This window comes from Embleya sp. NPDC005971, from assembly GCF_040629175.1.
In the GTDB taxonomy this organism is placed as follows: Bacteria; Actinomycetota; Actinomycetes; order Streptomycetales; family Streptomycetaceae; genus Embleya.
The window spans coordinates 112,085-169,755 of the sequence record NZ_JBEXUX010000004.1; the positions used below are offsets into that span (position 1 = coordinate 112,085).

A 57,671-nucleotide genomic window follows, 5' to 3' on the forward strand; every position below is an offset into this window, starting at 1 on the left:
TGCGCGGGCGAGTTGACCGCGTTGACGACGGCCTGCGCGGTGTGTCGGCCGCCGCCGGCGTGCACCCGGAAGCGGCCGTTCACCGGCTCGATCGCGTCGACGCCGGCGGCGACCGTGAGCTGACCGGACTCCAGGAGGCGCAGCACGACGGAGGCGTTCACCGGGACCATCGGCGAGGCGACGCTGGTGGCCGTGCGGAGCCGGCGACGCAGCCGGTCCCGGTCGGCTTCGGGCAACAGCCGCCAGGCGTAGGGGCCGACGGTGTGCGCCGTCTCCTGCAGCACGCGGCGGCCGATCCGGGGATCGTCGACCTCGGCGAGCTGCGCGCGCAGGTGCCGGACCGGGTCGTCCGCGCCCGGGCCGCGCAGTCGGGCCGCGAGATCGTCGAAGTCCTCGCCCGCGTCCGCCAGTTCGGTACGCAGCAGATCGACCAGATCGGCCAACGCGAGACGCCCCCGCGCGGCGTGCAGCGCGGCCACCCGCTCGACGGTCACGTGGGTCGGGCGCCGACCGTCCGGGCGCTGCCAGACGTACGGGAGCAGCCCGCTGCGGGACAACAGCGTGATCCGTCCCGGATATCGGCGCGCGGCCAGCGCCACGACGACGTCGACGGCGGTCAGGCCGCTGCCGACGACCGCGACATGGTCGGCGGCGGCGATCCGGTCGAGCGAGCCGGCGAGCGGATACGGGTCGGCCGTGAAGCCCGCCTCGCCGGCAAGTCCGTACGGATCCGGGGCCGTTCCCCCGCCCACGCACAGCGCCACCCGGTCGGCCCGGAACTTGCGCCCGTCGTCCGTGCGCAGCACCAGGCCGGTGCCGGTCCGCACGACCGCACCCACCCGCGCGGCCACCACGCGCACGGGCCAACCCTGTTCGCCCAGCGCCGCGACGGCCTTCTCCGCGGCGTGCACCAGATACTCGCCGTAGAGCGCGCGCGGGACCAGCGGTTGGCCCAGGAGCGGGTCGAGATGGTCGCCGCCGCGGGCCCCCAGCCAGTCCGCGAAGTGGCCGAAGGCGCCGCTGCGGACCGACATCAGGGCGGGTGGCGTGTTGACCAGCACCGCGTCCAGATCCGGACCGTACGGGCGCCCGCGCCACCGGTGCGGCGACGGTTCGAAGACCGTGACGGTGCCGGTCCCGCCCGCTTCGGCGGTGCCCTCGGTGGTGGCGAGCGCGTGCAGCAGGCCGACGGCCGCGGCGCCGCCCCCGACGATTGCGATGTCCATGGTGTCCCTCTCCGGTGATCGTGTGCCACCGACCCTGTCCGCCCGCGCCGGGGAGCCCCATCCCTCGCGGCCGGGGAATCGACAGGGAACAACCCCCTCGAACGAGGGGTTCCGTGCGATGGGGCGACAGACCAGGCTGGGCAACCGGAAGGCGCGGGCGCCCGGCGGCCGATCGATGGGGGACAGGCATGAGCGATCCACACCGGGGGGTGCTCGCGGCGGCCGAACAGGCCGCCGACGCCCTCGACTTGTTCGGCCGCGTCTCGGCCCGGCTGCGCCGGCAGGTGCCGTTCCAGTCGGCCGTGTGGACCGCCGCAGACCCGGAGACCGGCCTGATCACCGCACCGATGCTGGTGCAGAACATGGGCTCCGGCGAGGGCTGCGCCGCCTACTGGCAGAGCGAACTGCTGGAGGAGAACGTGCTGCCGTTCCGCGACCTGGCCCGGGCCGGTGTACCGGCGGCCGGGCTGCGCGCGGCCACCGGCGATCTGCCCGGCCGCAGCGCCCGGTTCCGCCGGCTGCTGCTGGACCAGGGCGTACACGACGAGTTGCGCGCGGTGCTCCGGATCGGCGACCGGCCGTGGGGCCTGGTGAGCCTGTTCCGCACCACCGACGCCTTCCGCCCGGAGGAGACCGCGCTGCTCGCCGAGCTGTCCCGTCCGCTGGCCGGGCGGCTGCGCAGGTTCGCCCGGTCGCCCGCGTCGACGCCCGGCACGGATTCCCCCGCGCCCGGCCTGATCCTCTTCGACGAAGCGGGCGAGGCCACCTCCGCCAACGAGGAGGCACGCGGGCACCTCGCGCGGCTGCCCGAGGGGCCGTCGTTTCCCACGGCGCTCGGGCTGAGGCTGCCGATCTGGGTGCTCGGTACGGCGCTCCAGGCCCGCGCCATCGCCGACGGCCGCGACCGAGGCAGCGCCCGGGTGCGGATCCGGACCACCGAAGGCCGTTGGCTGAGCTGCCACGCCTCGTGCCTGACCGGACCCGGCGGCCGGCCCGGCCCGGTGGCCCTGGTGATCGAGCCCGCGACGCCCGCCGACCTGGCGGTGCTGGTCGCCGAGGCGTACGGCCTGACCTCGCGCGAACTCCAGATCACCCAGCTCACCGCGCGCGGCCTCAGCACCGCCGAGATCGCCGCGGCGCTGTTCATCTCGCCGCACACGGTCCGCGACCACCTCAAGACGATCTTCGCCAAGACCGACGTCTCGACCCGAGGCGCCCTGGTGGCCCGCCTGTTCACCGCCCAGCACTGGCCCGCGTCCCCGACGCTCGACGGGTCCCCGGGCGTTCCGGCCTAACTACGGTGCATCCCGCCGGCGCGGCGCAGGTGGGCCGGATCGGCGCGGGTCAGGGCCGCCGGTGTGTCGAGCCGCCAACCCGTGTCGTATGCCTCGGCGAAGAGTTCGTCGCCTAGCGCGGCCCGCCCTCGGTCGGTCAGCGTGCGCACCGGCGGATCGGTACGGTCGTGGGCGCCGCGCAGGCGGGCCGCCGCGCCGAGCACGAGGGCCGCGTCCCGGTGCCGCCCGTACCGCGCGGCGAGGCCGGCCACGGTCACCGCCACCGTCGCCAGAATCGGCATGTCGTTGCTGTCGACCGCCGCCGCGTAGGCCCGCCCGAGCGCCGCCTCGGCGCCCGACCCGTCGCCGAGTTCGAGACACAGCGCGGCCCGGGCCACGCCGATCAGCGCCTGCCCGTGGTCGCCGTCGGACGGCAGCCGCGCGGACCGCAGCCCGGCCTCGGCCGACTCGACCAGCGCGCGCGCCCGATCCAGGTCACCGAGCCGCACCCGCAGGCCCGCCTCCCGCGCGTCGAGCAGAATCGCCATCTCGGGCGAGGCCGAGCGCAGCGCGCGCTCCCGGGTGGCGGCGATCATCTCGATCGCCCGCGCGTTCCGATCGAGCCGCATGTTCAGGTCGATCCAGCGCAGGTCGATGAAGATCTCGTCGCCGAGGCGGAGCGACCCGAATTCGCCCACCAGCCGCTTGGCGTCGTCCAAGTCGGCCAGTGCGCCTTCGAGATCGCCGTCGTGTTGGCGCAACAGCGCGCGCAGCGGCAGCGCCGCGGCCAGGCCCCACCGGTCGCCCGCCCGGGCGAAGCACTCCAGCGCGGCGGTCACGTCGTCGCGGACCCGGTCGAGCCGGCCCCGGTTCTCGGCGAACTGGGCGCGGAACAAATGGGCCAGCCCGGCCGACCACCCGTCCGGCCCGTCGGCCGACCGCCGGACGAGCGTCGGCGACGCCTCGGTCTCCGCCAGGGAGGCCAACCTGATCGCGACCAACGCGCCGCCGAAGCCCGGAAGTTCCGGATGGCTCGTCAACCGGTCGGTGAGCGCCCGCAGTTCCTCGCGGCGCTCCTTGATCGCGTCGTTGAGAAGCACGCTCCGGGTGGAGATGGTGTTGAGCAGCAACATCCCCTCGGCGATGTCGCGCTGCACGCTCGGCCGTTCGGCCGGCAGCGCGACCGCCTCGCCGAGCCAGTAGGCCGCGTCGCGCTGCCCACCGGACATCTGCCAATACCAGGTCAGGTTCAGCGCGAGCCCGATCGCACCGCCGGCATCGCCGAGGTCGCAGAGGTGGCGCAGGGCGGCGAGCACGTTGTCGTACTCGGCGCGCAACACGTGCAGTGCGTCGAGCTGCTTGGGGCCGCGCAGCAGCGGGTCCTGCCGGGCGACCAGGTCGGCGAAGCCACGAGCGGCCAGGCCCCGCACCCCGGTCAGCACACCCTGCTCGGCCAGGCGCGCCAGGCCGTACTCGCGGATCGTCTCCAACATCCGGTATCGGCCGGTGTCCGGCGCGAGCTGCACCAACGACCGGTCGACCAGGCCGGCGAGCAACTCCGGGACCTCGCCGGCCGGCACCGCGGTGCCGGCACACAGCGCGGTGGCCGACACCGGCGTGACGCCGCCGGGCAGGACCGAGATGCGCTCCGCGACCGTACGCGCGTCGCCGCCGAGCAGGTCCCAGCTCCACGCGATGACCGCCCGCAGCGTGCGGTGCCGGGGGAACGCGGACCGGTTGCCGGTGCCGAGCAGGCGGAACCGGTCGGACAGCCCGGCGGCCAGGTCGGCCGGCGAGAGCGTACGCAGGCGGGCCGCGGCCAGTTCGAGCGCGAGCGGCAGGCCGTCCAGGCTGCGGACGATGCGCAGCACCTCGCCGCGGTTGTGCTCGTCGACGTCGAAACCGGGCCGCACCGCCGCCGCCCGCTCGGTGAACAGGCGCACCGACGCGGTACGGCGGGCCTGCTCGACGTCCGCGTCCGCCGCGGGCAGGGCGAGCGGGCCCAGTGGGACCAGCGCCTCGCCGTCGATCGCCAGCGGCTCCCGGCTGGTGGCCAACACCCGCAGGTCGGCGCAGCGGCTCAACAGCGCCGAGAGCAGGCACGCGACGGCGTCGATCAGGTGTTCGCAGTTGTCCACGACGAGCAGGGTTTCCCGGCCGCCGAGCAGCTCGGCGAGCACGGCCGGCTCGCCGGCCGGGTCGTCGCGCAGCTCGGTCGAAGCCTCGAACAGCGCCGGGCCGCGCAGCCCGAGCGCGGCGAGCAGCGCCGCGCCGACCTCGGCCGGCTCGGTGACCGCGGCGAGGTCGATCAGCCAGGCACCCCCGCGGTACTCGTGGTGGTGGCGGCGGGCGGCCTCGACGGCGAGCCGGGTCTTGCCGGCGCCGCCCGGACCGAGCACGGTGACCAGACGCCCGCCGGCCAACAGTGCGTCGATCCGGGCGAGGTCGTCGGCCCGCCCGACGAAGCTGGTCAGCGGCGTGGGCAGGTTGCTCGACCGCGGCTTCCTCGTGAGGTCGGGCGCGGGTCGCTCGGCGCGCAGCAGGCGCAGATGGCGTTCGCGCAGGGCGGCGCCCGGGTCGGTGCCCAGGATGTCGGCCAGGGTCGCGCGGACCTGCTCGTAGACGGCCAGGGCATCGGCTTGGCGACCCTGGGCGGCGAGCGCGTCCATGAGCAGCGCGGCGGCCCGCTCGTGCCCGGGGTGCTCGGCGAGCAGGGCGGTCAGCCGGGCGGCGGCCGCGTCGGCACGGCCCAGGGACAGCTCGGCGGCGGCGAGGTCGGCGACGGCCTCCACCGAGGTGTGGGCCAGCCGGGTCGCGGCCGCGGGTGCCACCGCGGCGACGGCGGCGGGCTCGGCTCCGGGACGGTCGCCCCACAACTCCACGGCCTCGCCGAGCACGGCCGCCGCGGCATTCGCGTCACCGGCGCGCAGGCGGTCCCGGCCGGCCGCGGCGAGCTGCTCGAATCGCAGCGCGTCCACGTCGGCCGCGGCCAGGTCCAGCCGGTAGCCGCCCGCGACCCGAGCGACGTCGCCGGCCGAGCCGAGGATCCGACGCAGCCGCGAAACGAGTGCCTGGAGGGCGTGGGCGGGGCCGGCCGGCAGGTCCTCGGCCCAGATCGCGTCGACCAGGACACCCTCGTCGACCGCGCGCCCGCCGGCGAGTGCCAGCCGGACGAGCAGCGCCCGCAACCGCGCACCCGGAACGGGCAGCGCGGCACCACCACGCGATGCCCGAACGGCACCGAGCAGCGTGACGCGAAGCCGCGCACCCCCGTCCATCCGCCGATCCTTGCGCGCGCACCGTCGAGTCACCAAATCAGGGCGGCGAGCGAGCCTTTCGCCCATGTACAGGCGGCGCTTCGTGCGCGCGTGCCTTCGTATGCGGGCGGTTCCGCGCGGGCGTTCCGTGTACGGGTGCCTTCGCATGCGGGCGGTTCCGCGCGGGCGCTTCGTGCGCGGGTGCCTTGCGCATGGCGGTTGTCCGGGCGGTACCCCGGGTGTGCCGCCCATGTCAGCGCCGTGTGTGCCTCGTGTGAGCGGCCCGGGTCAGTGTGTGCATGCCTCCGAGAACAGGACGGGGAGGCAGGAAGGGAGTTCTCGTGCATGACGTAGTGATCGTGGGGGCCGGCCCGGTGGGTCTGCTCCTGGCCTGCGAGTCGAGCCTTGCGGGCTGCTCGGTGCTGGTGGTCGAGCGGGATCCGGAACCCCGCTCCCCGTGGAAGGCGGACCCGCTCGGCATGCGGGGCCTGTCGGCCGCGTCGGTCGAAATCTTCCACCGCCGAGGGATGTTGCGTGCGCTCCTGGCGGCGTCGGGCATCGACGAGGATCCCGACGCGAAACCCGACGCGGACGAGCCGTCACCCCCTCGTGGCGTGGGCCACTTCGCCGGGATGATGCTCGATCCGGCCGACGTCGACGTCGCCGCCCTGCCGTTCCGGCTTCCCGGCCCGGCCGCGGACGGCGTGATGACGACTCTCGAAGCGGTCGAGGCGGTGCTGTCCGAGCGGGCGGCCGAGCTCGGCGTGGAGGTCCGGCGCGGCGTCGCGGTCTCCGCGATCGCGCAGGACGACGAGAGCGCGGTCGCGCGAGCCGGCGAGCACGAGTACGCCGCGCGCTGGGTCATCGGCTGTGACGGCGGACGCAGCGCGGTGCGCGGGCTCGCGGGCTTCGACTTCGTGGGCAGCGAGCCGCAGTTCACCGGCTACGTCGTACTCGCCGACATCGCCGATCCGGAAAAGTTGCGCCCCGGGTTCCATCCGACGCCGACCGGCATGTACCTGCGGACGCCCGCGGCCGGGTACATCGGCATGCTGGAGTTCGACGGCGGCGCGTTCGATCGTTCGCGGCGGCCGACTCGCGAGCATCTGCAGGCGGTGCTGCGCCGGGTATCGGGCACCGACGTGACGCTGAACGACGTGCATCTCGTGTCGAGCTTCACCGATCGGGCCAAGCAGACGACGACCTATCGGCAGGGGCGCGTCCTGCTCGCGGGCGACGCCGCCCACATCCACTCGCCCCTCGGTGCACAGGGACTCAACCTCGGCCTCGGCGACGCGGTGAACCTGGGTTGGAAACTCGCGGCGACCGTGCACGGACACGCGCCGGACGGCCTGCTCGACACCTACACCCGCGAGCGCCATGCGATCGGTGCGGGAGTGCTCGACTGGACGCGCGCCCAGGCCGCGGTGATGAAGCCGGACCCGCACGCCCGGGCGATCCAGGGTGTGTTGCGCGACCTGCTCGGGACACGCGACGGCACGACCTACGTGTTCGAGAGGTTGTCGGGATCCTCGAACCGCCACGACCTCGGCGGCGAACACCCGCTGGTCGGCCGCAACGCCCCGGACTTTCGGCTCCGGGACGGCACTCGCCTCGGCGACCTGATGCGGGACGGACGAGGCGTCGCACTCGACTTCGGCACCGACCGGCCCCTGCACGGCGCGGAGATGGGCCGGGAGAGCCGGATCCGGTACGCGGCCGGTCCGGCGTGCAACGACCTCGGCCTGGGCGCGGTGCTGGTCCGTCCCGACGGCGTGGTCGCCTGGGTGGGTGATCGCGACCCGGATCGCGGTGCGTTCGAGCAGGCCGCCGACCGGTGGTTCGGTGGCCCGGAAGCCTGAAGGCGCGCGAACCCACCACCGACGCGAGATTTCCATTCCCCACGCATTTCAAGGAGCGCACATGACGATCACCCTCCGGCCGGGCAGCACCGTGATGTTCACCGGCGATTCGATCACCGACTGCCAACGGTCGGCCGGCGAGCAGGGTCTCGGGTTCGGCTACCCGCTGCGGGTCGCGGGCGAGTGGGGATTCCGGCGCCCGGACCGGGCCGTGACCTGGCTGAACTCCGCGCAGGCGGGCGACAAGGTGTCGGACCTCGAATCCCGTTGGCAGGCGGACGTGCTCGACGCGCGCCCGGACGTGCTGTCGATCCTCGTCGGCATGAACGACGTCGGTTGGCACACCTACGCCCCGGACGGCCACGTGATCTCCGCGCAGGACTTCGCCGCCGGCTACGACCGTCTGCTCGCGCCCCTGGCCGAGGCCGGCGTGGACCTGATCCTGATCGAGCCGTTCCTCCTGCCGATCAGCGGTCCCGTCGAGGTCGGCGACATGCGACTCGGCGCGGACGTGCGGCGGGAGTGGCGCGCCGACCTGGACCCGAAGATCCAGGTCGTGCGCGAACTCGCCCGCAGGTACGGCGCGCATCTGCTCGCCGCCGACGGCATGTTCGCCGAACTCGCCGCGACGACCGGGGCAAAGTACTGGGCCGCCGACGGTGTGCATCCGACGCCGGCCGGGCATGCCGCGCTCGCGGCGGCCTGGCTGCGCCTGGTCGGGTGAGCGGGCCGGGCCGGTCGGTCAGCGGGGCGTCGCCACGGTGAACTCGTTGCCGTCGGGGTCGAGCATCGTCACCCGGCCGGTCTCGTCCGGCGCGGGGTCGACCAGGGTCGCGCCGAGGGCGAGCAGCCGGTCGACCTCCGCCCGGTGATCCCCGTCGGCGGGTGTGACGAGGTCGAAGTGCAGGCGGTCCCGGCCGAGCCTGGGCATCAGCGGCGGGCCACCCCAGGTGATCTTGGAACCGCCGAGCGGCGAGCGGATCGCGGTCTCCTGGTCCTGATCCCAGACCAGCGGCCAATCCAACGCCTTGCTCCAGAAGTAGCCGACCTCCTGCGAGCCGTCGCAGGACACCGCGCCCAGGAAGCCGCAACCGGCGAGGAACTCGTTGCCCGGCCGGATGACGCAGAACTCGTTGCCCTCGGGGTCGGCGAGCACCACGTGACCCTCTTCCGGGCGTTGGCCGACATCGGTGTGCCGTGCGCCGAGTTCCAGCGCCCCGGCCACGGTTTGCCGCTGGTCCTCCGGGGAGGTACTCGTCAGGTCGAAGTGCAGCCGATTCTGGCCCGCCTTCGGCTCCGAGGTCGGCCGGAACCGGATGCGGAACCCGGTCCCGTCACCGGGCAGGAGCGCGACGCCCTCGTGCGGATCGTCGATCATCTCCCGATCCAGGACTCCGGACCAGAAGCGCGCGAGCCGCGCCGGTTGGTTCGCATCGAAGCAGACCGCAAAGAGTTGACAGGTCATTCCCTGGTATCCCCGTTCCACCGACCGACCGTGCCGACCGGGCGCCGAGCAGGCGCCCGCCGGGCGGCAGCCTAGAGGCGAGCCGGCGTCGCCGCATCCGAGTATTCGCGGCGCGGCGCCGGTGCCCCGGCCGGAGGTCTACCACGGGACGGTCTCGCCGTGGCGGTCCAGGAACCGGAGGCCGGGGGCGCCGGCCTGTGCCTCCAGGACGTCGACGACGGCCGGGATGCTCTCCTGCGGGGCGAGTGGCGCGTCGAATCCGCCGAGCCGGGTGCGGTTGTGGCCGGGGTCGATCAGCAGCTTGGTGTGTCCGTCGTCGGCGTGGCGGGTGGCGTAGCTGCGCATCAGTTGGTTGAGTGCGGCCTTGCTGGCCTTGTACAGCTCGTAACCGCCCTCGGTGTTGCGCGAGACGCTGCCCTGGTCGGAGGACATGACCGCGACGGTTCCGCCGGGCGCGACCAGTGTGCGCAGGGCTTCGAGCGTGTGCAGCGGGCTCAACGCGTTGGTGACCATCACCTCGGTGAACATGTCGGTCGAGACCCGGTCGATCGGCAGGTCGCCCCGATCGATCGCGGCGTTGACGAAGAGCAGATCCAGGGAACGGCCCGTCAACCGCTCGCGCAGAGCGGCCGGCTGTGCGGGGTCCGTCATCTCCAGAGGTTCGATTTCGAGCCGCCCGTTCCAGGCATCGGCACGTGCTTGCAGCTCGCCGCCGTCCCGGCGGGTCGTGGCGATCACCTGCCAACCGCGTCGGGCGAGTTCGTCGGCGAGGACGAGTCCCAGTCCTTGTGAGGCTCCGATGACGAGGGCGTGGCGATCGGACGTGGTGGACACATGCACTCCTTCGTGGTGGGGGTCTCAGTCTAGACGCGACGTCGCGTCTAGACAATCGCACGGGCCTCGCCGGCGGATATCGTGTCCCACATGCCAGTCGCGAACACTCAGCCCCGCAGGCCGCGCTCCGGCAACCGGCGCGACGAGACCGCCCGGTTGGCCGTGCTGCACGCCGCGGACGATCTGCTCGTCGAGCACGGTTTCCGCGCGCTGACCGTCGAGGCGATCGCGCGGCGGGCCGGCGTCGCCAAGCAGACGATCTACCGCTGGTGGCCCTCGAAGGTCGAGATCCTGCTCGACACGCTCATCGAGGACAGCGACAAACGTTTTCCCATCCCGACGGGGCAGGCCACGGCGGCGAACATCCGTGACTACCTGGGCGACTTCGCTCGATTCGTCACCGACGACCCCGCCGGCAAGGTGCTGCTCGCGCTCCTTGCCGAGGCACACCACGATCCCGACACCGCCGAGCGCCTGCGCGAGCGCTACCTCGGTCCACGCCGCGACCGGGAACTCGACCTGCTCGCCCGCGCCGTCGACGCCGGCGAGATCGCCCCCGAACTCGACCCGGACGCCGCGCTCGACGCCCTCGTCGGCCCGATCGTCTATTGCGCCCTGACGGGGTCGGGCATCCCCGTCACACTGGTGGACACCCTCGTCCGGGCCCTGCTCAGGCCGGCGCCGCGCCCGCATTGAGCACGCACGGAATCGGTGGCACCGGATCCGGCCGCGACTCGACGGCGATCGGGGGCCGCGATGTCGATGTCGAATGCGGGGGACGACGCGTCGCGCCCGGCCGACACGCTGTGGATGCGGCGCGTCGGCCGGGCGAGTGGGCGGGTCCGGGGGTGAGGCGGGGTCAGCCGCCGCAGTCCCAGGTGTAGTTGGCCGGGCCGCCGGTGGAGTCCCAGCGGAAGCGCTTGGTTTCGCCGGGGGCGAGGTATTGGCATTCCGGGTCGGGCCAGCCCGAGACCTGAACGCTCACGTTCACCCGGCGTCCGCAGTCGTTGCGGACGTCCGCCCAGCGCCAGGTGGGAAATCCGACGTGGGTGTCCTGGGCGACGATGGGGGCGCACTCCAAGGGCTCCGCGTCGGGCGCGGCGGCGGTGGCGGTGGGGGTGCAGAGTGCGAGGGCGGCGGTGGTTGCCAGGGCGAGGGCGGTGGCCGACGCCAGGGTTGCTCGCCGGTGGGAACGGGTGGGAGTACGCATGGTTGCCTCCGGGGCGGGATGTGGCTCTCCTGGTGGGAGCACACGTCCAGAATCCCCGGATCGGGTAACCGGGTCATCACGCACGGGAACGAACGAGCCGTACATCGATGTGCGTAGGGTCGCCACCCGGATGGCCTCATCCCGGTGGCGACCCCGCTACCGGGTCAGCCGCGTTGCCAGACCTGGTTCGCGCCGTAGTGGCAGGGGTGCAGGCGGATCGCCGCGCCGTCGTTGGATTTGAAATCCCAGATGTCGGCGCACATGCCGGCGTTCTTCGTGAAGATGTAGGTGCCGACCAGGACGAACTGTTGGGCGGGATTGCCGCTGCAATAGGCGAGTTGGACGACGGTGCCCTTCGCGGTGGAACCCCAGGCCGCGTCCATGCACAGGCCCTTGGTGCGGATCGTGCCGTCCGAGCGGATGTCCCACTTCTGATTCGCGTTGCCGTTGCACGACCACAGGACCAGCGGCGTACCGTCGGAACCCGCCGACCCACTCAGGCATTTGCCGGTGGACGGGTTGCGCAGCGGGTTGCCCGGGACGTTCGGCGGCGGAGCGGGCGGTGCCGCCGGGGGCGCGGCGGCCTTGGGCCGGGCCGTGGTGGGTTGGGCCGCGGGCACCTGCCGGGGCGCATCCGGTTTCGTCGCGGGCTGTTCGGCCGCGGGGGGCCGTGCGGCGGCCGGCGCGCCCGGGCCGGCCGCACCGGGCGTCTCGGGGCCGGCGGGCACCTCGGGAGCGCCACCCGAGGGCGGCGTCGCCCCGCCGCCCGTCGGTGACGCGGCGGTGGGTGAGCCGGACGATCCGGGCGAACCGGTCACCCCCGGCACGCCGACCACCCCCGGACCCCCCGTCGACGCGCCCCCCGGCGCCCCTGCGGCGGCGGCCACCGTCCGGCCGGCCGCCGCGTTGCCACCCGAGCCGTTCGGGGCCACGGCCACGGCCAGCGTGGTGACCGCGGCGATGCCCGCGGCCGAGCCGAGGGACACCCACACCCGACGCCCCGGCAGCAGACCGCGCCGGGGACGGGCCGGGCGGCGGGCGTACACCTGCGCCAACGAGGGCGCCGACGAACCGACGTGCGCGCCGGTGTCGTTGGGGTCGGACACGAGATCTCCTTCATGGGCACGGTGCTGACGAGGGGGGCGTGCGCGGTCAGTCGGAGCCGACCGGTTGCGGCAGGTCGACCTCGTCGAGGAGGACCAACTGCCGCGCGTCGGGTGTATCGATCTCGGCCATCCGCATGGCCTGACGTTCGGTCATCTGCTGGAACACCTGCCGCGCGGTGCGGCCGTTGCCGAACTGCGCGCCACGCGGCATCGCGGCGAACAATTCGCCCAGCGCCTTGCGTGCGGGGACGCCGAGTTCGTAGCGGTGCCGACTCGCGTGGTGCTCGACGATGCGCACCAGGTCGTCGGCCGAATAGTCGTCGAACAACAGGCTGCGGGTGAACCGCGAGGACAGACCCGGGTTCGACGCGATGAACCGCTCCATCTCGCCCGGATATCCGGCGACGATCACCACGACCTCGTCCCGGTGGTCCTCCATCAGTTTGACGAGCGTCGCCACGGCCTCGCCGCCGAAGTCGTTCGCGACACCGGCGGGCACGAGGGCGTACGCCTCGTCGATGAACAACACGCCGCCGCGCGCCCGGTTGAACGACTCGGTCGTCTTCGGCCCGGTGTGCCCCACGTATTCGCCGACCAGGGCGCTGCGGTCGACCTCGACCAGGTGGCCGCGCTCCAGCAACCCGAGCGCCTTGAGCAGCCTGCCGTACAGGCGCGCGATGGTCGTCTTCCCGGTGCCCGGGTTGCCCGCGAAGACCAGATGCCGGCTCAGCGGCGGTGCGGGCAGACCGGCCTCCTGCCGCATGCGGACCGTCTGCATGAGCTTGACCATGCCGCCGACATCGCGCTTCACGCCGCCCAGGCCCACGAGTTCGTCGAGTTCGGCGAGCAGGTCGTCCAGGGTCTCCGGCGGCGGCGGAGCCTCGCCCAGTTCGGCCAGATCGACCGACACCGGCGCCGGCGCGGCGGCCGACGCGCCGGCCGGGGCGAGGCCGCCTCCCGGGGCGGCCGGCTCGCGCGGCGACCGGGGGGATCCCGGCGACTGGTCGGGCAGCGACGAGGCGACCACTCGGACGGACACGCACTCCTCGAACACCGCACGGGCGCCCTCGGCGTAGCCGACGTCCCGCGCGCAGTCGAAGACCCGGCAACCGACGAACCTCGGCTCGGCGTCGCGGCCGATGTGCAGGGCCGGGTACGCGCAGGCCGACAGGTCGCTGTGTTCGATCACCCCGCGCGCGCCCGCACCGAACAGGATGCCGTTCTTCCCGGTCCCGTCCACCCGGATGCCGCGCACCGTCGGCTCGGCGCCCTGCCCCACCACCAGCCCGCTGCCGCCGACCGCGAAGACGCCGCCGCCGTCCATCCGCAGCCGGGCGCCGGAGTCGACGCTGACCCCCGCGCTGCCCGTCTCGGCAATCCGCGTCGCGTACAGCGCGGCGACCGCGTCGGTCCCGATCTCGACGCCGGTCCGGCGTTGTCCGCTCACCACACACTCGCGCAGTTCGCATTCCGCCGACGAGCGCAGCCGTACCCCCGTCTCGCCGCCCTCGACCCGGGAGGCGCGCATGGTCAGCCGGGCCTCGTCGGCCACGTGCACGCCGCACATGTCGGCCCCGCCGACGGTGCTGTCCAGCACCTCCGCCTCGGCGTGGGCCACCACCGCGAGGCCGTGTTCGTCGCTGCCGTCGAGCCGGCAACCGCCGATCCGGGCCCGGGCGTTCTCGCCGAGGTGGACCGCGGTGAATCCGGTACGGGCGACCAGCGTCGCGGTCATCGTCACCTCGGACACGCCGAGGGCGACCACGCCGTTGCCGGCCGGCGAGTCGATCCGGCAGCCGTGCGCGGTCAGTCGCGCCGCGCCGCCGCCGGCGATCGCGCTGCCCTTGGCGTCGGTGATCCGGCAGTCGACCAGGTGCACCCGGGCCTCGTGGTCGGCCTGCACGCCGCTGCGCCCGGCCTCGCGGATCCGGCAGTCGTCGAGGCGGAGTTCGCCGCGCTCCTCGACCAGGACACCGTTGCGCCCGGCGCGATCGAGCGTGCTGTCCCGGGCGGACAGCCGCGCGTCGCCGCGCACTCGCAACGCCGAGCCGGAGGTGTCGCACACCCGCAACCGATCGGCGATCAGCACCGCGTGGTCGGACAGCGCCACGCCGATGCCGTCGATGGTCTCCACATCCGTGTCCTCGACCCGGGCCCGGGCGTCGCCGGCCAGGACCAGGGCCCCGTGCCGGGCGCCGTGCAGCCGGCTTCGGCGCAGCAGCAGGACGCCACCGCCGGTCGGATCGCCGAGGTCGGCCGCCAGGGTGTCGGCGAAGCCGAGCGCGGCGTTGCGCGCGGCGCCGGCCGCCGTCGCCGAGCCGACCACGTCCACCCGGCCGCGGTCGAGTTCGCACCCGTCGAGCGTCAGGCCCGCAGCGTCCTCCACCCGGACCACCGGCTCGGCCGGGTCGGCGCCCCGCAGCACGAGGCCGCGGACCAGGCAGTCGGGGGCGGCGACGGTCAGCGCGACGCCGGCGGGCGCGCGCAGCACGACGGTGCCCTCGCCGTGCTCCGGGCGCAGGATCACGCGCCGCTCCAGCCGCAGGTTCTCGGTGTACTCGCCGGGCGCGATCAGGATCTCGGCGCCGGCGGGCGCGCCCGCGAGCGCGGCCGCGATGGTGCGTCGGCTCCGGCGGCTCGTGGGGTCGACGTGGATTGCCGCGGTGCTCATCCGGTACCCGTTCCCGATCCTGGCAGTAGGTTGTCGGACGACGTCCCGTCCGGCACGTGCCCGATCAGGCGCACGGTCGCGGGACCGAGTACCAGCAGGCCGACGAGCTTGTCGACCATCTTGCCCAGGGCGCCGATCAGGAAGATGTCCATCGGACCCTGTCGGTGCACCCACCGACTGCCGATCGAGTGCTGGACCAGGGCCCGGAGCGCGCCGACCGAGACGGTGCCCAGCACGCCGCCGACACTGGACGCCAGACCGGCCAACGCGGCGTCGCCGCCGGTGAGTCTGATGATCGCGCCGTCGGCGCCGCGGACCCCGAAGAGCGCGGCCTGCGACGCGCCGCTGACGAACCCGGCCAGGGTGCCGACGCCGAGGCCGACGGCGAACTCGTAGGTGCCGCCGCGCCAGCGGACCGGGCGCTCGTTCGCCCCCCACTCGGTGGGCCAACTGTCGTCGTTGGGCCGCCAACTCCCCGGCTGCCCGTAGTCGATGTTGGACCAGTGCACCTTCCAGCCGCCCCGGTTGGCCGACAGGTGCGCCGCCGAGACGGTGCCCCTGGTCATCGAGCTCAACGCGGCGCCGAACGCGGCGCGTCCGACGTCGATCATGCTCAGTCCGTTGCCGGAGAGCACCCGGACCATGGACAGCACGACGAGGTTCACGGTGAAGTCGAGCAGGAACTCGTGCCCCATGTCGATACCGATGGACTCGATCGCCCGCAGGATGAACGGCTCCGGGACCGCCTCGCCGTCGACGGACGGACCGTAGCCCCAGCGGTTCGGCTCGCGGTAGGTGCGGTTCAGGCCGCGGTATTCGTTGGCCAGGCCGGTGAAGTGGGTCTCGCGACCGATGACGACACCGCCGTTGGCGTCGTATTCGTGGATGTATCCGGGGATCGTGCGCTCGTTGATGACGGTGATGCCGTCGACGTCGTAGCGCCGCGCGTGCTTGTTGAAGTTGTTGATCTCCGCGAACGTGTCGTCCGAGAGCCGGATCTTCACCTGCGCGAGGATGCCCTGGTCGGACTCCTGCCACAGGTGCCGGTTGAATTGGGTGGCGGGGGTGGGTCGGAAGTCGCGCACCCGGAACGGGCTGTCGGTGAAGAAGTCCCGGAAGGCGTTGGTGCGTTTGCGCGCCGGGATCTCCTGGACGACCTCGTGGTCGAGGCCGGCGATCCGGTCGGACCACCGGGCGCCCTTCGTCCAGCCGGGGAGCCGGTTTCCGTTCGCGTCGAACCAGTGCCGGATCCGGTCGCCCACGCCGTTGCCGAAGTTCATCACGTTGTTGTCCGCGTCCAACTTGTTCCAGTGCCAGACCTCGTTGCCCCCGGCGTCGAGACCGCGCCATCCCTGCACGCTCAGGCCCTCGCCGAGTTGTCGGTGATCGCGGATCAGGTTGCCCGCCGCGTCGAAGTCCTGGAACGACTCGCGGTCGAAGTGCAACCGGGTGATCTGCGTCTTGAACGCGGTGATGCGTTTGCCGCCGACGCCGGGATCGGCCGCGTCGTGCCACCGGAACTCGCCCGGGTTGCGCCCCATGGTGCCGACGATGTCGAGGTGTCCCCTCCCGTCGGGCGTGGGGAAGGAGTCCGAGCGGGAGACGACCATGCCGTGGTGGTCGTACCGGGTCCAGTCGCCGGCGTGCGCGTCGATCAGGCCGCGGGTGTTCGGGCCAGGCTCGCCGGCACCTCCGGCGGGCCTGGGCCGGTAGTCGATGAAGGTGCCGTCGGAGAAGCCGGTGCGGACCACCCGCCACTCCTTGGTGCCGGGGGAGTACCAGTTGCCGTCGGCCAGGTCGTCGGTGATCCGGTCCTGCCAGGTGATCTGCCGAGTGCCCGTGCCCGGGGTCACCACGAAGTCGCCCTCGACGAACGTGCGGTGACCCTGCAGGCCGCCGACGCCCTCGGACCAGGGCAGGTAGCCGGGGCGGTGGGCCACCTGCGCCCCGGCTACGTCGGGCAGCCGGACGTCGCCGACGGTGAGGGTGGCGCCGTTGCGCAGGGTGCGGGTCTCGCGGACGATGTCGCCGCCCCGCCCGACGTCGATCACCGTCTTGTTGTTGGTGATGAACTGCACGCCGTACGTCTTGGGGCCGCCGGCTGCCGGCTCCTGGCTCCAGGTCCCCACCCGCAGCCGGTTGTCGTGGGCCAGCCACGGGTGCCGGGTGAGGTCGGTGGCGCGGAACTCGGCGCTGAACAGGTTGCGGAAGAACACCGGGGGTCGCTGCTCGGCGAAACGCTCGAACATGAGGAAGTCGCCGTTGTGCAGGGTCTTGCCGAGCCCGTTGACGTTGCCGTCGGCGTGGCGGGAGACCCAGTCGCGCTTGGGCACGCCGCCCGGGTCCAACTCGACCTGGTGGTAGCGGCGTACGTCGTGCAGACCGGGTTGGAAGCGGCCGAACTTCTTCTGGACGGTGACGATCTCGTTGGTGAGCGGGTGGTGCATGTTGTCGGTCCAGCCGCGGCCGGGACCCGAACTCCAGTGCCGGTCGCCGGACGCGATCGCCCGGAAGTCGGCGTCGAACCGCACCCACCTGGTGTCGGCGGCGAACCCCTGGGTCGCCGGCAGATGGCGCAGGTCCGCCAGCACGTGCCCGCCGTCCGCGCTGAGCTGGAAGTGCCGGACCCGCACGTCGAAGCCGAGCACGCTCTCGACGTCGAACCAGCTTCGGGTGCTCTCCCCCCAGTGCCGGGTGCCGTCGTGCACCAGGTTGCCGTTGATGTCGAACTCGGCCCACCGGCCGCGCTGATTGAACCGACTGAAGGTGCCCAGCGACGCGGACGAGTGGTGCGCGTCGAGGATGCCGCCGTCGGGCAGTGTGCGCCGTTCGAACACGGTGACCTGGAGGTGGCTGATCAGGTGTACCCGGCCGGCGCCCGCACCCTTCGGGTCGACCGGGCCGCCCTCGAACCACTTGCGCGGGCCCGGCGTGGGGACGTGCAGGCCGTGCGCGTCGGTGCGTATCAGCGACCACGCGCCGTCGCCGCCCGCCGGGTACGTGATCTCGAAGTGTCGGTTCGGGTCGATTCCGCCTCGGGCGCCGACGATGTCGATGCGTTGGAACTCCAGGCGCCCGCCCGCGTCGAACCGCTGGAACTCGCCGGTGCGCGCGCCGATGCCGTCGATCCGGTAGCCGCCGCCGGGTTCCGGAGTCGCCCGCAGGCCCGGGAGCGGGTCGAGATGGCCGTCGAGGACCCGCAGGTCGCCCGTCGCGATGTTCAGGAAGCGGGTGTGCTCGGGGCTGCCGATCCGGGCGTCGGACAGGGGGATCGTGTCGAACCGGTGGGCTCCGGTGCCGTCGTTCACCCGGAACACGGTGATGTTGCCGTCCCCGTGCGGGACTTGGTGCGGCGTCACGTGGAAGTCGAGCCCGCCGGTTCGGCCGAACAGACGGAACTCGCCGTCGGCGCCGCCGACATGGAACCCGCCGCCGGGGCGGGTGTGCACGGTGCGGTTCGCGATGTCGGTGAGGCCGTCGGCGACCAGGGTGTGTGCCCCGCCCGGGTGCACTCGGACCAGTTCCGGCAGTTCGGCACCGCCGGCCCCGGTCAGGCGCAATACCTGGAACTCGAACGCGCCGGTGCCGGAGAAGCCCCGCAACATCCCGGTGGCGGCGTCGGTGACCCGGAGCGTGCCGTCGGGACGACCGACCACCGTGAACCCGAGGTTGCCGCCGTCGGCGCCCTTGACCAGCGGCAGCGGACCGGGTGCCGCCGCTCCGGCGACCGGGACCGGGGCGAAGACGAACTCGTGGGTCGGGGCGCCGTCGGCCCCGCGCAGGCCGACCACGTCGAAGCGGTGCGCGCCGTGCATGTCGACGATGATGTGGTCGGTGCCGTCGCCGACCCGGAAGCCGGCACCGGGCGTGCCCGCCCGACGCACGAAGCCCTCGGTCGTGATCCCCGGCTGGGGTACGACGTGCGTGTTCGGGACGGCCGCGAGGTGTTCGTCGACGAGCGTGCCGTCCCGGCCGTCGAAACGCACGAACCGGCCCTCGAACGGGCCGCCGCGCAGGTGGGTCGCGTCGTGGCGGTGCACGCCGTCGAGACCGTGCGTGGCGAACGACCCGTCGGGGTCGGTGAGCCGCAGCTCGCCGCCGACCCGGGTGACGGTGAGGTTCGGGTCGGGTACCCCGCCCCGGTCGCTCGGATGCGGCACCGGCACGTCCGGGGTGCCCACCGGGGTGTGCACGAACCGCCCGGGCCCGTGACCGCCGGTCAGCCCGAGGACGTCGTGGGTATGCGCGCCCGCGTCGTTCACCACGATCGTGCCCTCGGGGTGATGCACGAGGTATCCGCCGCCGTGCTGCCCGACGACGTCGGTGTTCGGCACGATCCTGCCGTCGCCGTGCGCGAGTTGCGGCAGCCCGCCGGGGTGGTCGGGCAGCCGGATGAAGCCGCCCGGCGCGCCGCCGCCGGTGAGTGGCAGGGCGTCGTGCGAGTGGGCACCCCCGGGCGTGTGCACCTGCACCACGTGCGGCTGCCCGGCGGTGCCGGTGACGTGGAACGTGTTGTCGACGGTGCGCACGGCCGCGGTCGTGGTCGGCGCGCCGTCGCCCGCGCGCAGGTGCGGCAGTCGGTTCGGTCCGCCGACCGGGGTGAACACGTGCAGACCCGTCGTGGCGCCGTCGGGGGTGGTCAGGGTCACCACGTCGTGGGCGCGGGCGCCGCCGGCGTCCACGTGGAACCGGCCGCCGCCGTGCCGGATCCGGAACTCGTTGCCGATCTGGCGGATGACTTCGGTGTCGGGCACCGGCCTGCCGTCGGCGTGCGCCAGTTGGGGCGTGCCGACGTGCGGCGAGCGGATGTGGCCGCCGGCCACGGTCGATCGGTCGATCCCGGTCAGCGGCAGCGAGTTGTGCGAGAAGCGGCCGTCGGCGCCGAAGACCCGCACGCTCGGGCCGGTGCCGGTCGGGACGACATGGAGCATGCCGCCGGCGTGTTCCGGTACGGAGACGACGCCGAGGGTGCGGCCGGCGTCCGCGCCGACCAGGGCCCGGGCGCCGCCGCCGTCCGGGGTCAGCACGTGCAGCGCCAGCGGGCCGTCCCTGCCGATCAGGCGCAGGCCGGTGCCCGACGGCGTGCCGGTCGCCGGGTCGTAGAGCCGGAAGCCGCCGGGCGTGGGGACGACGATGCCCGCGTCGACGACCCGCACGGGCGGAGCGTCCGGGTCGGTGTGCAGGAGGTTGCCTTCGCCGTCGACGTGGGTGACGCCCAGGATTCGGTCGTTCGGGTCGACCCGGATCGCGACCAGGGTGTCGTCGTGCTCGCCGCCGGTGAGGGTGATGCGCCGTTCGATGCGGTCGAGCCGCCCGCCCTCGGCCGAGAGGTCGAAGTCCCAGCGGCGGACCTCGACGTTCGGCACGACGGACTGCTCGACGCGCGCGATGTGGTTCCCGGTCGGACCGATCAGGCGCGGGACGTTCGGGTGCGACGCGTCCGGACCGCCGGCGATCCGGATGCCCTCGATGCCGCCGCCGTCGCCGACGCGGTATTCGAGGTGTGCGCCGGACAGCCCCGGGATGTCGACGACACGCGGGCCCGGCCCGGCGACGGCGGGCACGGTCGACCCGGTGGTCGTGGTGTGCGCGAGTTGCGGGGTGGGCAGCGTGGTCAGCTCGATGGCCTGCCCGGGGACGGGGCCGGTGACCTGGGCGTCGATGATCTGGTCGTCGAGGAGCCGATGGTTGTTCGCGGCGCTGAGTTCGTAGTCCCAGCGGTGCGTGCCGCCGTCCCCGAGGGCTCGTTCGATCCGCAGCACCTCCTGGTCGCCGACGGTGATGTGGGTCGCGGAGAGGTCGGCGCGACCGCCGGGATCGATGTGGATGTCGACGGTACGGCCGGCCTGTGTGCTCGGCAGGACCCGTACCTCGACGCCGTTCAGGCCGGGGATGGTGCCGAACGTGTGCGCGAAGTCGTACTGCACGCCGTGCATCATGAACACGTTCAGGTTGTGCGCCGCCCCGTTCGCCGGGACGAGGTGCGCGCCGCCGGCGAGGCCGCCGGGCATCGCCGGGACGCCCGGCAGGCCGCCCGGCGTCGCGTGGACCGGCACCGCGCCCGACGACGGGCCGCCGAGGAGCACCCGGCTGCCGTTGACGTCGATGTGTGTGCCGGCGCCGCCGAGGCCCTGGACGCCCTTGACGTCGACCGCGTTCGCGCCGGGCCCGACGAGCGAGGTCTCGCCGTCGACGCGCAGTCCGCCGAGGTGGGGCGTGTTCACGTCGGCCGGGTGGATCGGGGTGCCGGTGTGGGCGGTGGCCACGTGCGCGACCGCGGGCAGGCCGCCGACGTTCGGCGTCGCGACGTGCCCGAGGGCGCCGACGGCGGTGACCGAAGGGGTGACGATCTGGCCGGTGTTCGGGATCGCGCCGACGTTCGGCGTTTGGATGTGCGTGGTGAGCGGGAGCGCGCCGACCCCCGAGACGTTGACGTGCGGCAGGGCCGGCGTGGACACGTCCGGCATCGCGACGTGGCCCGGTTGGGGGAGGGCGACGGTGCCGAGGCCGTCGAGTCCGGTGTGCGCGCTCGTGGCGGGCGTGGGCAGGTCGTGCACCAGTGCGCTCGATCCGGGCAGGCCCAGTTGCATCCTGTTGGCCACGCCGGCGCCGACGGTGTCCAGGTTCGGGATGCTGATGTGGCCGAGCGCGGGCGGCAGCGCGTTGACCCCGGTCGCGCCGAGGCCGGTGATCCCGTGCGGGACGGAGATGTTTCCGGCGAGGTGCGTCAGGCCCGACCCGGTGAACGAGAACGAGGGGATGTCGGCGATCCTGGCGCCGATTCCGGGCAGGTGCGTGAGCGCGTTCAGTCCGCCCATGTCGTCGAGGAAGGTGCCCAGGCCGGGGAAGTTGCCGGCGTGGAAGCCGGTGCCGAACGTGTTCGGCGACGGCAGATCGATCACGTCGAATCGGCCGAACCCGTTGGTGAACTTCGTGGACAACGACGGCATGTCGAACGCGCCGCCGAGCGGACCCATGTGCACCGAGTCGAAGCTGCCGAGGTGCACATTGGGCAGCTTGACCAGCTCGCCGCCGTGCCCGAACGCGTTGAACCCGGCGTTCGCGCCGGCGGAGATCTTGGAGCCCGCACCGATGAACTTGCCGTCGATGAAGGCCCCGTAGCGGTACATGCCGAACATGCCGCGGTCGATGAAGCCGATCCGGAAGGCGAGCCCGAGGCCCTTGCCCATCTCGTCGGCCGCCACCGGCAGGAACAGCCGCAGCCCCTTGAAGCCGCTCAGGCCGTTCGCGATCGAGGTACCGAGATTCTTGAACGCGTTGATCGTGCTCGCCACCGCGCGCAGGCCGAAGAACGTCTTGGCGCCGGCCAGGTTGATCACGGTCAGCTCGGCGCCGAGCGGGAAGAACTTGATGCCGTTCCCGAGGTTGCCGCCCAACTTCCCGATGCCGGGGATGTGGGTCAGATTGGGACCGATTCTGAGTCCCTGCGCGCCGCCCCTGATCCACGCACCCGCCGCGGCCACCGCGTCGTCGATGCCCAATCCGACCCGACCGAACAGACCGAACGAATTGGCGCCGCCGGTGAAGAAGTTCTTGGTGCCGATGATCCCCCGGCCGCCGGCGCCCTTGATGCCGGTCCACAGGGCGCCCAGGCTCAGGCCCTTGGTGGTGGGCGAGATCATGCCCAGGATGCCCAACACGAGCTGGGTGACGGACGCCTTGCCGTGCGCGAAGTCGATCGCGGTCTTGATCAGGAGCGCGACGTTGAGGGCGATGCTGAGCAGCGCCAGCGGGCCGCCGACGAAGATCGCCGGAATGGCCAGGATCATCGCGATCCAGCCGAGCGCCTTCCAGAACTCCTCGCACTCGTCCACGGGGGAGGCGATGGACTGGCCGGCGGCGATCATCTTGCGCGCGGCGGTGTCGGCCGCGGCGGCCAGGACGGACTTGGCGTCCGTGGCGGTGGCCTTGTGTGCGGCCCTGCCCTCCTCGTCGTCCGCGGCCAGCGCGGCGGCGGCGGACAGGGCGGTGTCCGCGCGGTGTTGCTCGTGGCGCATGACCCCGACGTAGAGGGTCAGGGCGCTGCGGACGTCCTCGTGGGCCTTGCGGAACGTGGCGATGTAGTCGCGCAGATTGCCGTCGATCACGCCCCGCAGGGCATCCGCCGTCTTGCCGACGAAGATCGTGCTCGACGTGTTCTTGACCTCGGTCAGACCGTTGTCGATGTCGCGCGAGAGTTCGACGAACGCGAGCTCCGCGGCGATCACCCGGTCGATCCGGTCGGCGTCGCCTGGAGTGGGATCACCGTCGAGGCCGAGCGCACTCCAGTCCCCGGGACGAGCCATCGAAGCGCCTCTCTCGCTCGATTCGTGCAACCACGGCGCTCTTTTGTACGCGCTTTCGGTTCGCCGGGTTCATTCTTCCTCGCGACAATCTCGATTGAACCCCCGATGGATGTGACGCGTACAGAAATGGGAGTGGTTCGCAGCGCGGGCGCACCACGCGAGTCGGGCGAGGGACAGGAGATCCGAATGGCGGATTTCGCCATCGACTACACCAACCTGCACGAGATCAACACGAAGCTGAGAAACCTTGCCAATCAGGCAGATTCCGGCTCCGGCGGGGCATTTCGTGAGCTGGGCGAGGCGGGTGCCGCCGAACGCCGGGCCGCGCTGGGCACCTCCGGCCTCTCGACCGCGTTCAACAGCTTCTATCACCATTCGAGATCCCGCACCGCCAAGGCCAAGGAGGGCTTGAACAAGCTCGCCGACAACTTCAAGGCGGTGTCCGACCTCTTCTTTGACGAGGACGCGAGGATCTCCGGTGGAGCGGGTCTGATCACCGCCGGCCTGGGACTCGACAAATGGCGCAACGCCAAGGCCGCGCACGACAAGTGGCTCGCCGACAAGGCCAAGTGGGACGCCTACCTCGCCTCGATCGGCGCCACCGAATACTTCCGCGCCCACCCGGACGAGACCATCCGGCACGTATGCCACGACCCGGAGGCGCCCGCGTGGTGTGCCGCCTGGATCGCCAAGGGCGAGGACGGCACGCCCGTCAATCCCGGCGAAGAGCCGCCCAAGCCCGATGACAAACCGCCGACTTCGTTTCACTACGAGGACAAGAACGGCAAGATCGACGTCAGCGTCGAATTGGACGAGAACAACAACATCATCAAGGAGACGTCGACGATCACCAATCCGCAGGGGCAGAACTACGAGACGACCACGACGTACAAGGGCCCCCCGGAAATGGTCGAGATTCCGGACGGCGACGACAAGGGCGACGAGCCGGACAAGATCGACGTCCGTGACTACACGATCACCACCAAGATGAGCGACGGCACCACGGCCACGTCCGATTTCACCATCGAGAAGGACGGCAGCGGGACCATGATCAGCCATTCCGGGAAGACGACCGAGCACTACATCCGTGACGGACCCAGGGGCGAGTGGCGGCGCGATCCCAAGTTCGCCGACGCGGACGCCTCCTCCGGCAAACACGAAAAGCCGGACCGCAACGTGGGCAAGCCGCCGCCCGGCGGCCGCGTCGACTGAGCCGGCGCTCCGCCGGCCGCCGACGTTCCTGTTCCCGTCTCCGCTTCCGTTCCCGCTTCCGTTCCCGCTTCCGCTTCCGCTTCCGCTTCCGTTCGAGGAGATTCGCCATGGGCGCCAACATCAAACTCAGCTACGCCGAGATCACCCGGGTGTCCAACCTCTTGGACAACAGCGTCGAGCACACGCTCGTGCCCCGGATGAAGGAGGCCAAGGCCGAGGTCGACAGTCTGCTGACCACCAACCTCGTGCTCGTCAAGGCCAGCCCGGCCCTCCAGGCCCAGTACGACAAGTTCAGCGTCGCGCTCACCGCCGCGACCGAGAGCATCAAGGGCTACGCGCAGCAGTTCCGGCAGATCATGCAGTCGGTTCAGGACATGGACAAGGACATCGCCGACAAGGTGCACTCCTCCCAGTAGCCGCCCGTCCACGCGTCGCCACCCGACAACCGACCCCTTCGGAGGACCCGATGGCCGACATCAAGATCGATTACGACGAAATCCGCAGCGCGGCCACACGGATGGGCACCAAACTGACCGACATCTCCAACGAGCTCGACAATCTGCAGACCCAGGTCGCCAATCTGCTCCACGACGGCCTGGTGTTCGAGAAGGCCAGCCCCGCCTTGCAGGAGGCGTACCGCACCTTCAACGAGCAGATGAAGAACTCGGCGAGCAACATCCACGCGTATGCCAAGAACTTCACCGACATCGCGGACTCGCTGAACACCTCCGACACCAAGCTGATGGGCGACATCAACACCGCCATCGCGAAGATGAAGGCAGACGCGGCGGCCCACAAGTAGCCGCCGGCCGCCGCGCCTTCCTCGTGTGGGTGCCGCGCACGCTCCCCTCAGCCGTCGAGGACCGTGAGCGGCACCTGCACCGCGATCGCCGACCCCGCGTCGCCTGCGGTCCAGCCCCGGCCCGGGCCGAGCGGCGTACGCACCTGCTCGGCCGACAACCTGACCCCGATCAGGTCCGCCTCGCCGAGCGTCTTGGGCCCGAGCAGCAGGCCGCGCCGCGAGCGTCGGGCCATGCCGACCCAGCCCAGCGAACTCATCGACTCCGCCAACCCGGCCAGCAACAGCCCCTGTCCGTGGTCCCGGCCGGAGGTGGCGATCCGACGCAGCACCGAGTCGGCGGCGCAGGCGAGCATCAGATCGGCGTCGTCCACCACGACCACCACCGGCTCGCCTCGTACCGCGGTCAACGCCTCCACCAGTACCTCCGGCTCCGGATCGGGGTCGGTGAGCACCTGCGCCAGGCCGTGCGCGGCCAGCTTGCGCAACTGCGAGTCACGCGGCGTGAGAACGATCAGTCGGGTGCCGCTCATCAGCAACGACACACACATCGCGGCCAGCGTCGTGGTGCGTCCGCTGCGCGGCGGTCCGGCGACCATGAACGACCCGCCGCCGTCCGCGAAGTCGTGCACCAGCGGCTCGACCGCGTCGCCGCCCACACCCAGCAGCGCGTGGAACGGCCTGCGCAGCGATTGCGGCACCCGGTCGTGCGCCTCCTGGAAACCGATCAGGGTCGGCATCTCGCTGATCCGGAACGGCCGTCGTACCGGAGGCACGTTGGCGTCCCGGGCACTCGCCCGCCGGCCCAACTCCCGCATCGACTCGGCCTGGTCGCTCTGATCGCTCGCCGAGGTGTCCTCCCCGTCGACGCCGCCCGTGGCGACGGCCGGCTCGGCGATCGAGGGCAACAACGCGATCTGCGCCTCGATCGCCCCCGGAGCCAGCCAACCCCGACCGGGGGCCACCGCCGCCGGAATGCTGTTGCGGGGCATGCCGATGAGCGTGTAATCGCCCGGGTCGGTCTGACGCAGCAACAGCCGATGGTCGTTGTGCGCGGCCAGGCGCCCGCCGAGCAACAGCCGCTCCGACGTGGCGATCACATGGATCCCGGCGCCCTGGCCCTCGCGCAGGAGCCGCACGAAGTCGGCGTACAACCGGCCGCCGTCGTAGTCGTCGAGCATGGTGCTCAGCGCGTCCCAGCCGTCCACCATGAGCACCAGGTGCGCGGGTCGGCGGTCCTTGTCCACCCTGCTCCGCAACTCGGTGACGTCCGCGCAGTCCTGCTGCGCGATCAGCCGCTGCCGCGCCGTGAGTTCGGCGGACAGCCGGTTGATCAGCCGCTCCATGCGCTCCGCGTCGTGGCGCGAGACGACCGCGCCGCAGTGCGGCAGCGCCTCCAGCACGCTCAGCCCGCCACCGGCCGCGTCGATCGCGTAGATGTGCAGGTCGGAGCAGGGGATGGTGAGCGCCGCCGCGCCCGCGACGGTGCGCAGCACCTGGGTGCGGCCGGAACGCGGTGCGCCGATGACGTACAGGTGCCCGAAGGACGCGAAGTCGATCGCGGCCAGCCGCCGGGCCTGCAGGTGCGGGATGTCGAGCAGGGCGTAGGGGACCATCGGCAGCGCGCCGGGCGCCGGCTCCGGGATGGCCGGCAGCTCGTCCAGCCGCATCCGGCCGTCCATCGGCGGCAGCCAGGGACTGGGCTGCGGCCGGAAGTCGGGCAGCCGGTCGGCCGCCTCGCGCAACGCGTCCACCAGGGCGCGCAGGTCCGTCGGCTGCTCCTCGAAGGGAGTGATCATCCGGCCCTCGTGCGAGTCGAAGTGCGACTCCGGTCCCGCGCTCACGTCGGTGTCGATGTCGGTGCCGGCTTCGGCGTCGGCGTCGGCTTCGGCGAGGTCGATCGGGCGGCCCAGGCGCTGCCAGCCGAGTCGGACCCCGCGGACCGGCCGGGACGCGGCGCCCTTGACGACCGAACTCGGAACCGCACCCGGGCGTTCCGCGCCGACGAACGCGGTCTGGAACGGGGTGGGCGCGCCCTCGCCGCGCCGGACCAGGGCCCGTCCCGGGTTGTTCGGCGAGATGCCGGCGGCCTCGACGCCGTCGATGATGTCCTGGCTCTCCGAGCGGTCGGTCACCCGCAGGGCCATCCGCAGGTTGGTGTTGGCCTTGATCTCGTTGCTGACCGAGCCGCCCGGCCGCTGGGTGGCCAGCAGCAGATGCAGGCCCAGTGACCGGCCGCGCTGTGCGAGGCTGATCAAACCGGGGACGAAGTCCGGCAGTTCGCGGACCAAGGTGGCGAACTCGTCGATCACCAGCAGGAGTCGGGGCAGCGGAGGCAGGCGCGGGTCCCGCGAGCGCTTGATCCGGTACTCGGTGTGGTCCTTGGCCTCGACCTCGTTCAGGACCGTCTCGCGGCGGCGCAGTTCGGCGTCCAAAGAGGCCAGCGCGCGCTTGACCAGGTGCCCGTCGAGGTCGGTGATCATGCCGAGGGTGTGCGGCAGTTCCGCACATTCGCGGAACGCGCTGCCGCCCTTGTAGTCGACCAGTACGAAGGTCAGCTCGTCCGGCCGGTTGACCGCGGCCAGCGAGGCGATCATGGTTTGCAGCAGCTCCGACTTGCCCGAGCCGGTGGTGCCGCCGATCAGGCCGTGCGGGCCGTCGCGGACCAGGTCCAGGCGCAGCACGCCCTCGTACCCGCTGCCCAGGACGAACGAGGTGGAGGCCGGGCGGCGTGCCCAGGCACGCAACAGCAGGTCGGCGTCCGGCGGTTCCTGACCGATCAGCGGCAACAGCGCGACCTCGGACGGCAGTCCGGAATCGCCGTCCACGGTGACGTCCAGCACCGGCGCGACGGCGCGCGCGACCTCCTCGCACCAGGCCGGGTCGACCAGGTCGGCCCGGATGCCCTTGACCTCCGGCACGTGCGACGCCTTCAGGTCGAGCCGGCCGCGGTTCGCCGTCACCACCGCCGTGCACTCCTCCGGCAACAGGTGTTCGCGTTCCTCCAGGCACAGACCGAACACCCGGACGGCCGGGCCGTTGGTCAACACGTCGATCATGCCCGGCACATCGCGCAGCCGGCGGGCGCCGTCCAGGATCACCAGGACGTCGGGCTCGCGATGCAGGGTGGGACCGAGGGCCGATTTCGCGGCGTCCAGGCGGGTCTGGACGTCGGAGATCAGCTCGTTGACCCGATGCGCGGTGCTCTCGGGGTCGGTGCCCAGGGCCACCACCGCGGCGCCCGCCCGGCCCGGCCGCAGGTGCGGCAACCACCGCACCCACTGCCACGCGTCGGCGTGCTCGTCCTCGGTCAGCACGACGATGCGCACGTCCCGCGGGCTGTGCAGGACGGCCGTCTGGATCACCGCCCAGCTCGCGATCCGGCGGGCCGTCTCCCCTGGGGCGCCGATGCCGACCACTCCGAAACCGGTCATCTCGACCCCGAACGGCACATCCGCGAGGCGCCAGTTGACGCTTCGGTAGTGCGTCTCGCGCGCCTGGTCGTCGATGCTCTTGAGGGACGCGCGGGTGAGGGTACCGAGTCGGATGGTCAGGTGGTCGGGGTCGCGCCGGCGGCGTTGCCACAGGCCCGGGCCCGGACCGGTCGCGATCAGCAACACCGCCGCCGGATCCGGGAACGTCGCGTTGCGCAGCCCGCGTTCGTCGACGGTCGCGCGGCGCATCTCGGTCTCCAACGCCGACCGGCGGATCCGATAGACCCGCTTGGCCTCCTGGTAGTCCCGGCGACCGCTGCGCTTGCCGGAAACCCAGTTGCCGATCGCCATCAGCGGTGTGAAGAACACGAAGACGACGAAGAACAGGCTCCGGAACAGGAACATCATCGCCAGGCCCATCAGGAGCGGGGCGATCATCATCAGGAAGGGGAACGGCCGCTTGCTGTTGTCCGTCGGCGGACCCATCATCCGGATCGACTCGCCGTCCAGGTGCGGCGCGATGCGTGGCGGCCGGTTGTACTCGACGCCGAGACCGTTCGCCGACGTGCGTACCGCCGCCTCGGGCTCGTCCGGCGGGCCCAGGCGCAGCAGATGCTCGCCGAGCGACAGGTCGGCGTAGGTCGGCCAGGACTGCGAGCCGTCGTCGGGCGGCGGCAGGTAGCCGATCGGCGGCAACGGCGGCCGGGCGGGCAGCCCGTCCGGACCCGGCGGCGGGGACTCGGTCGAGTGCCCGCCGGGGCCGCCCTCCTGCATGCCGGCGGGCTCCTCGGCGGAGAGCGGTGTGCCGGTGATCGGATCGACCGGCGGCGGCGGGGTGAGGCTGCGCAGCCCGCACCGCTCCGGGTCGGCATCGTCCGGCAGCGCGATCGTGACGGCCGCGTCCGTGCCGACGGTGATCCAGGTGCCCTGGGCGGGCGCCTCGCCGCCGTCCAGGCGCAACGCGCACGCACGGTCGGTGCCGACCTCGTGCCGCCCCGGGCCGAGCCGCCAGACCCGGCCCGCCCCGGGGCCCGACACATGCCGCACGGTGACCAGCACCGGGTCGGCTCCCGGTGGTTGCCAGGCCCGGGTCGCCGTCTCGGTCGGCGCGGGGCCGCCGAGGCCGAGCAACGCCCCGGCGCGGATGCCGCTCGCGCCCACGCGGATGTCGGGATTGAGCCGGCGATCGCCCAGGAACAGATCGGCGGTGCCCAGTACGGCACCGAGTTCGGCGACGGTCGCCGAATCGGGGACGTCCAGCAGGTGATCGGCGCGGCGACCCTGCGGATCGGTGGTGGTGACGGCGAGGTTCACGGGCATCCAACTCTCTCGCGGGGAGGGCGAGACGGCGAGGCTGCGGGGGTGGGGGAGGCGTGAGTGGGGCGGTTCGGAGCGACCGGGTCGGGGTGTCGCGCGGGGACGGTCCGGGGGAACGGTCGGCCGCGCGCGTGGGATCGGGGCTGCGGCCCGACGCCTCACCGCGGACCGGGCGAGGACGGCTCGGGGCCCACTCGCGGAGGGCTCCCGGTGTCGGCGGTGGGTGCGGGCTCCGGAGCCGGGTCGGGCTCGGTCGCGGGTGGGTCGGCGTGGGGAGTGGGATCCGGATCGGCGGCCGATCGTGCACCGGAAGGCGGTTGCCGCCGGGCCGATACGGCGGGTGACGCATGGGGATCCTGCTCCGACGACGGCGTCGTGGTCGACGTCCGTGCGGAGACTCCGGGCCTCGGTTCGCCGACGGTAGGCACCGGTTCGGGTTCCGCGGCGAGGCCGGGCGATCCGGCGGGAGTGCTCCGTGCCGACGGTCGGGCCGTGCTCGAAGCGGCCGACCCGCCGGAGGACCGCGCGGGCGGCTCGGCGACTGCGGATCGGGCCGAGACCGCCGCCGGAGTGTCCGCCGGTTCGACGGTCGCGGCCGGCAACGCGGTCGCCGGTTGGGCCGTTCCCGGCCGCACGGCGGCGGCCTCGTTCCCGCTCTCCTCCTCCGCGAACCACTCGACGCTACCCGCGCCGGACCGGGAGACCGGCGCGGGAGCGGGCGGGAGCACCGGCGGAATGCCCGGCAACACCCGGGCGAGGGCTGCGGCGAGCGCGCTGCACGAGAGCATCAGAGGTGTACCCGGTACGGCGACCCGACCGTGCACATCGGTCAGCAACGTGCGTACGTGGCCGCGCCCCGATCCGCCGAGCAGCACCCGCAACGAGGGGGAATCCTCCGCCGGTTCGACGAGTTCCGGCGGCAGCGGGTCCGGCAGCTCCGGGGTTGCCAGGAACGTGGGCAGGCCCAGCCGGGGCGGCCTGGCCCGGGCGCTTCGATACGCGTCCCGGACCGGCAGCCCGGAGATGTCGTGGTGGACCCCGTCGGCGACCACGACCTGCCCGCCGGGCAGTCGCGCGTCCAACTGCGCCGCGACCGCCTGGAACAGGGCGGGGCTCGAATGCGGATCACCCTGCACGCACACCATCGGCGGACCGACCGCGAGGTCGAGGAACACACATTCCCCGTCGCGCTCGCCCAGGGCGACGACGATCGGTCTGACCCCCTCGGCGTCCGGCGTGACGGACGGCAACTCCGCCCGGGTGGCGGTCCAGGCCCGAGGGTCGTGCGCCAGGGGCTGCCAAATGCCCTCGGGCGTGGGGACGTCGCCGGCGGCGAGCAACACGGTGACCGTGTCGTCGCCGACCACGACCGCGTACGGCTGCCCGGGGGCGGCGGCGAACTTGGCGGCCACCAGCGCCCGCTCCGCGTCCCGCCAGGTGGTACCCGCGCCCAACCGCGCCACCAGCAACCGCACCGAGCGCCGGTAGCGCAGCCAGACCCGCACCGGGCCACCGAACGCGTATCCGGTCAGGGCGATTTCCCGACCCAGACGACGTGTTGCCGCCTTCCACCCGCCCAATCGCATCGCGAAGAACCGGAGGATCAGGAAGAACGCGAGGGCGGCGGCCGAGATGCCGGCCCAGTGCAGGATCGTGTCGCGGTGGTCCGCGAAGAACTTGAGCGGATCGGTGTTTCTCATCTGCCGGGTAACTCCTCCCATCGCACGTCCACGGGATCACCCGTGCGCGGTGCGCCGTTCGCGCGGCACACTACGCAATCCCGGGCGCTCATCCTGCGTTGCGCTCTCGTAAGGCGTGGCGCAGGGCGCGGATTGCGTAGTAGGTACGGGACTTCACCGTTCCGAGGGGTATGCCGAGGATCTCGGCCGCCTGCTTGAGGTCACGATCACGCAGTACCGTCTCGGCGAGGATCTCGCGATGCGCGGCGGTGAGCGAGGGCAGTGCGTCGGCCACGGCCATCTTCCAGAGCAGCGGCTCCCATTGGTCGTCGGCCGGGACGTACTCCAACGGTTCTGGGCTGCATTCCTGCGGTCGGGACCGGCGCGCACGGCGGTCGTCCATGACGATCCGGCGGGCCACCGTCGCGAGCCACGGCATCAGGTCGGACGTGTCCTCGGCGATCGTGCCCGCGTGCCGCCACGCCCGCAGCATGGTCTCCTGCACGACGTCCTCGGCCCACGGGCGATCGCCGCCGGTGAGCTTGAGGCAGAAGGACAACAGGGGCATGGCGTAGCGCCGATAGACCAGTTCGGCGAGTTCCGCGAGTTCGTTGTCATCTGTCGAGCGTGCCTGGTTGCCGTTGTCCCGGTCATCGGCACGAAAGGATGTCACGGCACCGGATTCCTCGCTCCCCCCGAAGTGTCGGCTCGAACCCGTGAACACTAACTACGCTGCGCTACAGGTCCGTTGGATCTGCGCTGAATTTGAGGATTCACCGCCCACGGCCGGTCCGAAATGCAAGCCATCGGCCGACACGCGTAGTTGTCGGGTGGCGCCGGGCCCGATGGGCGCAGGCGCCGGCCCCGGCCTTCGGATCACGGCCGGTGGCCACAGGTACCGGCGAGCCGGGCTGCCCGGGTGGTCGCCGTCCACTCGGGTGCCGTTCTGCGGGGCGTTGCGGACGTCGTCGCCGACCACGGCTTCGGTTCGGGGACCCGGCGCTGCGCCCGGACGGCGATGTGCCGGTTCAGTGAGCGGTACGTGGGCGCGTCGATGGCGGGTCCGGGCAGGGGCAGGTCGAGGTGGCCCGGGCGGCGGGTGTCGGCGGGGAATCAGCCGGTGTAATCCGACCGCTACGGTTGCGTGCCGTTCCCGATACTCGGATCGATCGTGTCGAAGTACACCGTGTCGGTGCCCGGGTCGAGGTGGAACACGCCGGGGTACATCTCGCTGTCGAAGGACTTGCTGCCGACCCACCGCGCGTCCTTCGGCACGAACCGCGTGAGCGCGTCCGGCACCGTACTCGGCGTCGCCGGCCGGAAGTCCCGCCCCGGCGTCGCCACGATCGCAGCGACCCCACCGGCCCTCAACCGAGCGAAGCCCACCAGCCGCACATCGCTGGGCCCGGGAACGGACATCCGCGAATCGACACCCAGGACATCGCCCAGCCACCGGGCATCGAACAGCGGCCCGAGCATGGGAAACCGCCGCTCCAACGGCGCCGAATCCCGACGTACCGTGTCACCGTCCGCCTCTTTCGCCGCCGACGACGTGCACGCCGCGAGCACCGCCGCGGCGCCCGACACGAGCACTTCCCGTCGCCCGAGACGCGTCGAGCCGTCACGGAACACCCCAGCCATGCCCGTCGAGTTCCGCTGTATACGAAAGTTCATCGTGCAAGTACCTTTACGGATGCGGTGCTTCACCGTCCACCGGAACCGCAACCGCATCCGTGTTCGGAAAGGTATGGCGGATGACACCGGAACCGAGGAACCGCTCCTCCGGGGCTTGGCTGATCCGCGTTCCGATCTCGGCCACCGCGTTGGTTATCGCGGTGCTCGCGGCGGCGAACGGGAGTTGGGGCCTGAGCGCCCTGATGGCCTGCACCTCGGCCCTCGTCGCAATCCGGCGCCCCTGACGCACGCGGGCCCATTCCCGGCAACGCGAGAGCATCGACCCCGACCACCCCCTCGTCGGCCGCGCGCCGGGCCGGGACGGGCTTCCGGGGCCGAAAGACGCCAACTGCGCCGTCCGAGGTGCCGGTGGCCATCTTCCCCGAGATGGGCGCTCGGGCCACATGGGCGTAGAACGCCTTCAGCCGCCGTTCTTGTCCACGGCGCGCGAGCCGTAGAAGGCGTAGAAGTAGCCGGACGCGGCGTCCACGTAGAGCCGTTGGTCGCCGTCGCCGTAGGAGTAGGTCTGGTTCGGGAAGGCGGCGGTGTCACCGAGCTTCGTGCTGTGGGGGGATGTGATGGCGTGGTCCTTGATCGTCCAGGTCCGGCCCTGGTCCCGGGAGACCGCGTAGTCGATCGAGTCGTAGTGCACGCCGTCGCCGAAGGGCTGCGGGCTGAACTCGTTGTGCACCGGCCCGTACCAGTCGCCGGTGTCCGGATCCACCCACATCCCGGTCAGGTCGCAGAAGTTGCGCTGCGAGTAGCCCGAACCGCTCGGTGCGTACGTGGACTCCACGCCGGTGGGGCTGTTGTTGCGGAAGGCGGTCGTATCGGGATTGGTGCCCGCGTCGCCGATCGCGGTGGAGAAGGCGGCCGAGTCGAAATCGGTCCCGGTGAAGAAGCTCCACGCGCGGCTCTGCGTTGCGCCGTAGAGGGAATGGGCCTGCCGGAAGTAGAAGGTGCCGTCCTCGTCGATGTAGGAGTTGGCCGGGGGTGTCGTCCGGGTGTGTCCACGCACCCTTGGCGCCGACGGTGACGGTGTACGAGCCGGCCGGCGCGGCCGCGGTCGCGGTTGGCGGCGCGATTGCCTTTGCCGGTAAGGCCGTTGCCGAAACCGCTGTCGTCAGCGCACTCGTGCCCGTGAAGGGCCGTGGCGAACACCGTCGCGAGGATTCTTCCGGGAGGTGCCATCTCTCTCCGTTTCATGGTGCGTTGGGCGAGGACTTCGTTCTCGTCTTCACGCCGGAGATGGGGCCCTACGACTCGCTGATCGAGGGCTGAGCGGCGCCGCCCACCGGGACCGGGAACGACCGGCCGTCGGGCAGGACGTGTGGGCTGCTTGAATGGCCGGGAGCCTGTGGGTGGGCCGTTCGGGCGGCGTACGCGGTGGGCAGTCGGCCTGCCGGACCGTGAAACAGACTCCGACCAGGGAAGACGCGGCGCACCTGGGATACGGGAAACGGGCCGCGGGGAACGAGGAACGCGTGCCGGGGACAACAGGGGCCGAGGAAGCGGACGCGTTCGCGCGACTGCTGCGGGAGCTCAAGGATCGCTCGGGGCTGAGCTACGGGGCGTTGGCGAAGCGGCTGCACATGGGCACGTCGACCCTGCACCGCTACTGCAACGGCAGCGCCGTACCGAACGATTACGCGCCGGTGGAGCGCTTCGCGAGGGTGTGCCGGGCAACGCCGCAGGAGTTGGTCGAGCTGCACCGGCGCTGGATCCTGGCGGACGCGGCACGGGGGCGCCGGGCGGACGCGGCGCCGGGCGCGGAGGAGGTCTCGGCATTGACATCGGCATCGGCCTCGGCGGGCGAATCGCCCGAGGTCGAGGTCGAGGCCGAGGCCGAGGCCGAGGCCGAGTCCGAGAGCGCGACGTCCGAGTCCGAGGCGGATGCGGTCCCCATCGCCGGAACGGCCGCGGCAGCGACGCCCGTGCAGGACGAGGACGGCGCCGCGGCCGTCGTCGACGCCCCGCCCAAGTCGGTGCCGGCGCGACGTCGTCTCACCGTGGCAACCGCCTTCGCCGCGGTGGCGGCCGTACTGGCAGTCGTGATGGTCGTCGTGGATCCACTCTCCGGTGACGGAGCCGGTGACACCGGGGACCGCCGGGAAGCAGGTTCCGCCGCCGCGATCCCCGGCTCGGCGGATGCCGGGGACCGCTCCACCGTGCCGGCTCCCGCCTCGCCACCCCCCGGCGGGACGGCATCGCCCTCGGCCGCCACGACCGAGTTCGGGAAGGCCGGCCCGAGCGCTTCGAAGGGCGGGACGCCGAGCGCGGGGGAGTCCGCCGGCGCCGCTCCGCTCGGGGTGGGCGTTCGCCCGTACGTCTACCACAACCCGTGCAGCCAGCACTTCCTGGTCGACAGCGCCCCCGCCCAGGTCGGCCCGCCCGCGAACGAGGGGGACGCCACCCGCTGGGCCGCCGCGTACGGCGCCGTCTCCTCGGGCGAACAAACGGTCGCCCTCACCGTCCAGGGCCGAGATCGGGACACCGTGGTCCTGGAGGCACTGCACGTACGCATCGCCGGCAAGAGCGCGCCGCTCGCCTGGAACGACTACGCGATGGGCGTCGGTTGCGGCGGCGAAGTGAACACCAAGTCGTTCGACATCGACCTCGACAAGGGCAGCCCCACCCTCACCGGGAAGAACGGCCAACGCGAATTCCCGTACAAGGTAAGCGCGTCCGACCCGGAGGTCTTCTACGTCACGGTGCACACCAAGGCACACGACGTCCGCTGGGATCTGACCCTGGACTGGTCGAGTGGCGATCGTCGGGGCACGCTGCGGATCGACAACAAGGGCCTGCCGTTCCGCACGAGCGCCGACGTGCGCCGCCCCGGCTACGACTATCCGCTCGGCGGTGGCGAGTGGGTCGAACGGGAGCCCGAAGGGCAACCGGACCAGCCGGCCGGGCCGTTCGGGTGATGGTGGGTCGCCCGGCTGAGCGGAGCCGGATCGGCGCTCCGGGATGGTGACGGCCGCCGACGCGGGCGGCCGGTGTGCCGGCGACGGGTCCATCGGGTGATCGGCCCGCCTCCGACTGCGTCGAGGAGTCCGATCCCTCGCGCGCACGCTTGCTCTGTACGGTTGTTGCCGCGGTCGCGGCCGTGGCGACGCTCACTCCGCCGGCCCGGGCCGCTCCGGTCCGCCTCATGGGGCAAGATGGTGGCCTCCCCGGACGTCACCGGCCGGATCGTGGTGCGACCGGCCGCCATCGAGTCGCACCACCGGGCCCGGCGACAGGTCGCCGGCCGGCCCGAGTCACGGTCGCCGCGCGGTACTCGACCCGGGAGACCCGGACTTCGCGATCGTCACCCCCGCAACAGAGGGCATGCCGCACCCCGCCGGGGCTCGGCACCACCACGGGTCTCATCCGTCGCACAGGTCGATCGACGTACCGAACGCCCCATATCGCAGGGCGGTGTTCCGGTCGCGGGTGGACGATGGAAGGAGTGTGAACGAGTGCGGGGAAGGAGCGGATCCGAGAACTGCTCGGGGCCCATCATCGAGAGGCGAGGAGGCGTGCGGCGATGGCGACCTTCATGGACGTCCATACCGGCATGACCGGCATCACCAACGAACAACTGGCAGCGGCGCATCAGGCGGATCTGGCGATCGAGGAGGAGGAGGGCGTGCACTTCCGGCACGCCTGGGCCGACCCGGAGTCGGGCACCGTGTACTGCCTGTCCGAGGCGCCCTCGGCCGAAGCGGTCCTGCGGGTCCACGAACGCGCCGGGCACCCCGTGGCCGAGGTCCACCCCGTGCCGGTCACGGTGTAACGGGCACGAGCCGCTTGGTGGCCGGGACCCGTGGCGACGACGCTGCGGAAGCGCCGGCGCCACGGGTTCCGGCCCGTGTTCCGGTCGAGGGACACGCTCAGGAGTCGGTGAGTACCCACAGTTGCCAGACGCCGGCGGGCCGGCACTCGTACCTGTTGGCGCCGTTGTCCAGATACCACTGGCCCCTCGTGTGGCAACCGCCCAGGTCGTCGGGCGCGAAGTCCTGCACGTGATGCCAACCCGGACCGGCGACCGGAGCGGCCGCGCGCTCGGCCGTCGCCGCGCTCGCCGCCGTCGCGGACGCCTGGGCCACGGCCAGGCCGGGCGCCGTCAGCAGCGCGACGGCCGTCGCCAGTACCGCAAACCTCTTGTCGATCTTCATGGTCTTCCTCTCGAAACGATCAACGGGGAAACCCCAGCCTCCCGTTTCCGCGCAATTCGGTCTTCATGCACAGGAACGACCACTCCCTACATCAAAACGTGTACGCACCGAAACCCGCCCCGAGCGCCCGGCATTGCGCCCTCGGCCTCGATCGCGGGTCGGACCCCCCGTACGGATGCCGCACTCGGGGGCGGGTCGGCCAGGGGATGACGGATGCGAAGGCGAGGGTGCGCCGGGGAGGGTGGTCGGGTGCGGTTCCGCGATGGGATCGCCGAGGGAACGACGATCCCGGGACCGCGGGGAAGAACGGACGGAGCATGCACAAGACGCCCAATGGGGACCACGATGCCGAAGGCGCCCTGACCATCATGCTGACCGGGGCGACGGCCGGCACCGGCCGGGCCACCGCGTCCGCGCTCGCGGGCCGAGCCGGGCATCTGGTCCTGCACGGCCCGGAACGGGAGGACGAGGTGGCCGAGCTGCTGCGCGCCGTGCGGAAGGAGCTGGCCCCCGGCGCCCGGCTCGACTACTTCGCCGCCGACTATGCGAACCCCGCCGAGGTGGCGCGCCTGGTCCGGCGGGTGCGCGCCGTGACCGACCGCATCGATCTGCTCGTCAACAACGCCGAACGCCCCGGCGCGCCCGCCCGGACCGTGAACGCGGGCGGCACCGAACTCACCTTCCGCACCAACTACCTGGCCCCCGTGCAACTCACCGACGGGCTGATCGACCTGATCGGCGATCGCTCGCGCGGCCGGATCGTCAACGTCGCCTCGGGGACCCACCTCACCACGGCGCTGCACCCGGACGACCCGGGCCTGGCCCGGCATCCGTACTCGGCGTCCCTGGCCCACGCGCACGCCGGCCTGGCGCTCGTCACCTACTCCCGCCGGCTGGCCCGGCACCGACCCCGGCACGCCATCGACGTGGTCGCCATGGATCCCGCGTGGATGTCGACGCACCCGGGCGCCGGGTCCGCCGCCGGCGCGGACCGGCCCGATCGGGCGGCGGCCGACATCCGCCACGTCGCCGCGCTGTGTGACGACAACGGCGCCTGGTACCACGGGCGTGCCCCCGGGCCGATCAACCCCCAGGCCTGCGATCACGGCGTACAGGAACGCCTGCACGACATCACCGAGTTCGCCCTCCGGGGCGGCCTCTGACCCGGCCCCTCCGACCCGGCACCGCCGCCGCTCCCCGCGCGACCCGCCGAACCGAGGACGCAGCGCCGGCGCCGGGTGCGGTTTCCCCCGGTCGGGGTGATTCGGCCAGGGAGTCACTGATGCGAACGCGGCACACACCGGTGGACCCTTGCCCACATGCCCTCGCGCCCGGTCGCGCAGCACCGCTCCGGGTGGGTCGAGGCGAAGCCGAAGAGAAAGGGACCGACGGGGCGATGGCAGATCTGGACTACCGGTGGCATCTTCGCGCGGTGATGGCGCAGCGCGGCATGTTCGCCACGACGGACCTGCGTCCCCTGCTGGCCGCACGCGGCGTCGACCTGTCCCCGAGTCAGGTGTACCGACTCGTGGTCGACAAGCCGGACCGGTTGAAGATGCGCACGTTGATGGCGCTGCTGGACATTCTCGACTGCACGATGGACGACCTGATCGAACCGCAGGCGGCCCGGACGGCGCGTCCCCGAGGGAGATGAGGCGGCGGGCGGCCCTGGAACCGAAGGGCGGCCCGGGCCCCTCGCCGGGCGCGGCGTAGGACTCCCGCGTCGCACGCCGCGCCTCGCACGCCGCGCCGATGCGCCGCGCCCCGGCACGTGACCCCGAACTCCCGTTCCCACCGGTCGCGTCGGCGCCCGCACCCGCCTGCCCACACGGCGTAGCCCTCGCCGAGCCGCCGTCCCCGCGCCGGCCCCTCCGCCGCGCCGGCCCGCCCCGAACCGCGTCCTCCCGTGCCCGAGCCGTGGCCCGCCGTTCGGCCGGCTCCCGGGCGAAGTAGCCTTCCGCATGGATATTGCATCGGATGACAGTCGGCCGGGACGATCATCGATGCGCGGCGTGGAAGGTTTGGGCGGAAGTGTCTGACGATTCCGCGGTCGACGGCAGGCCCGAGGGCGGCGCACGGGAGCGGGCGATCCGCACCCGCGGGCGGTCCGCGACCTGGGCGGGCGGAGCGCTGCCGGCGGAGTCGCTGCTGGGCAGGGAGGTCGAGTGCGAGGCCCTCGACCGGTTGCTCGCGGACGTTCGCGGGGGCGAGAGCCGGGCGCTGGTCTTGCGCGGCGAGGCCGGAGTGGGCAAGTCGGCCCTGCTGGACCACCTGGTCGCCGAGTCCGCGGGATGCCGGGTCGTGACCGCCACCGGGATCCAGTCCGAGATGGAGCTGCCCTTCGCGGCCGTCCACCAGTTGTGCGTGCCGTTGCTGGACCTTCTCGATTCCCTGCCCGAACCGCAGCACGACGCGCTCGGCACCGTGTTCGGGATGCGCACCGGCCCCACTCCCGACCGGTTCCTGATCAGCCTCGCGGTGCTCAACCTGCTGGCCCAGGCCGCCGACGAACGCCCGCTCGTGTGTGTGATCGACGACGCCCAGTGGCTCGATCGTGCCTCGGCCCAGGTCCTCACCTTCGTCGCCCGCCGCCTCGTCGCGGAAAGCGTGGCCTGTGTCTTCGCGGTCCGCGACGCCGACGCCGAGGCCGACGCCGACGCGGGCGACCCCGACGTGTTGTCGGGCCTGCCCGTGATCGAGGTCGGCGGGCTGCCGGACACGGACGCGCGCACCCTGATCGGCCGGGTGCTCCCCGGACCGCTGGACGAGCGGGTCCGGGAGCGGATCCTGATCGAGTCGCGCGGGAACCCGCTCGCCCTGCTGGAGTTGCCCCGTGCCGCGGCAGGGGGCGGATTCGTCGCCGCGGCGACCGGACAGTCGTTGTCCGGCCGGCTCGAAAGCGGCTTCCGGCAGCGGCTGAACGGCCTGTCGGCCGACACCCGCAAGACGCTGCTGCTGGCCGCCGCCGAGCCGCTCGGCGATCCGGCCCTGCTGTGGCGCGCCGCCGACCTGCTCGGCGTCGACGCCACGGCGCTCGACGCGGCCGACGAACTGATCGACTTCACCGACCGGGTGCGTTTTCGGCATCCGCTCGTGCGCTCGGCGGCATACAACGCGGCCCTGCCGAAGGACCGCCGCGAGGTCCACCAAGCGCTGGCGGAGGCCACCGACGCCGGCACGGATCCGGACCGGCGGGCCTGGCACCACGCCCAGAGCACCGCGTACCCGGACGAGGACATCGCCACCGAGCTCGAACGCTCGGCCGATCGGGCCCAGGCCCGCGGCGGCCTGGCCGCCGCTGCGGCCTTCCTCGAACGGGCGGTCGAACTCACCCCCGACGCCCGACGCCGGGCCGCCCGCGCGCTCGACGCCGCCCGGGCCAAGCACCTGGCCGGCGCGCCCAAGTCCGCCCTGGCGCTGCTGGCGGCGGCCGAGGCCGGTCCGCCGGACGAACTGCGCCGGGCCAAGGCCGAATGCCTGCGCGCCGAGATCGCGTTGACCTCCAACCACGGCAGCTCGGCGCCGGCGATCCTGCTCAAGGCCGCCAAGCAGCTCGAATCGCTCGACGTCGAACTCTCCCGCGACACCTACCTGCAGGCCCTGTTGGTGGCGATCGGCATCCTGCCCCGCTGGGAGGGCATCACCGAGGTCGCGGCGGCCGGCCGCGCGGCGCCGCCCGCGCCCGGCGTCCCGCGCGCCACGGACCTCATCCTCGACGCCCTCACCCTGCTGTACACCCAGGACGCGCTGACGGCCGAGCCGGTCCTGCGGCGCGCGATGGCCGCGGTCCTGAGCGAGGGAGCCGACCCGGCCGAGCGACTGCGCTGGCTCTGGTTCGTCAACCTGTTCGCGATGGTGCTGTGGGACGACGAAGCCTGTCGCGAACTCGCCCGTCGTTGCCTGCGCCTGGTCCGTGACTCCGGCGCGCTCGCGCTGCTGCCCCTGGTACTCAGCGTGTCCACGATGATGTTCCTGTTCGAGGGCGACCTGGCCGAGGCCGAGATCCTGAACGAGGAGGCCAAGGAGCACGCGGTCGCCGCCGACGTCTGGACCACCTCCGGAGCCATGGTGCAGACGGGCGGCGACCTCGGCCTCGCGGGGTGGCGGGGAGACGAGGAGCGCACCGAACGCCTCGCGGCGACCATCGCCGAGGAGGCGGCGATCCGCGGCGAGGGCCGGACCCTGGAGATCTGTCACTGGGTCAGGTCCGTCCTCTACAACGGCCTCGGCCGGTACGAAAAGGCACTCGAAGCCGCCCTGTTGGCCACGGTGGACCACGAGACGGAGGAGGCCCCGAGCGGCCTGGGCGTGCACTGGGCGCCCCTCGAAGTCGTCGAGGCCGCCGTCCGTACCGGCCGGCACGAACTGGCCGGCCGGACGCTGGCGCGGCTCTCGCACTCCACCCGGGCGGGCGGCACGGACTGGGGTCTGGGCCTCGAAGCCCGCTGCCGGGCGCTGGTCAGCGAGGGTGCGGAGGCGGACCGCCTCTACCGCGAGGCGATCGACCGGCTCGGTCGTACCCGGATGCGCGTCGACCTCGCCCGCGCCCACCTGCTGTACGGCGAATGGCTGCGTCGGGAACGCCGGCGCATCGACGCACGCGACCAACTGCGCACCGCCTTGGACCTGTTCACCGAGATCGGCATGAAGGCTTTCGCCGACCGCACCGAGCGCGAACTGCTCGCCACCGGAGAGACCGCGCGCAAGCGGACCGCCCCGGCCACCGAGGAACTCACCGCGCAGGAAGCGCAGATCGCCCGGCTCGCCCGTACCGGCCTGACCAACAAGGAGATCGCCGCGCGCCTGTACATCAGCCCCCGCACCGTCGAATACCACCTGCGCAAGGTCTTCGGGAAACTCGGCGTCACCTCGCGTCACCAACTCGTCGACCTCCCCTGACCCGTCCGCCCGCCCCGACGGCAACCCCGGGAGATCTCAGGTCGGTCGGCGTGCCCGGGGGACGGCGGGGAAGGTGATCACGACCATCAGGACGCATACGGCCGCGAGCCCGGCGACGACGGCGGCCGGCCCGATCCGCGACACCGAGAGCGGCAGGAGCAGGACGGCCGCCACGCCGCACCACACCGGGCCGGGACGGAGCACGTGCTCGGCCAGGATGGGCCTGTGGATCAGCCACAACAGCACGACGAAGACGGCGGTCGGCACGGCCACGGCGTAGCAGATCGCGAGCGGTGCGGCGGCCGGGCCCCGGCCGGTCTGCTCGACCGCGACCTCCAGTCCGGCGCCCAGCGCCGCGAGCGCCGCGAAGATGCCGTAGTGGCCGTATCCCCACAGGTAGGAGCCGTGTCGGCGGTCGCTGAGCCCCTCCCCGGCGGGGACCAGGAAGTAGAGCCACCACAGGGCGAACAGGAGTACCAGGCCGGATCCGGCGATGACCACGAGCGAGCCGCCGATCCGGGCGGCGTCCAGCGCCGCCCGCACGCCGTTGGACGTGGCGAGCACACTTTCGCCGAACAGGATGATGGTGAACAGGCCGTAGCGTTCGGCGATGTGGTGCGGGTGCCAGTCGGTCGGCCGGGAGCGTTCCGCCCAGCGCGGCACCGCGAGTTCCAGGGCGGCCAGGACCAGGAAGGACAGCGGCTGGGCCGGCGACGGCAGGGCGTTTGCCTCCGCCAGGACCAGGCGCAGGATCCAGCCCGCCTCCAGGAGCGTGATACCCGCCGCGTACCGCAGCGCGGTACGCCGGCCGGCCGGGTGCTCGGCGGCGGCCCGCAACCACAGCGCGACCAGCGCGACGCGCATCACCAGGTAGCCGATCGTGATCAGCCGGTAGTCCGCGTCGTCGGCCGCGGCCGGCACACCGGCGGCGAGCACCAGCACCCCCGCCATCTGCACCATCGTCAGCAGCCGGTAGGCGACGTCGTCGGTGTCGTACGACGAGGCGAACCAGGTGAAGTTCATCCACGCCCACCACACGGCGAAGAAGACCTGAAGGAACGGGACGAGCCCGGTCAGGGCGTCCCCGTCGGCGACATGGTGTGCCAATTGGGCGGTGACCGCGGCGATCGCGACCACGAAGGTGAGATCGAAGAGCAGTTCGAGCGGGCTCGCGGTGCGGTGCGGTTCGTCGATCGCGCGCGCGGTCATCCGGATCCGGATCCGGTACCCGGCGACTGCTGGTGGCACGGCCTCGCTCCTTCGGTCGGTGGGTCCCCCTGCCGACAAAGACAAGGCGGGGTCCCTGCTTGTGACAGTGGGCCCGGAAAAAGCACACGACGAAAAAACTTCGGCGGACCTGTCACAACCGCTCCGGGTGTCCGGTCTTAGCTGGCAACCGGGCGGCGACGGAGTCCCCGGCGAACAGGAGGACCTGGCATGAGGATCGTGGTCATCGGCGGTACCGGACTGATCGGCTCGAAGCTGGTGACGAAGCTGGGCGAGCACGGACACGAGGCGGTCGCGGCGGCGCCGAACACCGGTGTCGACACGCTCACCGGCAAGGGCCTGGCCGAGGTCATGAAGGGTACGTCCGTGGTCATCGACGTATCGAACTCCCCGTCCTTCGAGGACGCCGCCGTATTGGAGTTCTTCAGCACCTCCACCCGCAACCTGCTGGCCGCCGAGCAGGAGGCCGGCGTCGGCCACCACGTCGCGCTGTCGGTGGTGGGCAGCGAACGGCGTCCCGACATCGGCTACTTCCGGGCGAAGATCGCCCAGGAGCGGCTCATCAAGGAATCGTCGATCCCCTACTCGATCGTGCACGCGACGCAGTTCTACGAGTTCGCCCGGCGGATCGCCGACGAGGCGACGACGGGCAACGAGGTGCACATCGCGCCGGTCGCGTTCCAGCCGATCGCGGGCGACGAGGTCGCGAAGAACGTGGGCAGGACCGCGGTGGGCACGCCACTGAACGCGACGATCGAGATCGCCGGCCCGACGCGGTACCGGATGGACGAGTTCTTCCGGGAGGCGCTGGCGGCCTGGGGCGACCCGCGCGAGGTGGTCACCGACCCGAACGCGCACTACTTCGGCGCCGTACCGGACGAGTCGACGCTGGTCCCGGGCGAGGGCGCCACCCTCGGCGAGATCACCTACCCGGACTGGTCGGCGAAGTCCGCCGGTTGAGCCCTGTCCGGCGGATCCTGGTGGGCCGCGCCGCCCTTCCGCCGACATCCGCCGGACAGGGCCCGGGCCGGGAAGCGTCGGAACCACCCCTGCGTCCGACCTGCCCGTGCCACCCCGGGTGCCGCGGCGGTGCCGACCACGCGCCGCGGCACCCCGGGGGCGACCTCCACCGCATCGGACCGGCGAAACGAGAGACCTGTGAATCAATCGGCCCCACAGCGGCCCGCCCCGGCCCCCGCCGCGGCGCCCCGGATCGGCACGCCGGACGATCTGCGCGAGCACCTGCAATGGGCGCTCGAACTGGAGCACGCGACACTGCCGCCTTACCTGTGCGCGCTCTACTCGCTGGACCCGAAGCGCAATCCCGAGGCCGCCCAGGTCGTGGCCGGCGTCTTCGTCGAGGAGATGCTGCACCTGGCCCTGGTCGCCAACCTGCTCAACGCGGTCGGCGGCTCCCCGAGGCTGGACACGCCCCGGATGTTGCCGAGCCACCCCCGGCGGTTGCCGCACGGCGACCCGTCGTTGGAGTTGTCGCTGCTTGCGTTCGGCCCGGAGGCGCTCGACATGTTCCTGCGGCTCGAACGGCCCGCACCGCCGGACGCGCCCGCCCAGGCCGACGGCTACGCGACCATCGGCCAGTTCTACGCCGCGATCGAGGAGGGGCTGCGCGATCTGTGCGCCCGGCTCGGCGAGCAGGAGGTGTTCCGCGGCGACCCCGCGCGTCAGGTGGGGGAGCGACACTTCCGGCACACCACCGGCAGGCTGGTCCAGGTCACGGATCTGGCCTCGGCGCTGACCGCGCTCGCGGAGATCGTCGACCAGGGCGAGGGCCTGCTCCGCGGCGAGGTCTGGGACGGCGACCGGGACGTCCACCACCCGGATCGGGACGAGGTCGCGCACTACTACCGTTTCCAGGAGCTCCGGGTCGGTCGTCGCTACCGGCGCGGCGACACCCCACAGTCCGGGCCGACCGGCGAACCGCTGCACGTGGACCTCGGCGGCGTGCGGCCGATGCGGCGCGACCCGCGTCCGCACGAGCACCCGCCGGGGAGTGCGATCCGCGACGCCCAGGACGAGTTCAACCGTACGTACTGCGCCGTCCTGCACCTGCTGGAGCGGGCGTTCGACGGCAGTCCGAGGCTGCTCGCGGTCGCGACCGGCATGATGTACGGGCTGCGCGAGCAGGCCCGCGTGCTGATGGAGATGCCGGACGGGGAGGGCACGACGGCCGGTCCCACCTTCGACTACGTCCCGCCCGAGCAGCGCGCGTGGAGCCCCGGCGACCGACCCCGGATCGTGGTGCTGCCCGCCGGCCCCTACCTCGTCTACGGCGGCATCCCGCTCCGGCGCAAGGTCAAGGTCGTCTCCCCGGAGAACAACGACGCGCTGACCTGGAGGACCGGGCCGGAGTTGCCCACCGAGCACACCTACGCGCTGTGCCGCTGCGGCCGTTCGGGCGCGAAGCCGTTCTGCGACGGGACGCACGCGGTGGTCGGCTTCGACGGGACCGAGAACGCCGTGGTGACGCCCTACCGCGAGTTGCGGCACGTGCACGACGGCGTCGGCATCTCGGCGCAGCGGGTCGGCGAATTGTGCGTGCACGCCGCCTTCTGTATCGGCGCCACCAGGCCGATCGCCAAGATGCTCGACGACACCGAGGACCCCGACGTGCGCTCGAACATCATGGGGCGCATCGACCACTGCCCGTCCGGCTCCTACAGCTACGCGCTGGAGCGGGACGGCGAGACCGTCGAGGTCGACCTTCCTCGGGCCGTCTCGGTCCTGGCGGAGGAAGGCGACCTGGCCGGCGCGCTGTGGGTCACCGGCGGGGTCGCGGTGCACCGCGCGGACGGACGGCCCCTGGAGACCCGCAACCGGATGACGCTGTGCCGGTGCGGCCACTCGGCCGGCAAACCGCTGTGCGACGGCACCCACCGCGAGATCGGCTTCCGCGAGGAGCCGACCACCGCCGAGGCCGGTCGGGAGCGGGGTTGAACGCCGAGCCGGGGACCGGCGACCGCGCCCTCCCACGCGGTCGCCGGCGTTCGGGTCGCCGGCGGCGGGAGGAAATATTCGACGGAGGGCTGTACCCCGCCGGCACGGCGGCGGCAGAACGCACTCCGCCCAGGTACGGACGCGTCGCGCGGGGGGTTCCCCACGCGGCGCATTCGCGCGTCCGGCCGGGCTCGGACCCCCGCGTCGGTCGTGCGACGGATGCCCCGCCGCGACGAGACGGCCGCCGGACGACCGTTTCGGTCCGCGGTATCGACACCCTCACCTCGAAGGCGCGATCGAACATGCAGCTTGACGGACAGGATCAGGCGAGTTCCCTCGACCGGGCCGCCGCGATCTTCATCGAAGTGCGTCCGCGCCTGTTCGGCATCGCCTACCGGATGCTGGGCATCGCGGCGGAGGCCGAGGACGTCGTCCAGGAGACCTGGTTGCGCTGGCAGCACACCGAGCGTTCGATCATCGACAACCCGGCGGCCTTCCTGGCCACGATCACCACCCGGCTGTCCATCAATGCCGCGCAGTCCGCCCGGGTCCGTCGCGAGACGTACCTGGGTCCCTGGTTGCCCGAGCCCGTCGACACCAGCGCCGATCCCGCGCTCGGGGCCGAGCGGGGCGAGGCGCTGGAAATGGCCCTGCTGTTGCTGCTGGAGAAGCTCACCCCCGCCCAACGGGCCGTCTACGTCCTGCGTGAGGCGTTCGACTACCCGTACGAACAGATCGCCGAGATTCTCCGGCTCAGCCCGGCCAACGTCCGCCAACTGGTGAGCCGTTCGCGCAAGTACCTGAGCACCGCGCGGCGCGAGAGCATCGACGCGGGCCGGCACCGGCGCCTCATGGAGACCTTCCTGGATGCCGCCAAGGAGGGCAATGTCTCGGCCCTGGAAGACCTTTTCGCCGCGGACGTGGTCAGTACGTCCGACGGCAACGGCATCAGGGGCGCGGCGCGCTTTCCCGTGGTCGGCGTCAACCGGGTGGCGCGGTTCATGGCGGCCCTGGCACCGAGGTTCTGGTCGGCGGAGCGGATCCGGTGGGTGGAGGTGAACGGCCGCGCGGGCCTGCTCGTCCCGCGCGGCCCCGCCGGTTTCATGCTCCTGTCCGTCGACGCCGCGTCGGACGGTATCCGGCACCTGATGTGGATCGTCACCGCGGACAAGCTCGGCGGCTTCGTGCCATCGGTCGAACGGATCGGCGGCACGGTATGAGCGGTGCCACATCAGCCGACGTCGCGCCGTCCGGCCCTCGCCGTCCCGGGACACCCGAGGACTCGGCGACCGACACCCGGGGCGACACGGATCGGGTCGGGAACCGTCACACCGAGGCGGACCGTCCGGTCCAACGTGAGGGGACGAACGAAGTGAGGACAACGTGCCGACGATCCTGACCTCCGGTGTGCGCGCCGGATCATCGCCCGGGGAGCGGGCGGCTTCCCGCCTGCCGAACTCCGCGCGCCGGGCGGGCCGGACATGAGCACGGCCGCCCCCACCTCGGTGGCGGAGATGCTCGACGAGCGACGCCACCTGCTGGAGATCGCCACCTGGTTGTTCGACGCTGCCGCCGCGGACCGGATCCTCCAGGAGACCTACCGCCGCTGGTACGCCCTCGACGACGCCGAACGCGCGCGGATCGGCCCGCCTCGGGCCTGGTTGACCAGGGTCGCCGGAGGCATCTGCCTGGATCGACTCTCCTCGACCGCCTCGGCGGAAACCCCGGTGGACGACTACGCGGCGGACGTCGAGGCGTACCCGCCACGGCCGCGCCCGGACCCCGACCCGGTCACCGAGTGGCTGCGGCGCAACCCCACGCAGGACCACGGCGACCCGGACGTGGCGGCCCGGCACGACGAGGTCGTGCGCCGGTTCGCCGCGGCCTGCGTCACCGGCGACACGGCGGCCATGCGGGCGATGCTGGCGGCGGACGCGATCGTGGTCAGCGACGGCGGCGGCAAGGTGCGCGCCGCGGTCGAGCCGACCCACGGCGCGGAGGCGGTCGCCCGCTTCGTCAAGGACCTGCTGGGCGATCCGCCACACCCGGTGGTCTCGGTCGCCTCCGTCAACGGCCGGGCCGGGCTGCTCCTCGGCGCCGAGGGGCGGGTCGTGGCGGTGGTCGGTGTGAGTGTCGCCGAGGGTGACGTCACCGCCGTGTGGATCATGCTCAATCCCGACAAGCTGCGGGGCTGGCAGGGCGGCCGGCCGCATCCCGCTCCCGATCGGGCGCCGGTGGCTCCGGGGGTTTCGATACCTTCGGGGGCCTCGGCGGGTGCGGCCGCTTCGGCGGCTTCGGAAGAAGGGGCAACACCATGAACGATCCGGTCACGGCGCCGCCTACGGAAGGCGTGCCGGGCGCAGGCGGGTTCAGACCGCTCTACGCCGCCCGCGTCGCGGTGAGCGGTGGTCCGCTCGCCCACGGCCGCGCCACCGGCCGGGCCCGCTCGTCGGACGGCGCCCTGGAGTTCGACCTGCGCATGCCCGCCGAACTGGGCGGCGACGCCGGCGGCCCGAACCCCGAACAACTCACCGCCGCCGCGTTCGCCGCCTCGCTGCACGGCGAACTCACCCTGGTGGCGCGGCAACACCTGCTCGATCCGGCACCCATCACGGTCGAGGCGACCGTCGCCGTGGGCCGTGACCCCTCCGACGGGGGATATCTGCTGCACACCGAACTGGAGGTGACCTGGCCCGGCGTCGCCCGCGAGACCGCCGACCGCCTGCTCGCCAGGGCCATCGCACACTGCCCCTACGCGAAGATGGCCGGCCACGGCATCCCCACCACCATCACCCTGGCCCCGGACCGGCGACACGAGGAAACCTGAGCGGGCCCCCTGATCTGCATGGACCCGGATCAGGGGCCCTTCCGTTCCGCCGGTGCCGCGCACGGCGATGGCCCCGGCCGAGGAGAAGCCGACCTGCCGTTCTTCCCCAATCCGGGCGCACGACCCGAACGCGGCACGCCTGGCCGACATCCCCTCCGCGCCACAGGTCTTCCTCGGCCCCGTTGCGCGACACTTCACCGGCCGCCGGTCCCGGCTCGGCTTGCCGGCACCGTGGTTGGACGAGGTCGGGACGGGTGGCCTACGGGTGGTCACCGCAACCCCGGGGCAGGTGAGTCGCGTTGCCGGGCGCGCGCTCGCGGTCGCCGTGCGTCCCGAACCGGTCGCGGTGCCAGGCCCGCGAACACATGGACGCCCGCTGGTTGCCCCTCGATCAACACGGCACTGGCGGCCGTACGGTCCGAAGGCCCCGCTCGACCGGGGGTATTTGCCTGGATCGCGCACCAACTCGGGCTCTACCAGAGGGTGGACGCGCCGATGGACATATCCGGTCGGCCGCCACCGCGAGCGCCGACCGCCGGCTTCGAATCCGGGTCCTGCTCGCGGGCCGGCAACTCGGCGAACCCTTCGGCGATCACGACCGCATGGTGAACGCGATGGCAGGTACCGTGCCGGACGGGCGTCCCGTCGCCGTGACCGGCTCCGACGATCGCACCGTGCGGGTGTGGGACCCGACCGCCGGCCGACGACTCGGCGAACCCCTCACCGGTCGTGTCGGCCCGGTGAACGCCTCGACGTTGCACGGGCGTTCCGTCGCCGTCACCGGCTCCGACGACGGCTCCGTGCGGGGCCGGGATCCGACCACCGGACGGTGTATCGACCGGATTCGGCTGCCGGCGCAATGTCGAGCGCTGGGGATGGTCGGCGGGGGAAGATTGCTCGTCGGCTTCGACCCGGACGTCGTACTGCTCGTTCACGGGAGCGGTGCATCGCCCACGGGTCCGGCCGCCACCGGGAGAACCACCGGCATCGATGAGGAGGAATCGTGACGGGTGCGATCGTGGGCGTGCACGGCATCTGGAACTTCCGCCGGGGCGAGACGCCCGAACGCGCGGCCGACAGCCTGTCCGGCGTCTGGAGCGCGAGCGTGGCCACCGCGCTGCGCCGGGCCGGGTCGACCGCGCCGGCGCCGCGCGTGCGGGTGGCGTACTACGCCGATCTGCTGCGCCGGCGCGGACGGCAGGGGGGCGACGACGGGCTCGACGATCTGGACCCGTTCGAGGCCGAGTTCGCCGGCCACTGGCTGGACGAGTTCGACCTGCCGGTGGGGGTCGCGGCGGGCGAGTCGACCATCGAGGTGCGTCAGGCCGTCGAGACCCTGGCCCGGATGCGCGTCCTGGGCCCGCCCGCCACGAAGTGGTTCGTGGCCGGTCTGTGCCGGGAGGTCCCGGCCTACCTGAGGAACCCGGACAGCCCCGGCCGGGCCGCCGCCCGCGCCCGAGTCGTCGACGCCCTCGAAGCCACCGGCGCCCGCGTGGTCGTCGCGCACTCCCTCGGGTCCGTCGTCGCCTACGAGGCCCTGTGGGCCCGCCCCGACCTGAGCATCGACCTCCTGGTCACCCTCGGCTCACCCCTGGCCCTGCCGCACGCCGTCCTGCCTCGTTTGCGCCCGGCGCCCGTCGACGGTCGCGGCGCGCGTCCACCGGGGGTGGCCAAGTGGGTCAACTTCGCCGACCCCGGCGACATCGTCGCGGTCCCCCGAGGCGGCGTCGGCCATACCTTCGACGGCGTCGACATCGACGAACACACCATCATCGGCGCCTTCGACTTCCACCTCGCCAAGAACTACCTCGCCCACCGCCGCCTCGGCGAAATCCTGACCACCACCCCCTGACAACAACCCCCCCGAGCCGCCCCCACACCTCCCCACCCCATGCCCGCCCCACCTCGGCCGCGCGCCGCCCCAACCGCGCGCGGCACCGCGCCGACCCCGCCCCCCGGCATTCCCGCGCCCCGGCCTCACCCTGCCCCGCGCCCCGTCCCGCTCCGCGCCCCGCCGCAACACGGGACGCGGGTGACGGCTATGGACTTTGTCAGGTGGCGCGCGTATATAAGTGTCGCCAGTACATAAAATGATCTCCGGGAGTTCCCGTATGTACGACCTCGACGGTCTAGCGGTCCTGATCACCGGTGCCGCACAGGGCCAAGGAGCCGCCGAGGCGCGCCTGTTCGTGCAATGTGGCGCGCGCGTCCTGCTGACCGACGTGCAAGAGGACGCCGTTGCGAAGGTGGCCGCCGAACTCGGCGATCGTGCCTCGTACATCCGGCACGACGTCAGCGCCGAGGACGACTGGACCAGAGCCGTCGAAGCGGCCGTCGAGCGGTTCGGCGGGGTGGACGTACTGGTCAACAACGCGGCAGCGATGCGCATCGTGGCCATCGAGGACGAGACGCCGGACGCCTTCCGCCGCATCCTCGACATCAACCTCGTGGGCACCTTCCTCGGCATCCGCGCGGTCGCACCGGTGATGCGCGCCGCCGGCGGCGGGGCGATCGTCAACATCGCGTCGATCAGCGGCGTTCAGGGACAGGCGTGGGCGTCGGCGTACTCCGCGTCCAAGTGGGGCGTACGCGGCCTCACCCGCACCGCCGCCACCGAACTCGGCCCGGCCGGCATCCGGGTCAACGCCCTGGTGCCCGGTGCGATCAGGACCGCGATGTTGCCCGACGACCGCAGCGGCGCCGAGACCGACACGCGCTTCGCCGGACTGCCCCTGGGCCGGGCCGGCGAGGTCGAGGAGATCGCGCACATGGCCGCCTTCCTGGCATCGCCCGGGGCGTCGTACATCACCGGCGCGGACTTCCGCGTGGACGGCGGCTACACGGCCGGCCCGGTGGCGGCCCCGCGTCCCGAGGCTCCGATGACGTTCCACTGACACCCACCGGCTCCCACCGACACCCGGGGTCAATCCCAGTCCCACTCCAGGGTCCGGCCGGTGCGGCGGTGGTGTGCCTCGGCCACCTGCCCGACGGTCAGCCCGGGCAGCCCCGGCCGCCACGAGGGGAACGTCTCGGGTCGTGCCCACAGCGCGTGGTAGTGGGCGCGGCCCCGGCTCACCACCCAGTGCGCGACGTCCTCGGCGCCGTCCTCGGAGTCGGGCAGGTACGGCGTGAACGGGTCGCAGAGGAGTTCGACCACCGCCTCCCAGAGTTGGCGGTGCAAGCGCTCCAGGTCGCCCGGCTCCATCGCGATGAGTGCGGCGTCGACGCGGTCGGGATCGCGGCACACGGTCTCGACGGTCGTCCAGAACCAGTCCGAGAGATGATCGGGCGGTTCCCCGGGTGGGTCGACCGTCATGGAGGTACGCCCCTTCGGTCGGATGGTCGCAGCGCCGTTCGCGTGGCCACAGCGTCACCGCGACACCTGCGCACGCGCGACGGTGATCCTACCCCCCGCAATGCCCGGATCCGGCTTGCCGTTTCGCGCGGAGCCCGGGCGCGCCTCCCCTCCGGGCGGAGGCGATGGGAAGGGAGGCGCGTGGCCGGTCGGCGTGTGTGCGCCTACGCCGGGGGAGGGGGAACGACGGGCAGCAGGATGCCGTGGCCGACCTTGCCGACGGTTTCGCCGAGCGCCTCCTCGTGGCTGCGGTAGATCAGCGAGCCGATGCGCTTGTCGTTCCACAACGATTGCGCGGTGATCCAGGCGGCCTTGCGGGCGCCGGCGATGGAGAAGCCGGAGACGGCGTGCTTGAGCAGTTCGGCGTCGCGGGTGGCGACCTTGACGATCCGGATCTCGAACTCCGCGCGTACCTCCGCCTCGGCGTCGGCGAGCAGGTCGTTGACCTTGTCGTAGTCCTCCTGGACCGGCGGCGTGTCGGGTGTGGTGTGGCGTTCGGCGCAGGTCTCGACGACGGCGACGGCCAGGTCGTGGTTGATGTGCGCGTTCATCCCGGCCAGGGCGAACTGGATCGGCCAGATCACCCGGTTGTCGCGGGCGCGGAACAGCGGCGCCCAGGCCCGGTCGACCGAGCGGCCGGCCTTGGCGGCCTCGACGTTGCGCAGATACAGGCCGGCGAAGATGACGTCCATGCGCTCCAGGAACGCGTTGTCCTTGAACGAGCCCGCGGTGACCTTTTCCTTCACCAGCTCGGTGACCTTGAGATACATGTGGTTGAAGCAGGCGACGCCGTCGCTCGGATCGAGTTCGGTGTCGATCTGCCGCATGCGCGCGATGACGTCGTCGATGGTGGTGGGCTGTGCCGTGGTCGTGGCCATGAAGAGTCTCCTGCGGGTGGTGACGGCCGACGAAAGGATCTATCCGCAGTAGTGAATCAGCTACGAAGAGTAATTCTCGGTGGCGGCGACCGGCGAGACCCGACAAAAAACAACAGGTTGGGGGGGCTTGTGGGTGTGCGGGGCGCCCGAACGGAGCCCATCCCCCGCGCTCGAACATGTTCGAGCGCCATCCGGGCGAGGGGCGGCGGGCGCCACCCACGGCACCCACGTCGACCGGATCGAGCCTGCCGGCCAAGGGAGTTGCTCCCGCCCCGTCCGCTTCGCCGCAGGCAGTGGCTGGACCGCGCCGGGCGGCCTCCGCCACGCGGCCGGGACGACGGCGCGATCGGCTGCGCGCCGAAGCGCGGGGGGACACTCGGTAGGGTGTGGCGCGCGCCGGTGAGGCCGCGGGCGGGGACACGAGGGTGGGGGCGAAACCATGGCGGCGGTCGGCGAGGGCGCAATCGGCACCACGGCCTCGGAGGCGAGTCCGTCGCCGCCGACCGACCGGGTCGTCGGCGTCCTGGAACTGCTGGCGAGTCGACCCGCCCAGGCGTTCAGCCTCAGCGACATCGCGCGTGCGCTGGGCATGAGCAAGGCCACGTGCCACGCGGTGACCGCGAGCCTCGCCGGGGCCGACTACCTGATCCGCAATCCGGTCGACAAGACGTTCACGCTGGGTCCGGCGCTGGTGGCGGCGGGCCGCGCGGCCGAGCGGGCGTTTCCCGCCGTACACCTGGCCCAGGCGGAGGCGGCGACGCTCACCGACGAACTCGGCCTGCAGACGACGGCGGCGATCCGCAGCGAGGACCATCTGGTGATCGTCGCGTATGCCGGCACCGGGCCGGACGACGGTGCGGTGCGAATCGGTCGCCGCATCCCGCTGGCACCGCCGTTCGGCGGGGTGTTCGTGGCCTGGAGCGACCGGGCGGTGATCGACGAATGGGCCCGGCGCACCGAACACCGCGCGCCGCGCGAGCCGTTGCTCGACTCGCTCGCCGCGATCAGGACCCGCGGCTACAGCGTCGAGCGGCTGACCCCGGCGGGCGTACGGCTGCGCCACGCGCTCGCCGAACTCAGCGACGACCCGCTCGCCGAGGGTCTCCAGCCGATGGTGATGGCGCTGTTGGCCGAACTGCGCCAGGCCGAGTATCTCCCCGGCGACCTCGAAGGCGACGGTCGGCATCCGGTCAGTGCGATGAGCGCGCCGGTCTTCGACGCCGAAGGCCGTACACAGATGAACCTTTCGGTGCAACCGCAGCGCGAGATGACCGTGCGCGAGATCGAGCGCACCGGCCGCCGCCTGCTCAGGAGTTGTACCCGCATCATGCACGCGGTCGGCGGCAAACCCCCGGCGACCCGCCCCTGACGGGACTACGCCCGGGTGTTCGGGTGCAGGACGGCGAACAGGCCCCGGGCGCGGGTGCCTTCCGGCGTCCGCCAGGGACCGCCGACGTGGCCGGTCGCTCCCTGCGGAAGCACGAACGGGCCGTCTGCGGCAGGCCGTAGGACCCGGTGCAGGCGCAGCGTCGGGCCGTCCGGCGTGGTCAGCGCGGTGCCCTCGTGGTCGTCGGCGGTGGTGAAGTCCGTGGGGATGGCGCCCGCACCGGTGTAGGCGGCGACGACCTCCGGGTCGGGGAGGTCGCTGACGCCCTGGTCCTGGGCCTGCGCCCGACCCTCGATCAGGGCGGCCAACCGGGCGATGGATACGGGATCCTGGCAGCCGTCGTAGGCCCAGCGCCGGCCCAGTACGCCGTGCTCCATGGTGCCGACGAGGGCGTGCTCCGCCCCGTCGAGCGGGGCGCCGCGATAGGTGAGCGGCACCAGGTAGGTGGTCGGCCGGGGGCCGGAGCCGTCGGTGATTACGGCGAACTCGATCCCGACCTCGCCGCGTGGGTCGTCCAGCCGGAAACCGCCGGCCCTGGCCAACCGCGGTTGCGCCGAGCCACCGCGGTACCACGGACGCGAGGGCAGCCAGGCGGTGAGCAGTTCGAGCTTGCTCGGGGTGAGGGTGGTGTGGTGGATGACGGCCATGCCGAAGGCTACCAACGGCCGCCGCCCGAACGCCGCGTCCCGGCGACCCGACCCGTTATGCCCCTCGTACGGGCGGTTTTCGTGGCAAAGAGCGAGTGGTCGTCGACAATCCGTGATCAAATGGCTCGACTGGATTGTTGGTTGGCACAGTGCCGCGTTGCCGCGTGCGTGGTCGCCGGCACCGAAGCGCCACGGAGAGACTCACATGGGCCACCTGCGCTCGCACCCGCCAAGGGTGCTGCTCGCCCTGCTCGTTCTCCTGCTGTGCGCGCCGACGCTGCGCGCCGAGACGGCACGGGCGACCGCACCCCCGACGTCGGGCGGCCCCGCCCGGGCGACCGCCGACGTCATGCCGACGGCCGCCGGCGCGTCGGCGCGGGCCCGGGCCACCCGGGAGCGCGTCGAGGTGGTGGCCGAGCGCGGCGACGCCGCACGGGTGTTCGCCAATCCGGAAGGGACGTTCACCCGCGAACAGTCCCTGCGACCACACGGCGCGGCCGCACCGGCGAACCGGCTTCGCGCGGGGGACAACCAGCCGCAGTGGTCGTCGGGACCGGGTGGCTGGGCACTGGTGTACGGCCTCCCCGGCGACCTGCGCGGACAGTCCTACTGGCCGGGCGACGGTGACGGAGTCGCCAAGGTCGGCTTCAGTTCGTGGGAGCGGCCCACGGTGCTGGTGCGTTCCTACTTCCAATACGACGTGGGCGCGTTGGCCGGAAAGCAGGTGCTCCGCGCCGAGTTCAACGTCTTCGAATCGTACGCACCCTCGTGCACGCCCCAACCCGTGCAGGTGTGGCAGACCGGCGTCGTGGAGCCCTGGACCACCTGGGACACCCAGCCCCCGGCGATTCGCGAACTCGACACCCGGACCGTCGCCAACGGGTACGACTCCCGGTGCCCGGTCGACTGGGTGGGGTTCGACGTCACCGCCGCGGCACAGGACGCCGCGGCCGGCAACCGGCTCGTGACGCTGATGTTGCGCGCGCCCGACGAAGGCGACCGGTACCAGTGGAAGAAGTTCCGGCCCGACCCCAGGCTGATCGTCAGCTACAACTCCCCTCCGGAACCGCCCTCTGCCCTGGCGGTCGGCGACCGGAACGGCGACCTCGCCTGCGGCGTGCAGCCCCACGAGCCGTACGTGCGCACCGGCACGCCGACACTGCGCGCAACGGTCGGCGACCCGGACGGCGGGCCGGGCGCGGCCGAGTTCGAGTGGTGGGCGCGTGGCGAGCGCCCGCTGGGCTCCCGCGGCACCGTCATGCGGACCTCGGGGACCTCGTTCTCCGTCGCCGTCCCGGACGACGTGTTCGGCGACGGCGCCAGGATCGGGTGGCGGGTGCGCGGGTGGGACGGCACGGCACACGGCCCGTGGTCCGGCTGGTGCGACGTCACCGTCGACGGGACGGCCCCGGCCGCACCCCCGATCGTCGGATCCACCGACTATCCGCCCGACGGGTTCGGCGGCGGCATCGGCAGGACCGGCCGGTTCGCGCTGCGCACCGGCGGCGACGCGGACATCGTCCGGTTCAGGTACGGCCTGGTCACCCCGCCGACCCGCGAGGTGGCCGCGGTCGACGGCGCGGCCTCGGTGGAGGTGACCCCGGCCGTCGGCGATCCGCACGACCTGTACGTGGTCGGCGTGGACCGCGCCGGCAACGAAAGCCCGCCGACGGCCTACCACTTCCGCGTCCGCACCACCCGCTTCCCACCGGTGCGGCACTGGCGCCTGGACGGCCACGCCCCCGAGACCGCCGTGCCGGACGCGCTCGGACGCGGCAGCACCGGGACGCTGGTCCCGGGACAGACGGCCTGGGACACCGGCCGGGTCGGCGACGCCGTGTGGTTCGACGGCCTCGCCGGGCATCTGTCGCTGGGCCCCACCTCGACGATCCACACGGGCGGCAGCTTCTCGGTTGCGGCCTGGGTGCGCCTGGACCGCCTCGACGGTTCCTGGCGCACCGCCGTGAGCCAGGCCGGGGACCGGGCGAGCGGGTTCTATCCGCAGTA

43 protein-coding genes (2 of these 43 running past the window's edge) are annotated in these 57,671 nt (G+C 72.5%); 24 read left to right on the top strand and 19 right to left on the bottom strand.

What is annotated here, in order from left to right; genetic code table 11:
• Positions 1-1,226, bottom strand: the 5' portion of a protein-coding gene (locus ABZ374_RS06065; RefSeq protein ID WP_360306777.1) for an FAD/NAD(P)-binding protein. It extends 208 nt beyond the left edge of the window; 1,226 of the gene's 1,434 nt are visible here — the first part of the coding sequence; the start codon lies at positions 1,224-1,226; the stop codon falls past the left edge of the window.
• A gap of 188 nt (positions 1,227-1,414) precedes the next feature.
• Here ABZ374_RS06065 and ABZ374_RS06070 point away from each other — a divergent pair, with 188 nt between their 5' ends.
• The gene (locus ABZ374_RS06070) at positions 1,415-2,521 is read left to right on the top strand and encodes a helix-turn-helix transcriptional regulator (RefSeq protein ID WP_360306780.1); all 1,107 of its coding nucleotides are present in this window, start codon (positions 1,415-1,417) and stop codon (positions 2,519-2,521) included.
• Here ABZ374_RS06070 and ABZ374_RS06075 read toward each other — a convergent pair.
• Complete coding sequence (locus ABZ374_RS06075; RefSeq protein WP_360306783.1) at positions 2,518-5,778, bottom strand: BTAD domain-containing putative transcriptional regulator; 3,261 nt, start codon at positions 5,776-5,778, stop codon at positions 2,518-2,520. The two genes, ABZ374_RS06070 and ABZ374_RS06075, sit on opposite strands and share 4 nt — an antisense overlap.
• A 320-nt stretch (positions 5,779-6,098) precedes the next feature.
• On the opposite strand from ABZ374_RS06075, the gene ABZ374_RS06080 reads away from it, so the two are divergent.
• Together ABZ374_RS06080 and ABZ374_RS06085 are read left to right on the top strand one after the other, a co-directional pair.
• Complete coding sequence (locus ABZ374_RS06080) at positions 6,099-7,619, top strand: FAD-dependent monooxygenase (protein WP_360306786.1); 1,521 nt, start codon at positions 6,099-6,101, stop codon at positions 7,617-7,619.
• Between the two features lie 61 nt (positions 7,620-7,680).
• Positions 7,681-8,343, top strand: a complete 663-nt coding sequence (locus ABZ374_RS06085) for a GDSL-type esterase/lipase family protein (RefSeq protein ID WP_360306789.1) — start codon at positions 7,681-7,683, stop codon at positions 8,341-8,343.
• 18 nt (positions 8,344-8,361) lie between these two features.
• Here the strand turns inward: ABZ374_RS06085 and ABZ374_RS06090 are convergent, their stop codons facing one another.
• Complete coding sequence (locus tag ABZ374_RS06090) at positions 8,362-9,084, bottom strand: VOC family protein (protein WP_360307181.1); 723 nt, start codon at positions 9,082-9,084, stop codon at positions 8,362-8,364.
• A gap of 138 nt (positions 9,085-9,222) precedes the next feature.
• Entirely contained in the window at positions 9,223-9,918 is a 696-nt protein-coding gene (locus tag ABZ374_RS06095; RefSeq protein WP_360306792.1) for an SDR family NAD(P)-dependent oxidoreductase, read from the bottom strand.
• Between the two features lie 90 nt (positions 9,919-10,008).
• On the opposite strand from ABZ374_RS06095, the gene ABZ374_RS06100 reads away from it, so the two are divergent.
• Positions 10,009-10,614, top strand: coding sequence for a TetR/AcrR family transcriptional regulator (locus ABZ374_RS06100; protein ID WP_360306795.1), 606 nt, complete (start codon positions 10,009-10,011; stop codon positions 10,612-10,614).
• A 163-nt stretch (positions 10,615-10,777) separates the two neighbouring features.
• Here ABZ374_RS06100 and ABZ374_RS06105 read toward each other — a convergent pair whose 3' ends face one another.
• The 4 genes from ABZ374_RS06105 to ABZ374_RS06120 form a co-directional block, all read right to left on the bottom strand.
• The gene (locus tag ABZ374_RS06105; protein ID WP_360306797.1) at positions 10,778-11,128 is read right to left on the bottom strand and encodes a hypothetical protein; all 351 of its coding nucleotides are present in this window, start codon (positions 11,126-11,128) and stop codon (positions 10,778-10,780) included.
• Positions 11,129-11,292: 164 nt separating this feature from the next.
• Positions 11,293-12,234: an RICIN domain-containing protein gene (locus tag ABZ374_RS06110; protein WP_360306800.1), complete on the bottom strand. Its 942-nt coding sequence runs from the start codon at positions 12,232-12,234 to the stop codon at positions 11,293-11,295.
• Between the two features lie 46 nt (positions 12,235-12,280).
• Entirely contained in the window at positions 12,281-14,905 is a 2,625-nt protein-coding gene (locus ABZ374_RS06115) for a right-handed parallel beta-helix repeat-containing protein (protein ID WP_360306803.1), read from the bottom strand.
• Positions 14,902-23,211: a hypothetical protein gene (locus tag ABZ374_RS06120; protein ID WP_360306805.1), complete on the bottom strand. Its 8,310-nt coding sequence runs from the start codon at positions 23,209-23,211 to the stop codon at positions 14,902-14,904. Before ABZ374_RS06120 ends, ABZ374_RS06115 begins: the two co-directional genes overlap by 4 nt.
• 24 nt (positions 23,212-23,235) lie before the next feature.
• Here ABZ374_RS06120 and ABZ374_RS06125 point away from each other — a divergent pair, with 24 nt between their 5' ends.
• The 3 genes from ABZ374_RS06125 (at position 23,236) to ABZ374_RS06135 (ending at position 25,225) form a co-directional block, all read left to right on the top strand.
• Positions 23,236-24,423 (top strand): serine/arginine repetitive matrix protein 2, encoded by a 1,188-nt coding sequence (locus ABZ374_RS06125; protein ID WP_360306808.1) that lies wholly within the window; start codon positions 23,236-23,238, stop codon positions 24,421-24,423.
• A gap of 107 nt (positions 24,424-24,530) precedes the next feature.
• Positions 24,531-24,839, top strand: a complete 309-nt coding sequence (locus ABZ374_RS06130) for a hypothetical protein (protein WP_360306811.1) — start codon at positions 24,531-24,533, stop codon at positions 24,837-24,839.
• Positions 24,840-24,889: 50 nt separating this feature from the next.
• Positions 24,890-25,225 carry a WXG100 family type VII secretion target gene (locus ABZ374_RS06135; RefSeq protein ID WP_360306814.1) on the top strand — a complete coding sequence of 112 codons (336 nt, stop codon included), beginning with the start codon at positions 24,890-24,892 and terminating at the stop codon, positions 25,223-25,225.
• 47 nt (positions 25,226-25,272) lie between these two features.
• Here ABZ374_RS06135 and ABZ374_RS06140 read toward each other — a convergent pair whose 3' ends face one another.
• The 4 genes from ABZ374_RS06140 to ABZ374_RS06155 form a co-directional block, all read right to left on the bottom strand.
• Positions 25,273-29,976, bottom strand: coding sequence for an FtsK/SpoIIIE domain-containing protein (locus ABZ374_RS06140; protein ID WP_360306817.1), 4,704 nt, complete (start codon positions 29,974-29,976; stop codon positions 25,273-25,275).
• Positions 29,977-30,131: 155 nt separating this feature from the next.
• Entirely contained in the window at positions 30,132-31,673 is a 1,542-nt protein-coding gene (locus tag ABZ374_RS06145) for a hypothetical protein (RefSeq protein ID WP_360306820.1), read from the bottom strand.
• An 88-nt stretch (positions 31,674-31,761) separates the two neighbouring features.
• Positions 31,762-32,325 (bottom strand): sigma-70 family RNA polymerase sigma factor, encoded by a 564-nt coding sequence (locus tag ABZ374_RS06150; protein ID WP_360306823.1) that lies wholly within the window; start codon positions 32,323-32,325, stop codon positions 31,762-31,764.
• Between the two features lie 461 nt (positions 32,326-32,786).
• On the bottom strand, positions 32,787-33,359 hold the full coding sequence (locus ABZ374_RS06155; protein ID WP_360306826.1) for a hypothetical protein: 573 nt from the start codon (positions 33,357-33,359) through the stop codon (positions 32,787-32,789).
• Between the two features lie 47 nt (positions 33,360-33,406).
• Here ABZ374_RS06155 and ABZ374_RS06160 point away from each other — a divergent pair, with 47 nt between their 5' ends.
• Positions 33,407-33,571 (top strand): hypothetical protein, encoded by a 165-nt coding sequence (locus tag ABZ374_RS06160; RefSeq protein WP_360306829.1) that lies wholly within the window; start codon positions 33,407-33,409, stop codon positions 33,569-33,571.
• Positions 33,572-33,747: 176 nt separating this feature from the next.
• On the opposite strand, the gene ABZ374_RS06165 is transcribed toward ABZ374_RS06160, so the two are convergent.
• Entirely contained in the window at positions 33,748-34,344 is a 597-nt protein-coding gene (locus ABZ374_RS06165; protein WP_360306832.1) for a hypothetical protein, read from the bottom strand.
• Between the two features lie 14 nt (positions 34,345-34,358).
• Here ABZ374_RS06165 and ABZ374_RS06170 point away from each other — a divergent pair, with 14 nt between their 5' ends.
• The 3 genes from ABZ374_RS06170 (at position 34,359) to ABZ374_RS06180 (ending at position 37,107) form a co-directional block, all read left to right on the top strand.
• Positions 34,359-34,607 carry a hypothetical protein gene (locus tag ABZ374_RS06170; RefSeq protein ID WP_360306835.1) on the top strand — a complete coding sequence of 83 codons (249 nt, stop codon included), beginning with the start codon at positions 34,359-34,361 and terminating at the stop codon, positions 34,605-34,607.
• Between the two features lie 203 nt (positions 34,608-34,810).
• Positions 34,811-36,253 carry a helix-turn-helix transcriptional regulator gene (locus ABZ374_RS06175; protein ID WP_360306838.1) on the top strand — a complete coding sequence of 481 codons (1,443 nt, stop codon included), beginning with the start codon at positions 34,811-34,813 and terminating at the stop codon, positions 36,251-36,253.
• 605 nt (positions 36,254-36,858) lie between these two features.
• The gene (locus ABZ374_RS06180; protein WP_360306841.1) at positions 36,859-37,107 is read left to right on the top strand and encodes an SCO4226 family nickel-binding protein; all 249 of its coding nucleotides are present in this window, start codon (positions 36,859-36,861) and stop codon (positions 37,105-37,107) included.
• A gap of 97 nt (positions 37,108-37,204) precedes the next feature.
• On the opposite strand, the gene ABZ374_RS06185 is transcribed toward ABZ374_RS06180, so the two are convergent.
• On the bottom strand, positions 37,205-37,489 hold the full coding sequence (locus ABZ374_RS06185) for a hypothetical protein (protein WP_360306844.1): 285 nt from the start codon (positions 37,487-37,489) through the stop codon (positions 37,205-37,207).
• A gap of 317 nt (positions 37,490-37,806) precedes the next feature.
• On the opposite strand from ABZ374_RS06185, the gene ABZ374_RS06190 reads away from it, so the two are divergent.
• The 3 genes from ABZ374_RS06190 to ABZ374_RS06200 all read left to right on the top strand — a co-directional run bounded on the left by ABZ374_RS06190 (position 37,807) and on the right by ABZ374_RS06200 (position 42,388).
• Positions 37,807-38,652 carry an SDR family NAD(P)-dependent oxidoreductase gene (locus ABZ374_RS06190; RefSeq protein WP_360306847.1) on the top strand — a complete coding sequence of 282 codons (846 nt, stop codon included), beginning with the start codon at positions 37,807-37,809 and terminating at the stop codon, positions 38,650-38,652.
• A 233-nt stretch (positions 38,653-38,885) separates the two neighbouring features.
• Positions 38,886-39,143: a helix-turn-helix transcriptional regulator gene (locus ABZ374_RS06195; protein WP_360306850.1), complete on the top strand. Its 258-nt coding sequence runs from the start codon at positions 38,886-38,888 to the stop codon at positions 39,141-39,143.
• Positions 39,144-39,520: 377 nt separating this feature from the next.
• Positions 39,521-42,388, top strand: a complete 2,868-nt coding sequence (locus ABZ374_RS06200) for an AAA family ATPase (RefSeq protein ID WP_360306853.1) — start codon at positions 39,521-39,523, stop codon at positions 42,386-42,388.
• Between the two features lie 36 nt (positions 42,389-42,424).
• Here the strand turns inward: ABZ374_RS06200 and ABZ374_RS06205 are convergent, their stop codons facing one another.
• Positions 42,425-43,636, bottom strand: coding sequence for a low temperature requirement protein A (locus ABZ374_RS06205; protein WP_360306856.1), 1,212 nt, complete (start codon positions 43,634-43,636; stop codon positions 42,425-42,427).
• 189 nt (positions 43,637-43,825) lie between these two features.
• Between ABZ374_RS06205 and ABZ374_RS06210 the strand changes: the two genes are divergently transcribed.
• The 5 genes from ABZ374_RS06210 (at position 43,826) to ABZ374_RS06230 (ending at position 49,397) form a co-directional block, all read left to right on the top strand.
• Positions 43,826-44,575, top strand: coding sequence for an SDR family oxidoreductase (locus tag ABZ374_RS06210; protein WP_360306859.1), 750 nt, complete (start codon positions 43,826-43,828; stop codon positions 44,573-44,575).
• 198 nt (positions 44,576-44,773) lie between these two features.
• Entirely contained in the window at positions 44,774-46,570 is a 1,797-nt protein-coding gene (locus tag ABZ374_RS06215; protein WP_360306862.1) for a ferritin-like domain-containing protein, read from the top strand.
• A gap of 302 nt (positions 46,571-46,872) precedes the next feature.
• Positions 46,873-47,790, top strand: coding sequence for a sigma-70 family RNA polymerase sigma factor (locus ABZ374_RS06220; RefSeq protein ID WP_360306865.1), 918 nt, complete (start codon positions 46,873-46,875; stop codon positions 47,788-47,790).
• A gap of 261 nt (positions 47,791-48,051) precedes the next feature.
• Positions 48,052-48,888: a hypothetical protein gene (locus ABZ374_RS06225; protein WP_360306868.1), complete on the top strand. Its 837-nt coding sequence runs from the start codon at positions 48,052-48,054 to the stop codon at positions 48,886-48,888.
• Entirely contained in the window at positions 48,885-49,397 is a 513-nt protein-coding gene (locus ABZ374_RS06230; RefSeq protein ID WP_360306870.1) for an Ohr family peroxiredoxin, read from the top strand. The genes ABZ374_RS06225 and ABZ374_RS06230 overlap by 4 nt, the downstream gene beginning before the upstream one ends.
• Positions 49,398-49,870: 473 nt before the next feature.
• Here ABZ374_RS06230 and ABZ374_RS06235 read toward each other — a convergent pair whose 3' ends face one another.
• A complete protein-coding gene (locus tag ABZ374_RS06235; RefSeq protein ID WP_360306873.1) occupies positions 49,871-49,993 on the bottom strand; it encodes a hypothetical protein in 123 nt (40 codons plus the stop codon).
• Positions 49,994-50,011: 18 nt separating this feature from the next.
• Between ABZ374_RS06235 and ABZ374_RS06240 the strand changes: the two genes are divergently transcribed.
• The 3 genes from ABZ374_RS06240 (at position 50,012) to ABZ374_RS06250 (ending at position 52,291) form a co-directional block, all read left to right on the top strand.
• Positions 50,012-50,404 carry a hypothetical protein gene (locus ABZ374_RS06240; RefSeq protein WP_360306876.1) on the top strand — a complete coding sequence of 131 codons (393 nt, stop codon included), beginning with the start codon at positions 50,012-50,014 and terminating at the stop codon, positions 50,402-50,404.
• Positions 50,401-51,249 (top strand): serine peptidase, encoded by an 849-nt coding sequence (locus ABZ374_RS06245; RefSeq protein ID WP_360306879.1) that lies wholly within the window; start codon positions 50,401-50,403, stop codon positions 51,247-51,249. The genes ABZ374_RS06240 and ABZ374_RS06245 overlap by 4 nt, the downstream gene beginning before the upstream one ends.
• Positions 51,250-51,508: 259 nt before the next feature.
• Positions 51,509-52,291: a glucose 1-dehydrogenase gene (locus ABZ374_RS06250; protein ID WP_360306882.1), complete on the top strand. Its 783-nt coding sequence runs from the start codon at positions 51,509-51,511 to the stop codon at positions 52,289-52,291.
• Positions 52,292-52,320: 29 nt separating this feature from the next.
• On the opposite strand, the gene ABZ374_RS06255 is transcribed toward ABZ374_RS06250, so the two are convergent.
• Together ABZ374_RS06255 and ABZ374_RS06260 are read right to left on the bottom strand one after the other, a co-directional pair.
• On the bottom strand, positions 52,321-52,713 hold the full coding sequence (locus ABZ374_RS06255) for a hypothetical protein (protein WP_360306884.1): 393 nt from the start codon (positions 52,711-52,713) through the stop codon (positions 52,321-52,323).
• 203 nt (positions 52,714-52,916) lie between these two features.
• Positions 52,917-53,630, bottom strand: coding sequence for a DUF5995 family protein (locus ABZ374_RS06260; protein ID WP_360306887.1), 714 nt, complete (start codon positions 53,628-53,630; stop codon positions 52,917-52,919).
• A gap of 439 nt (positions 53,631-54,069) precedes the next feature.
• Between ABZ374_RS06260 and ABZ374_RS06265 the strand changes: the two genes are divergently transcribed.
• The gene (locus ABZ374_RS06265) at positions 54,070-54,999 is read left to right on the top strand and encodes a helix-turn-helix domain-containing protein (RefSeq protein WP_360306890.1); all 930 of its coding nucleotides are present in this window, start codon (positions 54,070-54,072) and stop codon (positions 54,997-54,999) included.
• A 5-nt stretch (positions 55,000-55,004) separates the two neighbouring features.
• Here the strand turns inward: ABZ374_RS06265 and ABZ374_RS06270 are convergent, their stop codons facing one another.
• Positions 55,005-55,664 (bottom strand): 1,4-alpha-glucan branching protein, encoded by a 660-nt coding sequence (locus tag ABZ374_RS06270; RefSeq protein ID WP_360306893.1) that lies wholly within the window; start codon positions 55,662-55,664, stop codon positions 55,005-55,007.
• A gap of 205 nt (positions 55,665-55,869) precedes the next feature.
• Between ABZ374_RS06270 and ABZ374_RS06275 the strand changes: the two genes are divergently transcribed.
• On the top strand, positions 55,870-57,671 hold the 5' end (the start) of the coding sequence (locus ABZ374_RS06275; protein WP_360306896.1) for a LamG-like jellyroll fold domain-containing protein. Its footprint extends 2,764 nt past the window's final position; 1,802 of the gene's 4,566 nt are visible here — the first part of the coding sequence; the start codon lies at positions 55,870-55,872; its stop codon lies beyond the right edge, outside the window.

What these genes read in the sequence shown, in the direction of transcription:
- ABZ374_RS06070 (WP_360306780.1), top strand. Translation starts at nt 1,415, where the DNA reads ATGAGCGATCCACACCGGGGGGTGCTCGCGGCGGCCGAACAGGCCGCC.
- ABZ374_RS06075 (WP_360306783.1), bottom strand. Translation starts at nt 5,778, where the DNA reads ATGGACGGGGGTGCGCGGCTTCGCGTCACGCTGCTCGGTGCCGTTCGG.
- ABZ374_RS06085 (WP_360306789.1), top strand. Translation starts at nt 7,681, where the DNA reads ATGACGATCACCCTCCGGCCGGGCAGCACCGTGATGTTCACCGGCGAT.
- ABZ374_RS06090 (WP_360307181.1), bottom strand. Translation starts at nt 9,084, where the DNA reads ATGACCTGTCAACTCTTTGCGGTCTGCTTCGATGCGAACCAACCGGCG.
- ABZ374_RS06100 (WP_360306795.1), top strand. Translation starts at nt 10,009, where the DNA reads ATGCCAGTCGCGAACACTCAGCCCCGCAGGCCGCGCTCCGGCAACCGG.
- ABZ374_RS06105 (WP_360306797.1), bottom strand. Translation starts at nt 11,128, where the DNA reads ATGCGTACTCCCACCCGTTCCCACCGGCGAGCAACCCTGGCGTCGGCC.
- ABZ374_RS06115 (WP_360306803.1), bottom strand. Translation starts at nt 14,905, where the DNA reads ATGAGCACCGCGGCAATCCACGTCGACCCCACGAGCCGCCGGAGCCGA.
- ABZ374_RS06120 (WP_360306805.1), bottom strand. Translation starts at nt 23,211, where the DNA reads ATGGCTCGTCCCGGGGACTGGAGTGCGCTCGGCCTCGACGGTGATCCC.
- ABZ374_RS06130 (WP_360306811.1), top strand. Translation starts at nt 24,531, where the DNA reads ATGGGCGCCAACATCAAACTCAGCTACGCCGAGATCACCCGGGTGTCC.
- ABZ374_RS06135 (WP_360306814.1), top strand. Translation starts at nt 24,890, where the DNA reads ATGGCCGACATCAAGATCGATTACGACGAAATCCGCAGCGCGGCCACA.
- ABZ374_RS06140 (WP_360306817.1), bottom strand. Translation starts at nt 29,976, where the DNA reads ATGCCCGTGAACCTCGCCGTCACCACCACCGATCCGCAGGGTCGCCGC.
- ABZ374_RS06145 (WP_360306820.1), bottom strand. Translation starts at nt 31,673, where the DNA reads ATGAGAAACACCGATCCGCTCAAGTTCTTCGCGGACCACCGCGACACG.
- ABZ374_RS06160 (WP_360306829.1), top strand. Translation starts at nt 33,407, where the DNA reads ATGACACCGGAACCGAGGAACCGCTCCTCCGGGGCTTGGCTGATCCGC.
- ABZ374_RS06180 (WP_360306841.1), top strand. Translation starts at nt 36,859, where the DNA reads ATGGCGACCTTCATGGACGTCCATACCGGCATGACCGGCATCACCAAC.
- ABZ374_RS06185 (WP_360306844.1), bottom strand. Translation starts at nt 37,489, where the DNA reads ATGAAGATCGACAAGAGGTTTGCGGTACTGGCGACGGCCGTCGCGCTG.
- ABZ374_RS06190 (WP_360306847.1), top strand. Translation starts at nt 37,807, where the DNA reads ATGCACAAGACGCCCAATGGGGACCACGATGCCGAAGGCGCCCTGACC.
- ABZ374_RS06195 (WP_360306850.1), top strand. Translation starts at nt 38,886, where the DNA reads ATGGCAGATCTGGACTACCGGTGGCATCTTCGCGCGGTGATGGCGCAG.
- ABZ374_RS06210 (WP_360306859.1), top strand. Translation starts at nt 43,826, where the DNA reads ATGAGGATCGTGGTCATCGGCGGTACCGGACTGATCGGCTCGAAGCTG.
- ABZ374_RS06220 (WP_360306865.1), top strand. Translation starts at nt 46,873, where the DNA reads ATGCAGCTTGACGGACAGGATCAGGCGAGTTCCCTCGACCGGGCCGCC.
- ABZ374_RS06225 (WP_360306868.1), top strand. Translation starts at nt 48,052, where the DNA reads ATGAGCACGGCCGCCCCCACCTCGGTGGCGGAGATGCTCGACGAGCGA.
- ABZ374_RS06230 (WP_360306870.1), top strand. Translation starts at nt 48,885, where the DNA reads ATGAACGATCCGGTCACGGCGCCGCCTACGGAAGGCGTGCCGGGCGCA.
- ABZ374_RS06240 (WP_360306876.1), top strand. Translation starts at nt 50,012, where the DNA reads ATGGCAGGTACCGTGCCGGACGGGCGTCCCGTCGCCGTGACCGGCTCC.
- ABZ374_RS06250 (WP_360306882.1), top strand. Translation starts at nt 51,509, where the DNA reads ATGTACGACCTCGACGGTCTAGCGGTCCTGATCACCGGTGCCGCACAG.
- ABZ374_RS06255 (WP_360306884.1), bottom strand. Translation starts at nt 52,713, where the DNA reads ATGACGGTCGACCCACCCGGGGAACCGCCCGATCATCTCTCGGACTGG.
- ABZ374_RS06260 (WP_360306887.1), bottom strand. Translation starts at nt 53,630, where the DNA reads ATGGCCACGACCACGGCACAGCCCACCACCATCGACGACGTCATCGCG.
- ABZ374_RS06265 (WP_360306890.1), top strand. Translation starts at nt 54,070, where the DNA reads ATGGCGGCGGTCGGCGAGGGCGCAATCGGCACCACGGCCTCGGAGGCG.
- ABZ374_RS06270 (WP_360306893.1), bottom strand. Translation starts at nt 55,664, where the DNA reads ATGGCCGTCATCCACCACACCACCCTCACCCCGAGCAAGCTCGAACTG.